The following is a 57,671-nucleotide window of genomic DNA, read 5'->3' as shown; positions in this document are numbered from 1 at the left end:
AAAATAATATAATCTATTTAATAAATCGACAACGAAGCAAATGTTTCTACATGAATACACCATATTATAGGAGTATAATAAGAACAATAGTTATTACTATATAAGTTATAGGCATTAGTGATAGAGGAGTGTATAGTGTTAGGGATAACTAAGGAAAATAGCATATACATGGAGGGGAAAATGGATAATATGATGAAACATGAGTTTAGTTGGTTACAAAATCCACAGGTATTTGAAATGGGTCGTATGGCACCTCATTCTGATCATAAGTATTTCGCCACAATGCAGGATGCTAGGGTGGATCATTGTAGTTTTAAAAAGTCTTTAAATGGGGTATGGAAGTTCGCCTATGCCAAAAATCTACAGATAGCACCAGTAGATTTCTATAAGGTAGACTATGATACAACAAGCTGGGGAAGCATACAGGTTCCAGGGCATATTGAATTACAAGGATATGATAAGCCACAATATGTGAATACAATGTATCCTTGGGATGGACATGAAAAGTTAGCACCACCTGAAATTCCTTCTATTTATAATCCTGTAGGAAGCTATGTGACAGAGTTCGAAGTACCTAAGGCATGGGAAGATAGACCATTATATATTTCTTTTCAAGGTGTAGAATCAGCTTTTTATATATGGCTTAATGGAGAATTTATAGGTTATAGTGAAGATAGCTTTACACCAGCTGAATTTGAGTTAACTAAGTTTACTAAAAAGGGGAAAAACAAATTAGCTGTTATGGTCGTGAAATGGAGTAGTGGCAGTTGGCTTGAAGATCAGGACTTTTGGAGGTTTTCAGGAATCTTTAGAGAGGTTTATCTTTATACTGTACCTCGAACCCATATAAGAGATTTAAAGGTAGAAACAGATTTAGATGCAGAGTATAAAGATGCCAAGCTTAAGGTAGATTTACAAGTAGAAGGTAATCTTTCATGTGAAATAGAGCTTATGCTAAGAGATGCAGAGGGAAACTGTGTGAAAACAGCTGTAAAAGAGGTAGTCCCCAAAGTTCAATTTGAAGAGGATATAAAAGCACCTTATTTATGGAGTGCTGAAAGTCCTTATTTATATGAAATAATCTTTTTTGTTAAAGATAAAGTAAGTAGTCAAACAATAGAAATAGTGACACAAAAAGTAGGTTTTAGAAAATTTGAACTGAAGGATAAGCTTATGCAGCTTAATGGTAAACGTATTGTTTTTAATGGTGTAAATAGACATGAGTTTAGCTGTTATAATGGACGATGTGTCACCAAAGAAGAAATGTTATGGGATGTTCAAACGATGAAACGCTATAATATTAATGCAGTGAGAACCTGTCATTATCCAAATCAAACTTATTTTTATGAGCTTTGTGATGAGTATGGCTTATATGTTATTGATGAAGCTAATTTGGAAAGTCATGGGACTTGGCAAAAGATGGGGGCTATCAAACCAGAACATGCTGTTCCTGGTTCTAAACTAGAGTGGGAAGGCGCAGCTATTGACCGTGCCAAATCTATGTTAGAACGTGATAAGAATCATCCAAGCATTTTAATATGGTCCTGTGGTAATGAATCTTTTGGTGGTGAAAATATTTATAAAATGTCGCAGTATTTTAGAGCTAATGATGGAACGCGTCTTGTGCAGTATGAAGGCATTTTTCATGATAGAAGTTTTAATGAGACGAGCGATGTAGAAAGTCAAATGTATCCTAAAACATGGGATATTGAAAAATATTTATTAGATAATCCGAAAAAGCCATTTATTTGCTGTGAATATACATGCTATGGGAAATTCTAATGGAGGTATGGAGCGATATGTAGCATTAACAGAGAAATACCCAATGTATCAAGGGGGCTTTATTTGGGATTTCATTGATCAAGGCTTATTAACGCAAACAAAGTATGGAGAAAAGTATTTAGCTTATGGTGGAGACTTTGAAGATCGTCCTACAGATTATAATTTCTGTGTAAATGGAATTATATTTGCAGATAGAAAAGTATCACCTAAAATGCAAGAAGTAAAATATAATTATCAAATGTTTCGTATAGAAGTTTCTAAAAATCAGGTGACTATTACTAATAAACATTTATTTATAGGTACTGAAGATTATACACTTGATTTTGAAGTCTTAAGAGATGGTAAACTTTATAATCAAGGTACATTAGCAATAGATATTCCAGCAGGTAAAACAAAACAAATAGATTTACCTATAGACGAAATGATACTACCAGGAGAATATGCAATCACCGCTAAACTATGCCTGAAAGAAGATAATTTATGGGCTAAAAGAGGGCATGAAGCAGCCTTTGGACAAATGGTTTATAAAGTAGAAGATGAAGTGCAGAATAAAATAAGTGAAAAGGTAATAGTAGCAGATTGCGATGTGAACTTTGGTGTAAGAGGTGAACATTTCCATATTATTTATTCTAAGTCTTATGGTGGTATGATTTCTTATAAATACAAAGGTAAAGAATGTATTTCAGCTATGCCGATGCCTAATTTCTGGCATGCACCTACAGATAATGATAATGGAAATAAGATGGCACATCGTTATGCACAGTGGAAAATTGCTAGTTTATATCCTACAGTGAAAGATATTATAACAAGCTGGGATGAAACAAAAGCTGTCATTACTTATGTGTACCAATTGCCTACCGTTCCAGCAACGACTTGTCAGGTAACCTATACAACTTATGGATATGGAGAAGTTCAAGTAGAAATGAAATATGAAGGTACTGTAGGTTTAAGTGAAATGCCAGAGTTTGGCATGATTATGAAGCTGCCAAATGAATATAATCATGTCACTTGGTATGGTTATGGCCCAGATGAAAATTACAGAGACCGCAAGGAAGGGGCAAGACTTGGTATATTTAAAAATAAAGTATTAGATAATGTATTACCTTATGTCATCCCACAAGAATGTGGTAATAAAACAGGTGTAAGATGGGCTAAGGTAACAGATGAAAGAGGAAATGGACTTTTAATCAAATCAGAGGAAATGGAATTTTCAGCGCTTCCTTATACACCTCATGAATTAGAAAATGCCACACATCACTATGAATTACCTAAATCAATGCACACTGTCCTTAAAATGAGTCTTAAACAAATGGGAATAGGTGGAGATGATAGTTGGGGAGCATGTCCATTAGATGAATATCTTATATCATCTCATGAAAATATGTGCTTCAAATGGTCTATGAAGGTTATATAGAATAAAAAATTAAATGCTAGTAAGTGGAAAAAGAGCCATCACGAGGGTAAATACGAACTCGTGAGGGCTCTTTTTGTGTGTAATTAATTTTGAGATTTAAAGATTATTGATAAAAAATATCATTTTGATATTGAAAAACTAAAAGTTTATGGATATAATAAAAATGAAAAGAAAAATGAAAATCATTATTAAAATTGGATTATATAGAAAGAGGATGAGGATATGCCTTTAACAATGGTAAAAGCAGGAGAACCTAGCGTTATTAAAAAAGTAGGTGGAAAAGAAGAGACTAAAAAATTTCTTGAGAGTTTAGGCTTTGTAGTAGGTGGTATTGTAACAGTTGTATCTGAAATCAGCGGAAATATGATTGTTAATATTAAAGAATCGAGAGTAGCAATTAATAAAGAGATGGCTAATAAGATTCTAGTATAAAAATTAGTGAGAAATATAAAAGGAGTTAGAAGATGCAGACTTTAAAAGAAGTATCATGTGGGCAAACAGTTAAAGTGAAGAAGTTAACTGGAGAAGGCGCAGTTAAAAGACGTATTATGGATATGGGAATCACAAAAGGCGTAGAAGTATTTGTACGTAAAGTAGCACCATTAGGAGATCCAATTGAAGTGACAGTAAGAGGTTATGAACTTTCTCTTAGAAAAGCAGATGCAGAAATGATAGAAGTAGAATAGCTTTAAGAGATTAAATGGAGGAGAAGAAAGGAGAGCAACATGGCATTTAAAATTGCATTAGCGGGTAATCCAAACTGTGGAAAGACTACATTATTTAATGCCCTTACAGGGGCTAATCAATTTGTAGGGAACTGGCCAGGTGTAACAGTTGAGAAAAAGGAAGGTAAATTAAAAGGTCATAAAGATGTTATCATTATGGATCTTCCAGGGATTTATTCATTATCACCATATACATTAGAAGAAGTCGTTGCAAGAAATTATCTTATTGGAGAAAGACCGGACGCTATTTTAAATATTGTAGATGGCACCAATATTGAACGTAACTTATATTTATCAACACAACTTATCGAATTAGGCATTCCAGTTATTATGGCTATAAATATGATGGATGTTCTTGAAAAATCAGGCGATAAAATACATATTGATAAACTCAGTAAGAAACTAGGCTGTGAGGTTGTTTCAATTTCCGCTCTCAAAGGAACTGGCATTAAAGAAGCAGCGGAAAAAGCTGTGAAGCTTGCAAAAAATAAAGCAACTACACCAGTGGTTCATAAATTTGATGGCCGTGTAGAAGGAATCTTAAATTCTATTGAAGATAAACTTGGTAACAGTGTGCCAAGAGAGCAAAGACGTTTCTTCGCCATTAAACTTCTTGAAAGAGATGATAAAATTGCAAGTCAAATGGGTAAAGTACCAGATGTATTAGAAGAGATTAAATTCATTGAAGAAGAAATGGATGATGATACAGAAAGCATTATTACAAATGAACGTTATATTTATATTTCTTCAATTATTGAAAGCTGTTTAACAAAGAAGAGTAAAGGAAAGCTTACAGTATCAGATAAAATTGATCAGATTGTAACGAATAGATGGTTAGCACTTCCAATATTTGCGGTCATTATGTTTTTAGTATACTATGTATCTGTTACAACAGTAGGAACATGGGCAACAGATTGGGCAAATGATGGTGTATTTGGTGATGGATGGAGTTTATTTGGACTAGAAGTTCCAGGGGTACCTGTCATTATTGGTGCAGGACTTGAAGCTATTGGCACTGCAGATTGGTTACAAGGATTAATTCTTGAAGGAATTATCGCAGGTGTAGGTGCAGTACTTGGATTCGTACCACAAATGTTAATCTTGTTTGCTTTCCTTGCTTTATTAGAAGCTTGTGGTTATATGGCAAGAGTAGCTTTTATTATGGATAGAATCTTTCGTAAGTTTGGTTTATCTGGTAAGTCGTTTATTCCAATGCTTATCGGAAGTGGATGTGGTGTGCCTGGGGTTATGGCTTCTCGTACGATTGAAAGTGATCGCGATCGAAAGATGACAATTATGACAACTACATTTATTCCATGTGGCGCCAAACTTCCTATTATTGCACTTATTGCAGGTGCTCTATTTGATGGGGCATGGTGGGTTGCACCAAGTGCATACTTTGTAGGGATTATGGCAATTATTTGTTCTGGTATCATTTTAAAGAAAACAAAAATGTTTTCAGGAGATCCAGCACCATTTGTTATGGAACTTCCAGCTTATCATATGCCAACAGTTACAAATGTTTTAAGAAGTATGTGGGAACGTGGATGGTCATTTGTTAAAAAGGCAGGTACAATTATTTTACTTTCAACAATTGTTGTATGGTTTACAACTTACTTTGGCTTTGTTGATGGTGAGTTTAGAATGCTTGAAGATATAGAAATGGATCATAGTATTTTGGCAGCTATAGGAAGTGTGATTAGTTGGTTATTTATTCCTCTAGGATGGGGAGATTGGAAATCAGCTGTAGCAGCTATTACAGGGCTTGTAGCAAAAGAAAATGTAGTTGGTACATTTGGTGTGTTATATGGATTTGCAGAAGTGGCAGAAGATGGTAGTGAAATTTGGGGCACACTTGCAGGCAGTATGAGCATGGTAGCAGCTTATTCATTCTTAGTGTTTAATCTTTTGTGTGCACCTTGTTTTGCAGCAATGGGCGCTATCAAAAGAGAGATGAATAATGCAAAATGGTTTTGGTTTGCAATTGGTTATCAAACTGGTTTAGCATATATTGTATCATTATGTGTTTATCAAATCGGCATGCTTATTACAACAGGCACATTTGGAATAGGCACAATAGTAGCAGTACTTAGTATAGTTGGGTTCCTTTACCTACTTGTTAAACCTTATAAAGAGAGTAAAATATTACAAGTAGATATGACAGCATAGTATAAATACATTAAGGATAATGTATCTACATGTTAAAGCAGGAGGTAAAATATGGGAACAGTTATAGTCGGTGCACTTTTAGTTTTAACAATTGGCGCAGTTATTCGTAAAATGATTAAAGATAAGGCATCAGGAAAATGTCATTGTGGTTGTGAGAGTTGTAGTAGTAGCTGCCATTCAATTAAAGATAAATAATGTTTAAAGTACAAAAGGGATTATTATATTATTGTTAAAAAAATATAATAATCCCTTTTTGATTTATAATATAATAATAAGGGGAATAATATCAATATTTACATTTTGCATGATAAGGGTTAGGATTGAGTAGCAGATAAAAGTTTATATTAAGGAGAATAGCATATGACATTGGCGAATTTAGAAATAGGTAAAGATGCGATTATCGAAAGTGTAGCGTGTAGCAGTGAATCACTGAGACGACATATACTAGATATGGGTTTAACACCGGGAACAGAAATTACGGTAATCAAGATGGCACCTATGGGAGATCCGATTCAAATTAGGGTAAGAGGGTATGAACTGACACTTCGTAAAGAAGATGCAACATGTATTGCGCTAAAAGATATACATACAGCTCATGAGAACATTAAGAAGTATAAAGACAGAATTAAAGTGGTTGCCCATCCTCAAAAAGGTGAGATAGGAAAATATCCACTAAAAAAAGCGGTAGAATTGTACCAGATAATGAAGTGTTACAGTTTGCTTTAGTGGGGAATCAAAACTGTGGAAAGACAACATTATTTAATCAATTAACAGGTTCCAATCAACATGTGGGTAACTTCCCAGGGGTAACAGTGGATCGTAAAGATGGTATGATTCGTAAAAATAAAAATACCAATGTAACCGATTTACCAGGAATCTATTCTTTATCACCTTATACAAGCGAAGAAATCGTAACAAGAGATTTTATATTAAATGAAAAACCACATGGCCTCATTAACATAGTAGATGCAACGAATATTGAACGTAACTTATATTTAACGATGCAGCTTATTGAATTAAATATTCCTATGGTATTGGCATTAAATATGATGGATGAAGTCAAAGAAAATGGCGGAACAATCATGATTAATGAATTAGAGGGATTATTAGGTATACCGGTTGTGCCTATTTCAGCGGCTAAAAATGAGGGGATTGATGAACTTATACAACATGCCATTCATGTAGCTAAATATAGAGAACATCCAGGGCGTATGGACTTTTGTAATGAAGAGAGAAGCGGAGCAATTCACCGTTGTATTCATGGTATCGTACATTTAGTGGAAGATCATACAAAACGAGTAGGTATACCGCCTAGATTTGTAGCGACTAAGTTAGTTGAAGGTGATGAGTTAATTCTAGAAAAGTTACAATTAGATGAAAATGAAAAAAGAATGGTAAATCATATCATTTATCAAATGGAACAAGAAAGTGGCACAGATAGATTAGCAGCCTTAGCTGATATGCGATTTAACTTCATTGAAGGTGTATGTGAACGTACAGTTGTAAAACCTCATGAAAGCAAAGAACATAAACGTAGTGTAGCCATTGATAAGATTCTTACAGGTAAGTATACAGCTCTTCCAACATTTGTGGGAATTATGGGATTAATCTTTTGGCTTACATTTGGTGTGCTTGGTGCAGCTTTATCAAATTTGATGGAAATGGGAATCGGCTGGATTACAGATGTTTGTAATCATGCGTTAATCCTTTATGAAATTAACCCTGTTATGCAATCTCTTATTATTGATGGCATTTTTGCTGGGGTAGGAAGTGTCCTTAGCTTCTTACCAATTATCGTTGTATTATTCTTCTTCTTATCTATATTAGAAGATAGTGGGTATATGGCTAGGGTAGCTTTTGTAATGGATAAATTATTACGTAAGATTGGGTTATCAGGACGAAGCTTTGTACCAATGATTATTGGTTTTGGATGTTCTGTACCAGCCATTATGGCGACACGTACATTGCCATCAGATCGCGATAGAAAGATGACAATCCTTTTAACACCATTTATGAGTTGTTCGGCTAAACTACCTATTTATGCGTTATTTACAGCAGCATTTTTCCCTAAATACCAAGCACTTGTAATGATTGGTTTATATTTAACTGGGATTGTAGTAGCTATCTTCGTTGCACTTATCTTAAAAGAAACAGCATTTAAAGGAGAACCAGTTCCATTTGTTATGGAACTTCCTAACTACCGTATGCCAAGTGTAAAAAGTGTTATGCAACTTATTGGCGATAAAGCAAAGGACTTTATTTCTAAAGCTTTCACAGTAATCTTCATTGCATCTATTATCATTTGGTTCTTACAAAGTTTTGATACACGCTTAAATGTAGTAACAGATTCTGCAAATAGTATGTTAGCTTTATCAGGTGGACTGATTGCCCCAATATTTGCCCCATTAGGTTTCAATGATTGGCGTATTTCTACTGCACTTATTACAGGCTTTACAGCTAAAGAAAGTGTAGTAAGTACATTAACAGTGCTTTTAGGGGGTGGCACAGAAGGATTAAATACACTCTTTACTTCAAGTACAGCGTTAGTATTTTTAATCTTTTCCCTCCTTTATACACCATGTGTAGCAGCTATTGCAGCAGTAAAACGTGAACTTGGAAGAGGCGGAGCAATTATTGTAGTGATATTACAATGTGTGATTGCATGGTTTGTAGCTTTTATAGTAAAAGTATTAGGTATATGGCTTGCTATGGGTGTATTACTTGCAGTAAGCATAGTACTTATTATAAGTAGAGGTTTTAAGAAACGAAATAATTAATTAAATTAGCTAATTCTAAGCTAAGAAGACTTCTATAAGAATATAGAAGTCTTCTTGTTTTGTTTAATATGTTATTTGATATAGACTAAAATTAAAAGAAAATGTAAAATATAAAATACGATATTGTGAATATTATAATAAATAGGAGAAGGATTTATGGAACAAGAACGAGAAGGAACGCCAAAACGTATGGATGAGGGGTTAAGTGTATTTGTAACTGTTGCAAGATTTCATGGTATAAGTATAGACCCAGCTCAAATTGCACATGATTTAGCTGTTGGGCCTGATGGCATGACGGAGGTAGACATATTAAAGGCAGCTAAAAGGGTGAAATTAAAAGCGAAAGCAGTGAATGTTAAATTTGAGAAGTTAAAAAAGTTGCGGGCACCTTTTATTGCAGAAACTAAAACAGGGGGATTTTTAGTAGTTGCTAGAATTCAAGAGGAAAAGATGTTAATTTTGCGTCCACAGAAAAGGTCACCAGAGGTAATTGTGCCAGAAGCCTTTGAGGAAGAGTGGAATGGGCACATTATATTAATGACAACAAGAGATATTATCAATAAACAAAGAGAATTTGGAGTTAAATGGTTTATTCCAAGTATTATCAAATACAAAAAACAGCTTATAGAAGTCATAATTGCAGCTTTGACTTTACAGATTTTTGGACTTTTTACACCGATTATGATGCAAGTTGTTATTGATAAAGTACTTGTACATAACAGCATGTCTACATTAAATGTACTTGTATTTGCACTAGCTATTATTTATGTATTTGAACTGATTATGAGTGTACTTCGAACTTATATTTTCACACATACAACAAGTAAGATAGATGTTATATTGGGGGCAAGGTTGGCAAAACATTTATTTTCGCTACCTCTAAGATATTTTGAGTCAAGACGTGTAGGAGATACCATTGCACGTGTAAAAGAAGTTGAAAATATAAGACAGTTTTTAACAGGAGCACCATTAACAGCTGTATTAGATGTGGCTTTTATATTTATATATATAGGTGTTATGCTTTTATATAGTGTGAAACTTACTTGGATTGTACTTGCTTCATTACCAGTATTTGCAGCTATTTCTATTATTGTAACGCCATTACTTAGAGAACGTTTAGATGAGAAATTTAGATGTGGTGCGGAATCTAACTCATATATGGTAGAAGCTGTAACAGGCGTACAGACTATTAAATCTTTTGCCTTAGAACCAAGTGTGCAAAAGAAATGGGAGAACTTACTAGCACAATCTACAAAGGCTAATTTTAAAACAGCTATTTTAGGTGGTAATGCAGGAGCAGCGGCTCAGTTTATACAAAAGATTTTTAACGTATTAATCTTATGGGTAGGCGCAACATTAGTTATGAAAGGTGATTTAACGGTTGGACAATTTATCACCTTTAGAATGTTATCAGGAAATGTAAGTGGACCAGTACTTCGTATTGTACAAATGTGGCAGCAATTTCAACAGATAAGCATCTCTATTAAAAGGCTTGGAGATATTTTTAATACAGTGCCAGAGCCTTCTATAGATTCTTCTAAGACAAGATTACCTAATATTAGAGGACAAATACGTTTTGAAAAAGTACGTTTTAGATATCGTGTAGATGCCAGTGAGGTAATCCGTGACATGAGCTTTACCATTGAACCAGGTATAACAGTAGGAATCGTTGGACGAAGTGGTTCAGGAAAAAGTACATTGTCTAAGCTGATTCAAAGACTCTATACAATAGAAGCTGGAAAAATATTAATAGATGGAGTAGATATAGCCTTAGCTGATCCAGCCTGGCTTAGAAGGCAAATTGGTGTTGTATTACAAGAAAATTTTATGTTTAATGGGACTGTAAGAGAGAATATCAGTATTCATAGCCCAGGAAGTAGTATGCAGGATATTATAAGAGTAGCTAAAATTGCAGGAGCCCACGACTTTATATTGGAGCTTCCAGAAGGTTATGACACAATGATTGGAGAGAAAGGGACAGGTTTATCAGGCGGTCAAAAGCAGAGAGTAGCTATTGCTAGAGCTTTATTAACTAATCCTAGAATCTTAATATTTGATGAAGCAACTTCTGCATTAGATTATGAATCAGAAAGTATTATACAAAAGAACTTGAAAATGATTTGTGAAGGTAGAACAGTACTTATTATTGCCCATAGACTTTCAACATTAAAAGACGCAGATAAGATTATGGCTATAGATAAAGGTCAACTTATAGAATACGGCTCACAAGAAGAATTGCTTCAAAGAAGAGGACTATATCATTACTTACATAGTCAGCAACAAAGGGGGCAAGTATGTTGAAAATTATAAATTTAAATAAGAAAAAGCGTGATCGTTTGGAATATGAATTTTTACCAGAAGCAATTGAAATTATCGAAATACCACCTTCTAGAAGCAGCAGTATTTTATTATGGAGTATCGTAGCATTTTTAGTGATTACAATCTTATGGATGTACTTTGCAGAGGTAGATATGGTATCTACGTCTAGAGGAAAAGTTGTACCAGATGGTAGGATAAAAGTTATTCAACCTTTTGAAGAAGGTGTTATTCAAGCTATTTATGTAACAGAAGGTCAAAGTGTGAAAGAAGGGGATGTTTTACTAGAATTAGATGCAACCCTTAATGATATAGACGTTCAAAATTTGCAGCATGAGATTAATACACTGAAATTAGAAAAAGAAATTTTGATGGGAGAAGACTCAAAAGGTGAAAAGAGTACAGTAAATCCAAAACTTAAATCTAATATTATAGTGGCTAATGAGTTAAATAATAGAGAATATGAAGTACAACAAAAGGCAGCAGCATTAGAAGTCTCTCAAAGTAAATCACAGCTCATAGCAGAGCAAAATACATTAAATAGTTTGAGAGAAGACTTAAAGCTACTAGGACAAAAGGAAGCAGAATATAAGAAGCTTATGGAATTAGGGGGAACTGAAAAAGTTACTCTTGAAAAACTAAAATTAAATCTAGAAATTTTGGAACGAGAAAATGAGGATTATCAGGCATTATATGAAGGAGATGCTATGACAAAGGCTCAGTGGCAAGAGCAAAAGGATAAATTGAATTTAGCAAAGAAAGAATATGAGACGCAAAAACTCAAAGTTAATGAAGAACGTATTCAAATGCAAATCAAGTTTAATGAAATAGCTCAAGAGCAAGAAAGTACTAAGGCAAAAATTAAAGATCAAAAAACAAAGATTGAAAAGCTTAAGCTAACAATTGAAATGAATGAATTAACAGAAAAGATGGTTCAAAATAAAAAAGCAAGTTCAGATATTACGACAGTTGTAGAAAAAGATAAGCAAATTGCAGAATTAGAAGCACAGCTGAATAAGATGGAAAAGAAGCAAGAGTATAAAACAATTGTAGCGCCTGTAGATGGGGTGATTCAAGGCGTAGTTACTAATACATTAGGTGGTGTAGTTACACCAGCTGAAACAATTATGACTGTTGTACCTGATGATACACCTCTTGTCATAGAAGCCTTTTTACCAAATCAAGATATAGGTTTCGTAGAAATAGGACAAGAAGTAAGTGTTAAGGTAGATACATTTTCTTATCAAAAATATGGGGTTTTAAAAGGTAAAATTATTAGTATAAGTCCAGATGCTATAGAAGATGAGCGTATGGGATATGTGTACCGTATGAAAGTTGAATTAGAAGATTTAATGATTAATATAGATGGTAAGATGATGAGTCTTACACCAGGCATGACAGTAACAGCAGAAGTTAAAACTGGTAAGCGAAAAGTTTTAGCATTCTTTTTAGAACCACTTATTAAGTACATGGATGAAAGTATTACTGTTAGATAGTAAAATACATAAAACAACTATATTTTAAAGCATTAGAAATAGAAAAGATGGTGTTGCAAAAAAATATTATTTTGCGATACCATCTTTTTTATTTAGCTATTCAATAGACTAGAATGGGCGATATCTTTGGAATGTTGTATAATTCCCAATAGAACCATAGTCATAGAGTTTATCGTATTTAGAATCTGTAGATTTAAAGCGGATAAGAATGGGTGCATCTTTGAGCTCTGGATAGGCATCAAAGAATGCTTTGTCAGCTGTGTAGATAGCTTGTAAGGCAAGAGGCATTTTGCGTTTGAATATATCATAACGCACTTGTTTATTACCTTCAAAATCTTCACTATCAATTAAAACTTCACCTAAAAGTATCCATTTATCTGCTAGAGGTGTAAAACGTAAGTAAACTTGATCTTGTATTTCATAGGTCATATCATCTGCATAAATTAAACCGATGGTTACAAAAAGGTCACCAGTTTCATCAGAATGCGTCATTGTATAAGTACGATTTTGAGTAGGTGTAGTTTTTGTAACCTTATCACGATATTCTACAAAGATTTGACGACTTCTTTTAAAAGGCATAGGAATCCTCCATAGTAAAAGTAGATTTATATAGTATATGAACAATGCTAAATAAAGTTGCTAATAGAGGAAAAGAAAATACTACTTATAAGGTATGGTGGAATTGAAAATCTACAAATCATAGAGGTTGACAACTAGCTTATGAAATTAAGCCAGTACATCATATAGCAGTAGGCGATAATATTTTGGCGCAAGATAAGGCAAAACAAATGTTTTTAATGGAATATTTTGCAAGATGAAAATTACAGAAATCAAGCATGCAGAGCATTCTAATATGTTTGGTGGCATTATAGAACTGGCGTATAGTGAACGTGCTAGTGAGATGTTAGGACGTAGAGATAGAGCTAAATTGATTTATGAAAGTATTCATAAAGATGGAAAACAGAAGATACAGCTAAAAGAATTTAAAATTATTGAAAAAGATATATAGCAGAAATTGTTAAAGAAAATAAGAAATAATTTTGAAAACTGATTAATCATATAAAAATAATTGACTTTTTTGGAAAAAGTGGTTATACTAAATTTCATTAATAAAAGTTAAAGAATGAATAAAAACTTATCTAGAGGAATAGAGGGAAAGGCCTGATGAAGTTTCAGCAATCAGCAAATAATGTAAGGTACTAAATCCTACAGAATAATACTCTGACAGATAAGATGGAGTATTTGTATATAAATAACCTCTTATCATATGATAAGGAAGTTTTTGTCTATTATGGAGGTGAAAAAGCTTGAATATAAGTGAGCCAATTATCGCATTAAAAAATATCACTAAAATATATGAATCTGACCAAGGGAAATTTACGGCACTAAGTGGTGTGAATCTAGAAATTTATAAAGGTGAAATATATGGCATTATTGGCATGAGTGGCGCAGGAAAAAGTACACTAGTACGTTGTATCAATTATTTAGAAAGGCCTACAGAAGGACAAGTTTTATTTGATGGCAAGTCTTTAGCTACTTTATCAGATGGGCAATTAAGACTGGCAAGACAATCTATGAGTATGATTTTCCAGCAGTTTAATTTGCTCATGCAACGTACAGCATTACAAAATGTATGTTTCCCTATGGAGATTGCAGGTATTAAAAAGAGAGAGGCTAAGAAACGGGCTAAGGAGCTTTTGGAACTAGTAGGATTAGGTGACAAATTAGATGCGTATCCTTCACAACTTTCAGGTGGACAGAAGCAAAGAATAGCTATTGCAAGAGCCCTTGCTACCAACCCTAAAGTTCTTTTATGCGATGAGGCAACTTCTGCATTAGATCCTAGTACAACTCAAGCAATTTTAGCCTTGTTAAAAGAGATTAATGAGAAGTTAGGAATTACCATTGTAATTATTACCCATGAAATGAAAGTAGTTGAACAAATTTGTACTCATGTTGCCATTATTGCAGAAAGCAAAATAGCAGAAGTGGGGACAGTGAAAGAAGTCTTTACACATCCTAAGAGCAAAGTAGGAGAGAAGCTGGTTTATCCAAATGGCATACCAGATGAAAAGCTTATAGGTAAGAGATGTTGCCGTATTGTATTTGATGGAACTTCGGCATATGATCCAGCTATTGCAAGTATGATTCTGGAGTGTCAGGTGCCAGTTAATATTATGTATGCAGACATGAAACGTGTAGGCGATAAAGCCTTAGGACAAATGGTAATACAATTACCAGAAAATGAGCAGTTGGCTAATAAAGTCATACAAAATTTAAAGGATAGACAACTTGTGGTAGAGGAGGTTTATGATTATGTGGGATAATGATATGTTTGTAATGATTTTACAAGGGATTTTAGAAACATTTTATATGACTCTCTTTTCAACCTTCTTAGCTTATGTTATTGGCTTGCCGTTGGGAATCGCATTAGTAGTAACAGAAGATACGAGTTTAATGCCTTGTAAAGTAGTCAATAAGATTTTAAATCTCATAGTGAATATTATACGTTCAATACCTTTTTTAATATTTCTTATATTTATTCAACCATTGACCAAAAAGATTGTAGGAACAACAATTGGTTCTACAGCAACAGTAGTACCATTAGTCTTAGCAGCAGCACCTTTTATCGGACGTATGGTAGAGTCTTCGATTAAAGAATTAGATAAAGGAATTATTGAAGCAGCATTATCCATGGGGGCATCACCAATGCAAGTGATTTGGAAGGTTATGTTACCAGAAACGAAGCCTTCACTATGGATAGGGGCAGCAATTAGTGCCACAACTATATTAGGGTATTCAGCTATGGCAGGTTTTACAAGTGGAGGTGGACTTGGGGATATTGCCATTCGCTATGGATTTTATAGATACCAAACAGACGTTATGTTTGTAACAGTTATACTCCTTATTTTAATTGTGCAATGCATTCAAGAAGTGGGTATGAAAATAGCAAATAAACAAGATAAAAGAAAATAGATTATTGGAGGGATTTAGATGAAAAAATCAATTTTATTAAGCGCAGTATCACTTTTAGCATTTTCACTTTTAACAGGCTGTGGGGCAGGTGCAGCACCAACTACAAATGATAATCAATCAGTAGCGAATGAAGTTAAAGAAACAGGAGAAGACACAAATACAGTAGAAACAGGTAAAATTATAGTAGGGGCTTCTACATCACCTCATGCAGAAATATTAGAAGAAGCAAAACCTTTGCTTAAAGAAAAAGGATATGATTTAGAAATTAAAGAGTTTTCAGATTATGTTATTCCAAATACATCTCTTGAAGATGGGGCATTAGATGCAAACTATTTTCAACACCAACCATACTTAGACGATTTTAATGCTAATAAGGGGACACATTTAGTATCTGTTGCAGCTATTCATTATGAACCACTTGGCATTTACGCAGGCAAGAGTTCAGATTTAGCAGCAATTGCAGAGGAAGCAAAAATCGGTGTACCAAATGATACAACTAATGAAGCAAGAGCGTTATTACTTCTTGAAACACAAGGCATCATTAAATTAGATCCTAATGCGGGACTTGCAGCAACTAAAAAAGATATCATTGAAAATCCTCACAATGTAGATATTGTAGAAATTGAAGCAGCACAGCTTGTACGTAATTTACAAGAGGTAGATTTCGCTGTAATTAATGGAAATTATGCACTTCAAGGTGGATTAAATGTAAATGATGCCCTTGCAAAAGAAGAATCAGATTCAGTAGCAGCACAAACTTATGCAAATGTATTAGTAGTACGTGAGGGCGATGAGGGAAGAGAAGATGTTAAAGCTTTAGTAGAAGTTTTACAAAGTAAAGACATTGCAGATTTTATTGATGAGAAATATCAGGGTTCAGTAGTAAGTATGAGCAAATAAATTTTTAAGATAAAAATAAAAGGGAGCATTACAAATTTTAGGTTCCTACTCAACTTTGGATAAGTGCACCTACTTTACTAAAGGTGAATGTGTTAATATAATACATTCACCTTTAGTAGTTTTGTAAACTAAAGTTCGTACTTTTAAGTTGAAATGTTACATAACATTTCTTAAAAAAGGTTGACTAAATTGGAACTACCATATAAAATACGTTTAACGAGTTTGAATTTGTTGTTGTTTCCTTCAACAAATCTACTACTTATGTTATGAGATATCGCATTCTTGATCGGGGCGATATCTTTTTTGATGCCTTCTACAAAAACTTTAATATAAAATGTTTCATATGCTTTAATAAATCCATCTAATTGATTGGAGTCTTTTCCCATAGGTATCGTATAAAAACTATTATATCTATCTTCTAATAGACTAACTATCTCATAGTAGTTCTTAATGATTTCGATATATTCTTTTATCCCATCAGTATCTATATTCCCTGAACTTTTTCGTAAAATAGAGCTTAATATTTGATGCCGTTTAATAACGATTATTTCTTTAGGGTATTCTGTTTTATATGCCCAATTTATATGCAATGCATTATTAAAGTTATTTTTAGCAAGTACTGCGATATAGTTTTCTAATGTCTTTAAATTCCCATCATAGCCCATTCGTAAGACATATGATAAAATGACGGCAGAATCTATTTTATCATAAAACATTTTATAGATAATATTTAGATAATCATCTTTTTAGGGGAGTCTAATAAACGGATATCCTCTTCTGTCATCTGAACATATTTTCGTGCAGTAACTAAATTTATATGGAATTCATCTGCAATAACTTTAGTATTGCTACCTTCAAGCTCTTGCCATCTTTTATAAATATCTCTTTAGGCAATTTCACCTTAAATAAGTCCCTTATACGATTGATTAAATTTTGAAGTAAATGAAATCGGTCTGCCACTTGAGTATATGTAGGCAATATTTAATCAATTGCCTTAGCATAAGCACTTGCTCGATCACGTGCAATAAGTTTGATTTTTTTGTGTTCTTTTAACCATGTCTTTAATGTCTGAGCATCTCGTCCTTCTAGTAACGCAATGAGGTGATGGTCATTTAAATCATAAATTGCTGTAGCATAGGTGTGCCTTTTCGAATAGCAACATCATCAATACCTATAGCTTCAACTTCAGGATTATCCTCAATAATAATTTTATCGTAAATTCTTTTAATAGTATCATTACTTATTCTTACACCTATAAGAGAAAGTACTTATTTAATTCTTTGTATTTCATTTATAATGTTACTCTTCGGTGATATAATATCAGTCTATCAAAACATAAAAACATAGGAAATAGCTCAACAAAAAATGGCATTTAAAAATACCACTTTTTTGTCGAGCCATCTTTAAAATACACAAAGTTGAGTAAGAACCAAATTTTGTGGTGGGCCCTTTTGTTTAATAAATATATTTTATTAGATAATAATGCTAATGAAAGAAATAAAAAATGTCGATACAAAGTGAAATTAAATATTCTAAAAAATTTTAAAAATAGTTTAGAGTATGGGGGAGTTTTAAATGAAAAATTTAAATTTAACTAATAAACTTAGTATTATTTTTGTAATTACAGCATTAATACCAATGATTTTTTTAAGTACATTGGATATTATAAATGCTGATTATATGATGGGGAAAATGCAGAGTAACTTATTAGAGCAAAAATTAAAAGGAGATATTCATTCGGTTCAAAGTTACATTGAAAGTACAATGGGAGGTATTACATTTTCAGAAGGAGAATTAAAAGGAAAAGATGGTAGTTTAGTAAGTAGTCAAGAAGAGATGATTGATAGGATTTCTGAGGACTTAGGGATTGTTGCAACTATATTTATTCATGATGATAAGGGCTATTGCAGAATATTAACGAGTATTATAGATGAAGAAACGGAAAAAAGAATAGCTAATTCTTATTTAGATACTAAGTCTCCAGCTTATGAAGTTATTGAAAAAGGACAGCAGTACATTGGTGAAGCAGATATTCAAGGTGAGGAGTATACTACAGCTTATGAACCTATAGTAGGAGAAGATGGAAAGGTTATAGGGATTATTTTTGTGGGCATTTCTATGGAACAATCCAATAAATTACTTAATGTACAAAAAGAAGAATTAATGCATCAAATTATATTGATATTATTAATAGCTTGTATTGTAGGCTTTATTGTGCTTACTTTCCTAGGAAGATCTATTATAAAGCCTATGTTGGGGATTGTTGAAGAAGGAAATAGAATAGCACAGCTTAATTTGACAAAACCAATATCACAAGCCTTAGTCATGCGAAAAGACGAAATAGGTAAATTAGCTAAGGCTATGGAGCGTATACAAGAAAGTTTAAAAGATGTCGTGATTGCTACAACAAATATTTCAGAAGAAGTTTATAAGACATCAGGCAATTTAGAAGATACTTGTTCGGATGTCTCTTTAATTACAGAACAAATGGCTTGTACAATACAAGTAGTTGCACAAGGAGCGACTACTCAGGCTCAAAATACAGTAAATTGTAGAGAGCAGCTTGAAGACTTAGGAAATATAATAGATGAAGAAGAAAGACATATTAATTTACTTAGCAATGCTTCTATTAAAATGTCTAATGCTATAGACGAAGGAAGAAATGTTTTAGAAGAGTTAATACATAAAATAAAGATTAATTATGAGGCAACAACTAAAACGTATGAAAATATGCAAAGAACACATAAAAGTTCTAAGGAGATTAGCCAGGCAAGTAATATGATTGCAGAAATTGCCAAGCAAACTAATTTGCTTGCATTAAATGCCTCTATTGAAGCAGCAAGAGCAGGTGAAAATGGACGAGGATTTGCAGTAGTAGCAGAAGAAATTAAAAAGCTTGCGCAGGAGTCGGAAAATTCAACTCAAATAATAGATTGTCAGATAATGAACTTACAAAAAGATATAGATAGTGCAGTAGAAGTGACAGGTAATATCAAACATATATTAGATGAGGAAATAGAAGATGTAAAAATGACACAAGAGAAATATTGTGAAATTGTAGATGCTACTGAAAGTATGGGGACAATAGTTAAGAAGCTAGAAAAAATAGGAAAAGCTATAATAGAAAGAAAAAATATAGTAAGTAGTAATGTGGAAGAACTTTCATCTATTGCTGAGGAAAATGCGGCTTCCATGGAAGAGTCTTCAGCGTGTATAGAGGAACAAAGTGCATCTATTCATGGTATACACAATTCTAGTAGCACATTAACAAGTATGATTGAGTCTCTTCAAAAAATGATTGAGAAATTTAATGTAAAATAGAAATTATAAATGAATCAATAAGAATTTTTATAAATTTATTAGAATAGTGAAAGACGCCCAAAGCTAGAAGGAAGCTAGGGCGTCTTTTATATTAAGCATTTTCAGCTATGAAAGCTGAATCTTCTAGTACAGATGTACAGTGTGGACATCTTGTAGCAGCTATATCGATTGTGCTTTTACAGTAAGGACATTTTTTAGTTGTTGGTGGTGCATCTAGAGCTTGTCTTGTAAGTTTTTGTGCTGTTTTATTAAAAGCTTTTAATATTACAAAAAGAACGAGTGCCATAATTAAGAAATTAATAACGGCTGTAAGGAATTTGCCATAGTTTAAAGTCACGTCACCAAGTAAGTGAAGCTGCCATTGGTCAAAGTTAACACCACCAAATAAGCCTAAAATAGGGTTAATAATATCTGCTACAAAAGATGAAATAATATTTGTAAAGGCACCACCAATAATGATACCGATTGCCATGTCCATTACATTGCCACGGCTGATGAATTTTTTAAATTCAGTCATGAAGTTTTTCATTTGTAATCTGCCTTTCTATCAATATTATACGCTTTAAATAAGTTCTAAAATAAGTACAGAGATTATTATAACATTTTTAAGTAGAACATGCAGTAAAAAATAACAAACATTTATAGTTTTTATGCTGGCAAGTTTAGAAGGGTGTTCAAAAGTTAATAGTTGTACCAATATTTTAGGAACAAGTTATAGTTATTTTCATAAAATGTATTGATAGGGAAAAGAAAGGAGAATATGTCAAAAAAATGTTTATAGGAGATAGTTCTAAGTAATAGGAGATGAGAGGTATATGAAATATTTATTTAACATGGATTATATAACTCCAATTCGTGCCGGCATGCCTTTACAAGGAAATATTAACAACATAGTTATTTTTATTAGATTTCAAGGGGAATCAGAATTTACAAGAACTATACCATATTATGACGCACTTTTTAATAGTACAGAAGAAGGCGCAGATTCTGTATATAATTTCTTTCATCAAACATCATATAGTCAAGTAAATGTGACTTCAACTTTTTATTCAAAAAACTGGAATTCAGTAGTGTCTTATGAAGATGTATATCCTAGAAGTTATTATTTGCCCTATGATCAGGCAACTAATCCAAATGGTTATACCACAGATACAAGGGGAACAAGAGAAATAGAACTGCTGAAAAATGCTGTGCTTGCAGTAAGAGATGAAATAGAAGAGGCAGGTATAAACTTAGATATTGATAATGATGGAAGTGTAGATAGCATTACGTTTGTGATACATGGTCCAACAGCAGCTAATTACTGGGGCACATTACTAGCACCACATAATGCATCTATGGAAAGTGCAGATGTTAAAATTGGTGGAAAGACTGTGGATGAATATGCATTTATGATTGATGATACATTATTTACAGGTTTACTTGTACATGAAATGTTACATCAAATGGGTTTTGAAGATTATTATCCATATACTAATCAAGATGAGAAACCAGTATGGACATGGGATACTATGGGGGTTAGCACAGTAGCACCAGCAAATACTTCAGCTTATAGTAAATATGAATATGGTAAATGGATTACTAATATTCCTACCATTAAATTATCCCAGAGAGTAACACTCATACCTCTTAGTGAGCCAGCTGGTGCATTAATGAACTGCTGTAAGATTGAAACATCTAATCCTAATCAATATTTAGTATTAGAATATCGTATTAAAACCCAAGCAGGTATAGATAGTAATATACCTGGAACCGGCTTACTCATTTATAGAGTAAGTGAAGAAAAAGCAGGAAAAGGTAATGCTGATGGTAAGCCATGGGAACTTTATATATTTAGACCAGGTGTAATGTTTGCTACAAATCAATTGAAGATGAATATGTCAGGAAAATATGTAAAGAATGCAACTATTACATCAGATGGCAATATAGAAGAGGCTTTCTTATCACAACAGTCTGGACGTACTGAAGCTGGAACAAGTGATTTCCCAATTTTCTTTGAAGATGGTACGGATATGGGCATTCGTATTTCAAATGTAGGAGAAGCGGGGGATACAATTAGTTTCGATGTATCCTTTGCAACGACGCCAACAGCGGATATAGGTGTTACAAAGATGGCAGATAGCACCAGTGTTAGTCCTGATGCAACTATAAATTATACTGTAGTGGTATCTAATGCAGGGCCTAATACAGCTACAGGGGTTAGGGTAATTGATAATGTACCAAGTCAATTATCTAATCCACAGTATTCAATAGATAATGGTACTACATGGCGTAACTGGACTTCCACATATAGTATAGGAGATTTAGCAAATGGTGATTCTGTTACAATTTTATACAGAGGTACTGTAAAGAGTACAGCAGTAGGCAATATTGATAACACAGTTATTGTTACAGCTACAACTACAGATCCAAATCCTAATAATAATACAGCAACTGTAGTAACGCCTATTAATAGAGCAGCGGCTGATATCAGTGTAGCTAAAACAACTACAAGCACAAGTCTTGCTCCTGGGGATCAAATTACTTATAGTATTGTTGTAGCAAATGCAGGTCCAAGTAATGCAACTGGTGTGATTTTAAACGATGTTATACCAGTAAATCTTCAAGACGTGCAGTATTCAATAGATGATGGCACAACATGGAAAAACTGGATGGGATCATATAGTATAGGTGCGCTTGCAAATGGAGCTTCTACTACAATTTTATTAAGGGGTACAGTAAGAAGCAATACAACAAGTAGTGTAAATAACGTGGCACAAGTTACTTCAACTTCAATAGATCCAGATTTATCTAATAATGTTTCTTCCGTAATAACGCCAGTATTATACCAGAGCAATCAGCGGATATAAGTGTTACTAAAACGGCGGATACTGAGAATGTGGAGGTAGGAGACATACTTACTTATACAATTGTAGTAAGTAACGCTGGTCCTAATACGGCTCAAGGAGTAACTCTAACAGATTTGCTTCCTACTGTGCTTATCAATCAGCAGTATTCTACAAATAATGGAGGCATATGGCGTTCTTGGGAATCACCATATCTAATAGGAAATTTAGCTATGGGTGTATCTCGAACGATTTTAGTTAGAGGTGTTGTAAGTGATGCGGCCACTATAGGACAGATTACAAATACAGCTACAGTTAGTTCAGTGACACCAGATCAAGATGAAAGTAATAATACAGATAGTGTTACAACAACTATTGGTCAAGAAAAATCAGCAGATATAAGTGTTACCAAGACGGCAAGCAGTCAGTCAGTTGCCCCAGGAAGCCGGCTCACTTACACAATAGTAGTGGCTAATGCAGGGCCAAGCACAGCACAGGGAGTGACTTTAACGGATGTAATACCAAGTGAACTTACCAGAGTGCAGTATTCAACGAATAATGGTATGACATGGACTACGTGGAGTTCACCATATACAATAGGAAATTTAGGAAATGGTGCATCTAGAACGATTTTAATAAGAGGAACGGTAAAACTTACAGCATTAGGACAAATCACCAATACAGCAAGAGTAAGTGCGACAACCCCAGATCCAAATCCAAATAATAACGCATCTACAATTACAACAACAATTGCAACAATCCAAGAAGCACGTTTAACTGTTACACAAAAGGCGAATAAAATTGCCTTTTATCCGGGTCAAGAGATTGTATATACTATAGCAGTAACGAATCAGGGACCAGACATAGCTGAAAATGTAACTGTAATAGATACAATACCTATGGGGATTACAGAAAAATTATATAGTGTAAATAATGGCCCATGGCGTGTATGGAATGGTATATATGGTATTGGTAACTTAAATGCAGGCTCAACAGTTACAATTACTATAAAAGGTATAGTAACAGGTGCTCTAACGGGAGAAAATGCGAATATTGTAATAGTAACAAGTACAACCTCAGATTCAAGTCAAAGTAATACTAATATTGCACGAGTAGATTTTACAGTTTTACGAACACGTAATACTCTAACAGTAAATAATTATTGTAGGTGTTGTAGATAAAAATCCTATAACTATTAAAGCCTTCCAATTATAATTGGAAGGCTTTTTTGATGCTATCATAGTGTAAGAAGATTCCTTGATTTGCTAAAGCGGCAATTTCATCAGCTGTTGCAAGTTGATATCCAGCTGTTTCGGCTTCTTGTAAATGAAGGTCAGATTCTTTGAAATCCATAATGAAGCGATAAATATCTACAAAGTAGTTATCACCTTCTCCTGGATTTTCACGTTTGTAAGAAAATAAATAACCACCTTCAGCGTTAGAAACATCGAGACCAGTTTCTTCTAAAACTTCACGCATAACAGCTTCTTTAGAAGTTTCACCTGCTATGGCAGCCCCACCTGAAACTTCCCACCATCCGGGAGCCCAGTTTTTAGTCATAATACGTTTTGTAATTAAAAATTTACCATCAGGCCTAGCAATAACTCCTAGTACAGTAAGGTGATATTCGCCATCTTTTAAACACCAATCATTACGTTTCATTGTACGGCCAGTTTTTTGTTTATTACTATCATAAATATCCCATAATTCCATAATATCAACTACCCTTCCTGTGTGTAATGTCAAATTCTATTATATCAAAAAAAATAAAAAGTGTAAAAATAATTGATATTCACTAATGTTTAGTTACTAACTAAAATTTCCATTGACTTATACTTCTAAAATATGCTTTACAGATTCAAATAGATAATTTCTATATTTATCCAGTAAAATTAGATGCACTAAGGGTATAATTACTTGGATTGCTATTCGCTTTTCCATGTTTTAGGAACTACTAAATAATGCTGTTTTATAGCATTGCATCTTGGTTACATATTTGAATAACTGATTTTTTATTTTATGCTTTAAATTGATTAAGCTTATCTTTATTTCAAATTTTTCAAGAGTTAATTGTTTTAAATCACGAAGTCCATTATGTTCATAAATATGAAAATAAATCATACTTGCAAGGTGTTCATGTGTAAAAAATTTATTCTTTTTAAAATCGGTATTTAGTTTAACAGTATGTTTTTGAAGTAATTTCCAATTGATAAGACCTATAAATTTTTCGAATAAAGTAATATAATTGTCCATAGCCAGCTCCTTTGTGTTTGGTATGGTCTAATATATTAAACATCAGGATGCTGGCTATTTTCATGTCTAAAATTATGGAAATTTAGCCTTACATAGTAACTGTTTTATGTCAATGGAAATAAAAGTTAGTAACTAAACAACAATGAAAAAATAGATATATTTAGTACAAAAATAAGAAATTGGTCATATGATATTACAAGAGGGGTTGTCTTTAAAGAAACTTTTAAGAATGAGGTAAATCACGGTGGCCACCGTATCAGGATAAAATTTAACAAATAACAATTTGTTGGCTGGAACTATTGAATATACATTCGTAGAAACCATACATTAGGAATTGAAGAAGGAAGATTTCAAGTCATCAATGGAGCCAATCAAAGAGAAGTATTTTTCTAACAACGTGTGGCAGTAAAGCCAAATACCAACTATTTGTTTACCACATTATGTAAATGATGTAGGTACAACGCTACCAAGATTAGGTATACAAATCTTAAGTGGTATAGGGGAGACACTCTATATGGCCACTTTAGGAGATATAATTCGTGTAAGAACACAGTTGCCACAGTGGTGATAAATTGGTACAGCATTTAATTCTCAAGATAATAATGAGATAGAAGTAAGATTTATAAGTGAAGGACCATTATCAGAGAATGGGAATGATTATGCTATTGATGATATAGAATTACGAAAGATGAATTTAAACCTGTTAAAAGTGTTTCACCACAGCCAGTACAGGTAGGAGAAAATATAACTTATACAGTTACTTTAATGAATACATGCGAAAGTTCATTAATCAATGCAAGATTTCAAGATATCCTGCCGGAGGGATTAGAATTTGTTGAAGAGTCAGTCATAATAAATGGCGCTCCAAATGTAACGGTAAATCCAAAAGAAAGATTTACTGTACCCAATATATTAGGTGGAGGTAAAACTATGATTAAATATGAAGCAAATGTTAGTGGAACATCATCTAGTACTATAGATAACAGTACATCAATGAATTATGATTATACACCTGTACAAGATAGTAGTAATAATGGTCATTTAGCTAAAATTAATAATGGGCGTATTGAGGCTACAAACTTCGTAGATCTTAGTATTACAAAAACGGCACAACCATTTGTAGTACCAGGTGGCGTAGTAAATTATACTTTAGACGTTCAAAATCTTAGTTTAACGACAGCAACAAATGTTGTTGTAACAGATAATATACCATCTGAACTTAGTAATGTAGAGTATAGCTTAAATAACGGTACAACATGGAATAATTGGATGGGCAGCTTAAATCTTGGCACAGTTCAAGGTGGAGATATGCAAACTATTTTATTGAGAGGTACAGTAGCAGATGATGTAACTGATACAGTAATGAATACAGCAATTGTACGAAGCACAGAACCTGATAGCAATCCAAATAATAATACTTCAACAACAACTATTTCTGTAGGTAACTTAGGTTTAGCTAAAACAGCAAGTATAGTAAATGGTGCAGTAGGAGATACCTATACTTATACTTTAAGTATTACAAATCCTGATACAACAGCCATTTCAACTATTGATGTAATAGATACACTTCCAGCAAATTTAATTTATCAAAACAACTTAGCACAAGATGGCATATCTGTTAATGGCGATATTACTAGAGGTATTACAATTTCAACTATTCCAGCTGGCGGTACAGTTAACTTAACATTTGATGTAAAAATTGCAAGTGAGCCTGCCAATGGCCAAATCGTAAATAAGTTTAATGCTTCATATGATGGAATAACTTATACAAGTCCAGAAAATGTCGTTACTATAGCTGTAAACAATCCAGCAATTAGAATTACAAAAGTAGCAAGTACAAATCCAGTTATACCAGGTGTACCATACAACTATATAATTACAGTAACTAATATAGGTAATGCTATATTAAATAATGTAAAAGTAACAGATGGCATTTTTGGAAACGTATGTATATTAAGAACTTGGATTAATGGTAGGAAAGTTAAATATAACCTTGAAAAGGGCGTTAATATTGGTACATTAGCTATGGGCGCAAGTGTAGTTATTATTGTTGAAGTAGTCATCAAAGATACAGAGCCACTATGTAATAATATAGAAGATATGTGCGAATACGAAGATGAATGTGGATATGAAGAAAAGTGTGAAAATACATGGGAATCAGGCGCAAGCATCCCAAGAGTACTCCCATCAGCACCTCCATCAGTATTCCCACCAGTTTTTTTACCAATATTTACAAATATTGCTACAGTTCAAGCTATTGCATATGTTGGCATCACACCTGTAGTAGTAACCGATACAGCAGTAAGTTCAGTAAATATTAGAATAGTTAATCCATGTATTGATATTGTAAAATATGTAGACCGTGACCATTTAGAAGTAGGTGATGTAGCTACATTTACAATTCAAGTTATTAATAAAGGTGACATTATGCTTAATAATGTTATGATTTATGATCAATTACCAAAAGAAATGGAAATTATTTATGGCAGCACACGTATTAATGGTATTCCAGGTCATAAATTAAATGTTGAAAAAGGTATTTATCTAAACACATTAGCAGTTGGCCAAGTAGTTATATCACATTTAAAGTAAGAATCTGCTGTGACGGCAAAGGCTATCTTAAAAATAGAGCTGTAGTAGTTTATGATTATATAGGTCAAATGAAATGCAAACTTAATAGAGCAAAAAGTAACTGTGTACGCATTAAAGTGTGCAGATAATCGTAATAATATGAAACATTGTAATTAGAAAAAAAGAGATTGAGCCTTTTAAAGCACAAAAGATAAAATAATTTAATGAAGAAGATAATGAATTAAAAGGATGCTATATAGGTTTAAGATAGCATCCTTTTATAATGCATATACTAAAATATTTAATACTGAATGTAGATGTAAATATTTATTAGGTAATTGCGAAACTACTATTTAAAAATGAATAACAATGGCTTTGAGGATGCAAGATTTAAAAATTATTATTGGTAGCTATATTTAGTTGCCCAATAAGTAAAAATTGGTACAACAAATAAAGGTAAGTTTTTACCTTAAAAAAATGGCTATCCAATTATGCAATAAGTGGTTTTAAACTTCTTATGTATTGATGCTGATGGATTTTATCAGCTAATAATATTGTTTAATAAGCTGTGTAATACTTGATAAAAGTAGGTCAGCATAAAGTTTTTTTGCATTTTGAGTTTTACGTCCAGCCATACAAAAGTTTGTTTTGAAATGGTTGATACCTTTATACTTAATCTTGGCTACCTTTACCCATTTCATTTTGGGCAAACAAATTTATAGCGTATAAGACCATTTTTCCTTTGAGCAATACTTTCATATTTCATAGGAAGACTTGGCTCAGTAGGGCCACAAGGAATACCCTCTTCATTAATAGGACATTGTTCGTTTTGAATTTTAGAACGACTATTGAGAGGAATGTAGGTTTTCTTAAATTTTAAATCATGAAGCAAAGCTTTGTAAAAAGTACTATAAGTACAGGAATAAGGGCCTTGCATCATGGAGTGATTTATTTTCATCAGGAGAATCGGATTTTTTATCAACAATAATCTCAGGGTGAGCTTCAAGGAAGTCTTTGTTATAAAAAGAAATATCTCTAATAAATTCAAGACCATTGGTGATCAGTCCAAATTTATAGACATAACAAAAGTGTCCGTTAATGTAGAGTTGTTAAATCTCTTTATTACAGGAAGTATGGAAGGCATAGAGCCGTAAGCAACTTTGTAAGGATCGTAAGAATTATCAAGACCTGCACCTTTTTTATAAGCTTTGAGTGATTGCTGAAAAGTGGGCTTCTATTCAAAATGGTGTATCTCTAAGTAAACAAGCTATTTCAAAGAGGTTAAAAAAATTCATAAAGATAAATGTCAAAGTTATACATATAAAGTTACAGTATATTTTATAATATAAATAGAATTAAGTAAAGATAGAAAATAAGGGGGATGTCTGAATGAGTAAAATAATTAAAGTGCAGATCCAGATGCCTCTGCTAAAGCATATGTTAACCGAAATCCAGGTTTAAAAACAAGAAGAATACAAGATGTTTGCCGAAAAGAAATTTTTAGTATAATTTTAGAGCGTGTAAAAGACTTTATACTCACTAATTTGATAGAAGGAGTAAAGTATGAAAAAAGGCACTGTTAGTTTATTAATAATCTTAGTATGTATTGTAATGAGTGCTTGTAGAAGAGTAGATGAAAAACAGAATATAGCAACATTAGAAACATCTCAAGAACAAAATACAGCAGATCTTTATGTAGGTGTACTTCAAAATTATTTATCAGAAGGAAAGAAAGTTTTTTCAGTTGCATTTATTAATTTAAATGAAGATGATATCAAAGAAATGGTTGTTATATTTGGAGATACACAAATGGATGGTGAATATTTATATACCATAAAAGATGGAAAAGCTATTCAAGTAGTAGCACAAAATCAAGAGCACTTTGGTCAATACGGAGGATTCTCATATTTAGAAAAAGGCAATATTTTTATAACAGAAAACGAATCTACTACAGACAGTCAAATAACTCATACCATAGCCTATTATTCAATGGAAAACGGCAAAGCTATTTGTGAAGATGAAGTAAAAAGCGTAACATCATTTGATAGTGACCAACCAATCTACTATATAAATGAAAAACAAGCAACAAATGCACAATACGATAATATTGCAGAAAAGTACAGCCTAACAGACATGTCTACTATTAAATACTCAGAAGCCATCCACATTACAGATACTCATATGGAAAAAATCTACAAAGCATATAATAATGAAAAATAAATAATACTTAACAAAAGGGCCCACTACAAAAAAAAAAGGCCCCCGCAACCACACGAAGAGCCCCTATTATTAAGCGTTAAATCCGAAATATGTATTAGTGTTGTTAAACGAAATATCTTGCACAATTTGTCCAAGTGCCTCCATATCAGCTGGATATTCTCCGTTTTCAACCCATCCGCCAATTAAATTACAAAGAATACGTCTGAAGTATTCATGTCTTGTGTAAGATAAGAAGCTTCTAGAGTCTGTAAGCATACCAACGAAGTTTCCAAGCACTGAAAGATTAGCAAGGCTTGTCATTTGATCAATCATTCCTTGTTTTGTATCATTGAACCACCAAGCAGAACCTTGTTGGATTTTACCAGCAGTTTCACAGTTTTGGAAGCATCCTAAAATTGTACCAATAGAAGCGTTATCATTAGGATTTAATGAATAAATGATTGTTTTTGGTAAAGCATTTTTTTCTTGAAGTGCATTAAGAAATGCTGCAGTTCCTTCAGCGCAGTTACGTGTATTGATACAGTCAAAACCTGTATCTGGGCCAAGACTCGCAAACATGTTTTTGTTGTTATCACGAATAGCACCGTAGTGAAGTTGCATAGTCCAATTACGTTTATAATATGCTTCACCAAAGAATACCATTAATGTTGTTTTGTATTTTTCCATTTCATCATATGTTACTTTTTCGCCAGCTAAAGCTTTGGCAAAAATCGCATCAACTTCTTCTTTAGAAGCTGGATTAAATACAATATAGTCAAGCCCATGGTCAGAAACGCGGCAGCCCATAGAATGGAAGAAGTCTAAACGCACATTTAATGCAACGAATAAACTTTCAAGGTTTGTAATGTTGATTTCGCTTACTTCTGATAAGTGACGGATATAAGGAATGAAAGTTTCTTTTTCAATATTTACTACTTTATCAGGTCTCCAAGCAGGAAGAACTTTAACTTCACAAGTTTCATCTTCTGCAATTTGTGTGTGATATTCAAGACTATCAACAGGATCATCTGTTGTACAGATTACTTTTACATTAGATGCTTTAATGATATCTCTTACTTTTAAGCCTGATTGTAATTTTTCATTACAAAGATTCCAAACTTCTTCAGCTGTCTCACTATTTAAAACACCTTCATACCCAAAGTATTTACGAAGTTCTAAATGTGTCCAGTGATAAAGTGGGTTGCCAATAGCTTTTGGAAGTGTTTCAGCCCATTTTTGGAATTTCTCTCTATCAGATGCATTACCTGTGATGTATTTTTCTTCTATACCATTTGAACGCATGGCACGCCATTTATAATGGTCACCACCGAGCCAAACTTCTGTAATGTTTTTGAACTCTTTATTTTCAGCAATTTCTTTTGGATTGATATGACAGTGGTAGTCAATAATAGGCATAGCTGCTGCATAATCATGATATAAAGTTTTAGCTGTTTCGTTAGCAAGTAAAAAATCTTGATCCATAAAGTTTTTCATTGTTAAATCTCCTTTAATAAAAGTAAATATTTAAAAGCAAAAAATTTTAAATCCTAAATTTTAAATGTGCCACGTTCAATCAGTTTACCTGAAAGAATCATTTTATGAGTAACAGATTTCCCTTCAAATACGTCTGTAAGGACATTAACAGCCATAGTGCAAAGTGTCTCAACCATATTGTCTACACTTGTTAGTGGCGGATAGGTGCATTCACAAAGCATGGAGTTATTAAATCCAATAATAGGTATATCTTCAGGTACTTTAAGATTTTTTTTAAGTAAAGCATTCATTGCACCAATTGCAAGTTGATCTTCAGATGCTAAAACAGCAGAGAAAGTATGTCCTTTTTCTAAAAGACTATTAAGAGCTTCTTCAATCTCTTGCATATTTTTATTAACCTTTATAATAAGCTCAGAAGCCACAGGCCAACCACAATCTTTATGTGCTTGCTTATAGCCATTTAATTTTTGTGTACCACTATAAGTTTCTGCATCATAAAGGTACAAAATTTCATGACATCCTTTTTTATATAGAGCAACTACATTATCATACATGGCCTTAAATTCATCACATGCTACACAATAAGTATTTGGTACATCCATGACCCCATTAATGATAATAGTAGGAATTTTTTCTGCAATTTTTTCAATGTGTGAGTTATCAGCAGCTTCCTTAAAGGTAGAACCGATTAAGATAAGAGCATCCACTCGTTTTGCAAGTAGCAGATCCATACATTTTTGCTTATCTTCCAATTTATTACCAGTAGAGCAGAGAATAGAATCATATCCATAACCCCTTAAAGCATTTTCAATAATAGAAACAGCTTTTGCATAATAAATATCAGAAACATCTGTACATAAGACACCTATCATTTTCATTGTATTAAGGCCAAGACTTCTTGCAAAAATATTAGGTGTGTAACCTGCTTCTTCAATAACATGTAATACTTTTTCTTTTGTTTTAGCTCTTACATTAGGGCTGCCATTAAGAACCCTAGATACAGTAGCAATTGAAACGCCAGCTGCTTTTGCAACATCATAGATATTCAATTCAATATCACTCCTTTAACTATGTAAGTGCTTACAAAAAGATTATAATTTTAAAATGCTATAAAGTCAACTTCAAATAAAAAATTTGAAAAAATTATTGACTTTTATAACATTTGTCATTACAATCACAAATGTAAGGCTTACAAAAATGGCCTATAAAACGGAGGTAAAACAAATTATGAAAAAAGTGAATGAAGTAGTAAATAAATCTAATCGCCCACTTAAAGTAGTACAATTTGGTGAAGGTAATTTCTTAAGAGCATTCGTTGAACAAATGATAGATGTTGCAAATGAAAAAGGTCATTTCGATGGGTCTGTAGCATTAGTTAAACCAATTGCCTTTGGCAACTTAGAACGTTTTGAAAAACAAGATAATACATATACTGTAATCCTTCGTGGTAAAGCAAATGGTGAAACAGTTAATGAAAAAAGAATTGTGACATGTGTATCTGACAGTGTAGCTGCAACTGAAGAATATGAAAGATATGCTGCACTTGCAAAAGTGGATACACTTGAATTTGTTGTATCGAATACAACAGAAGCAGGTATTGTATACGATGAAAGCGATAAATTTGAACTGGCGCCTCCAAATACTTACCCAGGTAAACTTACAAAATTTCTTTTTGATAGATATAAATATTTTAATGGTGATATGACAAAAGGTTTAAAAATCCTCCCAGTAGAACTTATTGAAAATAACGGTGGTAAATTAAAAGAATGTATTCTTAAATATGTGGTACTTTGGAACCTTGGCGAAGACTTCGCAAAATGGGTCGAAGAAGCAAACATTTTCTGTAGTACATTAGTAGATAGAATTGTAACAGGTTATCCAAGAGAAGAAGCATCAGCTCTTTGCAAAGAACTTGGTTTCGAAGATGAATTATTAGATGTAGCTGAACCATTTGGTCTTTGGGTTATTGAAAATAAAGAAGATGTCACACCAGTTGCAAATGCATTACCACTTGATAAAGCTGGATGTAACGTAGTATTTACAGATAACTTAAAACCATATAGAGATCGTAAAGTGCGTATCTTAAATGGTGGACATACTGGCACAGTACTTGCTGGATACCTTGCAGGTCAAAACATCGTAAGAGGATGTATGGAAGATAAAACAATTCGTACATACATGGAACACTTATTATTCGATGAAATCGTTCCAACAGTAGATCTTCCATATGATGAAGTTGTAGCATTTACAAATTCAGTTATTGAACGCTTTGAAAATCCATTCATTGACCACAGCGTACTTGCTATTTCACTTAACTCAGTTTCTAAATGGAAAGCTAGAAACCTTGTAAGCTTCCATGATTATTATGTGGCAAAAGGTGCTATTCCTAAATACTTAACATTCTCATTTGCAGCACTTATGGCATTCTACCAAGGCACAGAAATCATAGATGGTGCATTAATGGGTAAACGTGGCGAAGAAACTTACGCTATTAGAGATGATAAAGATGTACTTGAATTCTTTGCTTCTAGAGTAGGTAAAGTAGACATAGCAACTCTTGTAAAAGACTTTACATCAAATACTAAATTCTGGGGCAAAGATTTAGGTGAATATGCAAACTTTAATGAAACAGTTACAGCTCACTTAAATAAAATTGCAGAAGTTGGTATGAGAAAAGCATTAGAAGAACTGATAGGAGAATAATGCTATGTTAGATTCTATTAAAATTAATGAAAAAGATAATGTTGAGGTAGCTTTAGTAGCAACCAAAACAGTTCCAGCTGGACATAAAAGAGCACTTGTAGATATCAAACAAGGTGAAAAAGTAATCAAGTATGGTAACCCTATTGGGGTAGCAACTTGCGATATTAAAGCTGGTGACTGGATACATACACATAATTTAAAAACAGGGCTTGGTGATCTTCTTGAATATACTTATGAGCCAGAAGTAACACCTATGAAAATGCACGCATCATCAACTTTTATGGGATATAAAAGACCAAATGGCAAAGTGGGTATTCGTAATGAAGTTTGGATTATTCCAACAGTTGGATGTGTAAGTGATATTGCAAAAATTATTGAAAGACAAAGTCAAGAATTAATCAAAGGTTCTGTAGAAGGAATTCATACATTCACACATCCATATGGCTGTTCACAACTTGGTGAAGACCACTTGAATACACAAAAAGCGTTAGCAGGACTCGTAAATCATCCCAATGCAGGAGCAGTTCTTGTACTGGGACTTGGATGTGAAAATAATACGATTGAAAGTTTCAAAGAAGTAATTGGTGAATATGATGAAAACCGTGTTAAATTTGTAATTTGTCAAGAATATGAAGATGAAGTAGCAAAAGCTTTAGAAGTGATGACGCAGTTAGTAGAATATGCTAGTACATTTACTAGAGAAGAAGTGCCAGCATCTGAACTTGTAATCGGACTTAAATGTGGTGGCTCTGATGGTTTCTCAGGAATTACAGCTAATCCACTTGTAGGAGCTGTATCTGATAAATTAATTAGTGAAGGTGGTACAACTATTTTAACAGAAGTGCCAGAAATGTTTGGTGCAGAAACACTTCTTATGAAACGTTGTATTAATGAAGAAGTATTCGATAAAACAGTTTCACTTATTAATAACTTCAAAAACTATTTTATTAAACATGATCAAGTAGTTTATGAAAATCCATCTCCAGGAAATAAAAAAGGTGGTATTTCTACACTTGAGGATAAATCTTTAGGTTGTACACAAAAAGGTGGCTTGGCACCAGTAGTAGACGTTTTAACATATGGTCAAAGCGTTTGTGAAAAAGGACTTAATTTACTTCAAGCACCAGGAAATGACCTTGTAGCGTCTACAGCACTTTCTGTGTCTGGTGCACATATCGTACTTTTTACAACAGGACGTGGCACACCATTTGGGGCACCAGTACCAACTGTTAAAATCTCAAGCAACAATGAACTCTTTGCTAAAAAGAAAAATTGGATTGACTTCAATGCTGGTCAGTTATTACTAGGTAAAGAAATGAAAGAGGTATCTGAAGAATTTTATGCATTTATCTTAGACTTAGCTTCAGGTAAGATTCAGTCAAAAACTGAACAACATGGTATCCGCGATTTAGCAATCTTTAAAGATGGTGTAACACTTTAATAAAGCAAGCTTAGTTTAATTAAGTTTACCATATATTTTAATAATAGATAAATGGAGGAAAGAAACATGATTTTAGATCAATTTAGTTTAAAAGGTAAAGTTGCAGTTGTAACAGGAGCTTCTACAGGTTTAGGCCAAGGCATTTGTCTTGCATATGTTGAAGCAGGCGCAAAAGTAGTTGGCGTTGACTATGTAGAAATGCCAGAAACACAAAAAGCTATCGAAGAAAAAGGTGGAGAATTCATAGGTGTGGTTGCCAATCTTATGACAACAGATCCAATCGAAGGAATCATAAGTACTGCTATGGAAAAATTCGGCCGTTTTGATATCTTAGTAAACAATGCTGGTATCATCAGAAGAGAAGATGCTATCGACTTTACAGTTGAAAACTGGGATGATGTTATCAATATTAACTTAAGAACAGTATTCTTCTTCTGCCAAGCAGCAGCTAGAAAATTCATTGAACAAGGTAATGGTGGTAAAATCATTAACATCGCATCTATGCTTTCATTCCAAGGCGGCATCCGCGTACCATCTTATACAGCTTCTAAATCAGCAGTAATGGGCATTACAAGAGCTTTAGCTAATGAATGGGCTTCTAAAGGAATCAATATCAATGCAATCGCTCCTGGTTACATGGCAACAAATAATACAGCAGCACTTAGAGCAGATCAAGATAGAAGCGAAGCTATCTTAGATCGTATTCCAGCTGGAAGATGGGGAACACCTGCTGATATGCAAGGTCCAGCAGTATTCTTAGCATCAGAAGCCTCTAACTATGTAAATGGTTATACAGTAGCAGTTGACGGTGGTTGGTTAGCAAGATAATAATAAGTAGTAATTAACAAGGCAATAATGTAGTAAAAAGTGTATAAGAATATCATATTAAAACCAAATTCGTAGTGTGTTTATAAAAATGAAATGTGCGCTTAGTAGTATGAGTGGTAATTAAATTTTATAAAGGAGTGCCTAAGGTTTCGACCGACCTTGGGTATTCCTTATAAAGGAGAACAAATTATGGAAGTAAGATATAGTGTAAGTCCAAAAGAAGCTAAAACAATGACTACAGAGGAAATGAGAGAGAATTTTCTTATTCAAAATTTATTTGTGCCTAGCGAAATTAAATTTGTGTATAGCCATGTGGATAGAATTATTGTAGGTGGGGCTATGCCTACTACAAGCCCAATTGCTATTGAAGGGAGCAAAGAACTTGGTAGCGATTACTTCTTAGAAAGAAGAGAAATGGGTGTAATCAACATTGGTGGTAAAGGAACAATTGTAGTAGATGGCCAAAGAGTAGAAATGGAAACTAAATCTGGTCTTTACATTGGTAAAGAAACTAAAGAAGTTTCTTTCGAAAGTGATGATGCTGCAAATCCAGCTAAATTCTATATCAATAGTGCACCAGCACACCACGTGTATCCAATGCACAAAATTCGTTATGAAGAAGCTAATAAACGTTATCTTGGAACTCCAGAAGAAGCTAACGTTAGAACACTTAATCAATACATTCATCCAGCAGTTTGCAAAAGCTGCCAACTTTCAATGGGAATGACAGAACTTCAAAGCGGCAGCTTATGGAACACAATGCCTTCTCATACACATGAAAGAAGAATGGAAGTATATTTATACTTTGATATGTCAGAAAATGATGTGGTATTCCATATGATGGGTGAGCCACAAGAAACAAGACACATTGTTATGCAAAATGAAGAAGCAGTTATTTCACCAAGCTTCTCAATTCATAGCGGTGTAGGTACAAAAGCTTATACATTCATCTGGGGAATGGTTGGAGAAAACCAAAACTTTGATGATATGGATCATATTGCAACTAAAGAGCTTCGCTAATTGTCGACAGGTTAGTATAGATCGGATAGCAATATGAAAGCCTTGAAAAAGTATTACAAATGAAATAATGAACTATTTGAAGTTTAAAAAGCTGAACTATTAAAAAATTAACATGTAAATAAGTTTTAAATCGCCCTCATAAAAAGCACTACTTTAAGCTGAAAGTAGTGCTTTTATTAAATGCAGCAAAAGGAGAGATATAAGATGTATATTGGATTACGTGCCCATGACTATGGCAAATCATCACTTGAAGATTTATTTAGCCGTATAGTAGCAGATGGTTTCCATCATATTCAGCTGGCTATTCCAAAAGCTATTGAAGGGGTAGGCAGCATTGAAGAAGTAGATGAAAAATTAATAAAAGATATTAAAGCAGCCTGTGAAAAATATGATATTAAAATTTCAGTATTTGGATGCTATGTAGAACTTGGTAAATTAGATGCCAAAGAAAGACAAAAACACGTTAATCGCTTTTTATTAGGGATGGATATTGCCAAAGCACTAGGTGCAGATTGTATTGGCTCAGAAACAACTCATTTTGATATTCATGGCTCTGATGAAGAAAGACGTGCTGCTTTTGAAGGACTGGTAGATTCTGTGAGACAAGTTGTTAAAAAAGGTGAAGAAATTGGACTCGATGTAGCTATTGAACCAGTAGCACTTCATACTTTAAATACACCAGAACTTACAAAAGAGCTTTTAGAACGTGTACCATCTAAAAGGCTTAAGATTATCTTTGATCCAGTTAACTTGCTTACTAAAGATAATATAGCAGGCCAAGAAGATTTATGGAATCGTGCCTTTGAGATTTTTGGTCATAAAATTTGCGCTTTACATATGAAAGGGACAAGGCTTGACGAAAATGGTGAGCTAGAAAAAACTAATCTTCAAGATAATGAGGCAAACTTTAAACGTATCATTGATTGGATGAAAGTAAATAAACCTGAAGTAACTGTATTAAGAGAAGAGATTAAACCAGTGGAAGCAAAAGCAGATTATGCTTTAATAAATAGTCTTATTTAATAATATCTTTACATAAATAATTTATACTACTTCCTTACGCTTGTCTTACTTGATTAGAAAAAAGTACTTAAAGACTAATTTTTCAATGTATTTCTTTAATGAAGAAATATTTTTATATATGCGGGAAGTTGTGGGAATGTAATTAAAATAGTTGATTATGTGTAGAAAAGTATCCCTTAATATATGAGAGAAAAAGTAGTAAAAGGTTATAGTACAAATGCCATAGGATATCATAGCTGGAATGAAATCTACAATGAAATGGCAAATGAGTGGGATAATATTGATTTAACTTATGATATACAGGCTAAGGCATTAGGTATGATGCCAAGTATGAAAAAAGTAAGATTTCATATACAAAAGAAAAGGAATATTAGTAAAAAACGTTTAAAGGAAATATTTTAAAAGAAAACTGAGTTAATTTACAACAGAAAATAATAGATAAATAAGTGCACGATAAAGAAGTTTTAAATTGTTAAAACTGCATATAGGCAAAATATTTATACAACCAAAAAGTGATATAAAAAGGTACGATACTTTTTATATCACTTTTTAGTTACGAGATAAATACTTATAGGGTAAGTATAGATTAGATACTAGATAAAACCCAAGGAGTCCAATGATCTTCACCACTTAAAACTTTTTCACGACTATAATAGGCAGAATCTATGATTTCATGAATCCAGTGGGGACGTTTGGTAAAGTTACTGCCTGAACCTGTATTATAACCTTCTGCAAAAAAAGAAGTATTGTGACTATCTAATTTATTCCAGTCATGCCAGCCTTCACTTATAATGTGTGGACCCATTTCACAATTAATAAATACAGATTTAGCGAAATTTCTCCAAGGGCGTCCTAAGTAAACTGTTTCATTGGGGGCATTACTAATTAATTTACATGAATCAAAGACATAGCCATAAGCTTGACCAGCTGCTGTAGAAGGTGCAGTAATATAGCCATTTACTTTTTTACCTATGTCATTGGAGAAAATAGTACAGTTGTGGAAGAAAGCAGTAGCACTGCCAAAGATGAAATCAATGTCGCCTTTAATAAAGCAGTTTTCGTAGTACTGCCTGCCGTTAATACGAGGTGCATTTTCTCTAGGTCCTTTAAAAGAACCAGGAATAACAGGTGCAGGTGGAAGAGGACCTGTAAATAAAGTATCTTGATAACCTAAGAAGGAGCAGTCCATAAAAGCGATGCGATCTCCATCTACATAAGCTGCTAAAGCCTGTCCTACTTCGTCTCCTATACCAGCAGTATTTTCAAATGTGATATTTTTTGCTGTGAAATCATTTGTACCGATAAATGCTGTATAGGAATTAAAAGTACCGTAACTTTGACCTGAAGGGAATTGTTTTTTTGCATAATCACTATATGAAATAATTGTGTTTTTAGCATTTTCACCAATAAGTGTTATAAAAGGTTTTGTGATATGTAACTTTTCATTATAAACGCCAGATCTGATAAAAATTGTGATAGGTTGTGTATTATCTTCTGGGATACTATCAATAGCAGCTTGAATGCTTTGATAATCAGCACTTTCATTGCTTCCAATTTGTGCAACTATCATATTTGAAATACCTCCTTAATATGTTTTTTAACGAGAATATTATAACTCAAATAAGGGCGAATTGTATAAAATTACTATAAAAATCATTAAGTCATAGCAACATATGTAAAAAAAAACGCAAAGAGAACAACTTTTAGTATGGTACTTTGTAAAAAAATATATATAATTTTAAATATAAAAGAATTTAAGACATCAGAAAAAAACAAGAAAAAAATTAGAGGATGTCTGAATGTTAGAAGTGTAATACTTATTTACTAGGAGGATTTAGTTATGAAAAAAGCATTAGCAATAGCAATGTCAACATGTTTATTAGCAACCTCTATGGTGGGCTGTGGTGGAAATATAAAACCAGCAGCTGCTGATAATGCAGGTGCAACAGCAAGTGAAACAGCAAGTGAAACAGCAACAGCAAGTGAAGCAGTTGATACAAGCTCAGTATTAACAGATAACGCAGAAATCAGATTCTGTTGGTGGGGTGGAGATGATAGACATACAGCAACACTTGAAGCTATCGACTTATTCCAAGAAAAATATCCTAACATTAAAGTAAAAGCTGAATATGGCGGTTGGGATGGCCATGCAGAAAAAATCACTACTCAAATGACAGGTGGGACAGCAGCAGACGTTCTTCAAGTTAATTATGACTGGTTAAGCCGTTTATCAAAAGATGGTACAGGATTCATGAATCTTGAATCATTTAGTGATTTAATCAAATTAGATAACTTTGAAGAAGAGGATCTTGCATTTGGTAGAAGAAAAGGTATTCTTAATGCAATCCCAGTATCAACAACAGGTAGAAGCATCTACTTTAATAAAACTACATATGACCAATTAGGTGTTACAATTCCAACAACATGGGAAGAATTAATTGCAACAGGAGAAGCTTTCTCTAAAACAGCTGGTTATTATCCATTTGACCTTGATACAGGAAACGGATTCCCAGCATGGTACTTATGTGTAGTATACATGCAACAAAAAACAGGTAAAGACTTTATCACAGAAGATGGTCAAATCGGATTTACACAAGAAGAAATCCAAGAAGCTCTTGAATTCTTCAAGACTTTAGAAGATAACAAAGTAATTAGAACTCAAGAACAAAGAGCAAATGAAGCTGGAACAACTCCACTTTATCAAACACCATCTTGGTTAGACGGTAAAGTAGCAGGTGTACTTGAATGGAGTAGTTCAATCGGTAAATATGAATCTGCTTTAGCTGAAAAAGGACAAGAATTAGCTATCGGAAATCTTTTATCAATTGAAGGTGCAACAAATGTAGGCTGGTTCAAAAAACCATCATTAATGTATGCAATCACACCAACAACAAAAGCTCCAGCAGCATCAGCTTTATTCTTAGACTTCATGTTAAATGATCAAGATGCAGCTAAAATCCTTGGTACAACAAGAGGTATTCCATCAAGTAAATCAGCATCAGAAGCTTTAGAAGGTACAGATGAACTTAAAGGTGCAGCTTATGAAGGAACAAAACAAATCAATGAATGTGGTGCAAACGTTATGAGCCCATATTTTGAAAATGCACTTATGAAAGAAGTATACAACGAGGCAATTCAAAGCTTATCTTACGGACAAGGGACAACAGAAGAAATCGCAGCTAACATGTATAGTCAATTACAAGATACATTAGCAAACGTACGTCAATAGTTTGATATTTTATCAAGGGCAAGTTTAACTTGCCCTTGGAATTATAGGGAGGACTTCATGAATAAGAAAGTCAAATTTAATAAAAAGAATTACGTTGGGCTTTTATATGTAACACCTTGGCTCATCGGTTTCTTAGTATTTACACTTTATCCAATTCTTGCAGCGCTATATTTAAGTTTTACTGATTATAGCTTAATGAGTGCACCAAATTTTGTTGGACTTGATAACTTCATTAAATTATTCTCAGATAAAGGATTCTTAAAAGCATTTGGTATTACAGCTAAATACGTAATTTGGGAAGTACCTTTAAAACTCATCTTCTCACTATTCGTTGCATTTATCCTTAATATGAATATAAAAGGCATTAATTTCTTCAGAACAGCTTACTATATTCCATCAATTTTAGGTTCAAACGTTGCAATTGCAATCCTTTGGAAATTTTTATTTGCAACAGATGGGCTTGTTAACCAAGTATTTGGTATTGTAGGTATGGAACCAATCAGTTGGTTCGGTCAAGCAACGCCAGCGTTATTTACTATTGTACTCCTTAGAGTGTGGGAATTTGGTTCAACAATGGTTATCTTCTTATCAGCTCTTAAAGAAGTACCAGCTGAACTTTATGAAGCAGCATCTGTGGATGGTTCTACTGGAATTAGAAACTTCTTCACAATTACAATTCCAATGATTACACCAATTATTTTCTTTAACTTTATCATGCAGCTTGTACATGCATTCCAAGAATTCAATGGACCATACTTAATTACAGGTGGGGACCCAATGAAAGGAACATACTTATTACCAATGCTTATTTATGACAACACATTCAAATACTTCAACATGGGTTATGCAAGTGCAATGTCTTGGGTATTATTCCTTGTAGTAATGATCTTTACTATGATGACATTCAAGAGCTCAAAATATTGGGTATACTACAGTGATAATGGAGGTGAAGAATAAGATGGCACACCAACTTAGTCAAAACGCAACAGTAGAAGAAAGACGCCAAGCAGAACTTGAACGTCAAGCAAGAAGAAGAAGAAGGCATGCTTTTAGAATGGGATGTATGTATGCTATTCTTATTCTTGTAGCAATCTTTATGATTTATCCAATTATTTGGTTAATTGGTGCATCATTCAAATCTAATGCCGAAATTTTTACATCTATTGGATTCTGGCCATCATCATTTGATTTTGGACCATATGTAGATGGATGGAAAACAGGTACACAATATACAATGGGACATTATTTCATTAATACATTTAAAATTGTAATTCCAAAAGTAATTTGTGTTATCGTATCAGTTACTTTAACAGCTTATGGTTTCTCTAGATTTAAATTCCCACTTAAGAAGTTATTCTTCTCATGTGTAATTGGAACAATGTTACTTCCAAATATTATCTTAAGAATCCCAAGTTACTTAATGTGGAAAACATTTGGTATGTTAGATACATATGCACCACTTGTATTACCATCATTATTTGCAACTGATTTATTCTTCGTATTCATGCTTATTCAATTCTTCAGAGGGGTTCCAAGAGATCTGGATGAAGCAGCAGAAATTGATGGATGTAATTCATTCCAAATCCTTGTACAAATTTTAATGCCAGTACTCAAACCAGCAATTATTTCATGTGCATTATTTACATTTATGTGGACAATGAATGACTTCATGAGCCCATTAATCTATATTTCTTCAGTAGAAAAATATCCATTAACAATCGCTCTTAAAATGTCAATGGATGCTACAGGTGGAGCATTTGACTGGAATAAAGTTATCGCAATGTCACTTGTTGGTCTTGCACCATCTATCATCGTATTCTTCTCTTGTCAAAAATACTTCATCGAAGGTATTGCAAGTAGTGGTATCAAAGGTTAATAGAAGGAGACGGTTAATATGTGGAATGTAGTAAATATTACTTCTACAAGCCTTACAATTGAACTTGAAAATACAGCTTGCCATTATACAGATAAAGCGTATACATATTGTATCAATGGTGAGGAATGTGGAAACATTACAACAAATATTCATACACTCCATAACCTTAAACCGAATACAACTTATAAAGTAAGCATTAAGGCAGAATCTGGTGAAGAAGTAGTTCAAGAAGTAACTACTTCTTCAGAGTCTGCATTACTTAACATAAGGGACTTTGGGGCTAAAGGTGATGGCGAGAGTATGGATGCAGCAGCAATTCAAGCAGCAATTGCCGCAGCACCTAAAGGTGCTCGTATTGTATTCCCAGCAGGGACATATCGAACAACCCCTATTTTCTTAAAAAGTCATATTACAATTGAATTAATGGAAGGTGCTACTTTACTTGGACATCATGAAAGAGATGCCTATCCAATATTACCAGGTAAACTTACAAAAGAAGATGATAATGAAAACTTCTATTTCTTAGGCACATGGGAAGGGGAAATAGCAGAATGCTATGCCAGCTTACTCACAGGAATCGGAGTAGAAGATGTACGCATTATTGGTGAGGGAACTTTAGATGGTAATGGTCAAAATGGTGACTGGTGGATTAATTGTAAGGTGAAAAGAGAAGCTTGGAGACCAAGATCACTTTATTTACTAGAGTGTCATGATATTTTAGTAGAAGGTATCACTATTAAGAATTCACCATCTTGGACAGTACATCCTATTAGAAGCAGCAAATTGCGATTTATTAATTTAACACTTAATAACCCTAAAGATTCTCCAAATACAGATGGTATTGATCCAGAATCTTGTAATGGCGTAGAAATCCTTGGGGTGAAATTTTCATTAGGTGATGACTGTATTGCTATTAAATCAGGGAAGATTAGTATACCTCTTAAAGAGAGAAGGCCAAGTGAAAATATTATTATCCGCAATTGCTTAATGCAATATGGGCATGGGGCAGTAGTACTTGGAAGTGAAATGTCTGGTGGGGTAAAAAATGTCTTCGTAGAAAGATGTTTCTTTGAAGATACAGATAGAGGCTTACGTATTAAAACAAGACGTGGTAGAGGAAATACTGCTATAATTGATCAAATCTATGTGAAAAACATTCAAATGAAAGGTGTGCTTACACCATTCACATTAAACGCATTCTACTTCTGTGATCCGGATGGTAAAACAGAGTATGTTCGAACAAAAGAAAAACTAGCAGTAGATGAACGTACACCTTTAATTGGTAGTCTTGAGTTTGAAAATATGGAATGTAAAGATGCAGAGATTTGTGCAGGTTTTATTTATGGCTTACCAGAACAAAAAGTTAAATCCCTTACATTTAAAAACATTTCTATTAATTTCAAAGAAGATGCAGCAGCAGACTTCCCGGAAATGCTAGAAGATCAGGAAAAAATCGCTAAGACAGGATTCATTATACGAAACGTAGAAAGAATTGAACTTAGCGATGTGAAAGTAAATGGTCAAATTGGAGAGGCATTTGTGTTAGAAGACGTGGACAATTACTTAGAAGCATAGAACTTCTTATATTGTTGAGGCGATAAGCCAGTTACAAGTTTGAATGTACGACTAAAATGAGAACTACTTGAGAAACCTACAATTTCTGCAATATCAGAAATCTTAGTAGAGGAATGCTCAAGTAGTTCTTTTGCTTCTCTAATTCTAAGGCTATTGATATACTCAACAATGGAAAGGTTGGTAGATTTTTTAAAGATTTTACTAAGATAAAACGGGCTAATATAAAATTGCTCTGCAATAGAGGTAAGTGTAAGCTCCTGATTGTAGTTGGCACTAATATATTTTAATATTTTATCTACTTTGTTATTAACGATTTGATGTGATTCGAATTCTTTTTGTTCTAAAATACCTATGTATTCTTTAAGTGTAATAAGTAATTCTGAAAGTAAAAGTTTAATAAGTTGTTTTTTATAAGGTGTTTGACTAGACAAATCATTAGAGGCTAAAGCTTTAGGCTGCTCATCTTCCATATCTAAACTGCCTAGACTAACAAGTCTATCTAACATGTTTTCAACAAGTAATTTATATTTAAAAGAGAGTGGTAAAACTGTGAATTTTGTTTTAAATATGGAAGTTAAATCTAAGTCTTTAATTTCTGGGGAAAAATCTTCTATAAAGCTTGAACTAAAGTTTATGACAATTCGGCTATGAGGTATATCCCCCATATTAGCAGTTTTGTGAACAGAGTCTGCATCAATGAGTACGAGATTACCTGGGTTAACGAGATAAATAGAATCGTCGATAAAATATTTTCTAGATCCTTCTAATAAATAATAAATCTCATACTTTTTATGCATATGAAAAGAGTCCATATTATACATATCTGTTTTTTTTGAGCGGTCAATAAAAAGTCATAATGTGGTGCATACACCGGTTTAGATACCATAAAAGCCTCCTCATAATATATATCCTATATAATACTACATGATTTAAAATTATAACATTTTTTTAGGAAAATGACAATTTTAAATTGCTTAATTTTAAAATAATGGTAGAAGAAATTCCGAAGATACAGTACAAAACTACTAAATATGTATGAAAATAATGTAAAATATTAAATAATTTATAGAGCATAAATAAGTGGAGATAATTAAAAAAATAGTGTAATGATCTTATTTTTAATTTTATATTAGAATATTTAAAATATATTTTAAGATAAAGCAAAAGGATAAATAGAAGTTAACAAAAGAAGACCACCACCTTAGTAGATAGAGTCTAGATACTAAGGTGGCAGTTCTTTATTGATTTATTACTTTGAGCAATGGATTATTGTAATAAATTTATTAGCGTTTAGCTTTTAAGAGTTCATATTTCATGTTTTCAAGTTTTGCAGTATTTGCTTCACGTTGGATACGGTTATCTTTTTCGATTTCTTTAGTTTGTTCGATACCTTGTAAAATAGTATGCCATGTGTTTTCAAGTGTATCCATACTTACAGAACTTGTACCTGCTAAGCGAGCAATGTTGGCTGTTTGTGTTGCCATATTTTGTGCGTTGCGCATAAGTAATTCATTTGTTTTATCATCTAAAGCTTTAAGGCTTTTAGCTTGTAATTCTTGACGCTTAAGAAGAACAGCCTGAGTTAAACATTGTTTAAAGATTGGAAGTGTAATGATAAAAGCTGAATTGATTTTACGTGTTAAGTTAAAGTTGCTGTATTGGATGCCTTGAATCATAGGGATTGTTTGAAGGGCAATATTTTCAGCAATTTGGAGATCATAAACACGTTGTGCTAACATTTCACGGGTTGTTTGTAAGCTTTGAACTGTAGTAAGAGCAAGGCGGTCACCTGCATCTGCTTTAGCTTGGAATTCAGGAATGAGTTTTTGATCAATTTCTTCAAGGCCCATTTCACCAGCTACAATGTATTTTTCAAGTTGTTCATAGTAAGTAATATTCGCATCATACATTGATTTAAGGGCTTTGTTAGAATTTTGAATATCCATATCGTATTTTTTTAAAATAACATAGATTTTATCTACTTCTGTCCCCATGTTTTCATATTTTTGGAACATAGCATCTACAGAATTTTTAGCACGATTAAAAAGTTTTTGAAGACCTTTTGGTTCTTTAATGTCTTCAAGTTCTTTAATGTCAAAGCGATCCATAACTTTTGTAAGTTGTCCAATCATTTCTCCAGCTTCCTCAGCTTTAACTTGTTTCATAGTAGAAAGTAAGCTGTCTGAAATTTTTGAGATACCTTGAGTAGCATTTTGACCAAATGCAAGGATTGTATCCATATTATCAATATGAATTTCACTTGTAAGAGCTTCAACTTCTGGAAGCTGACGTAATTTTTCTTTATAACTTGCAGTATAAGCAGCTACATCTTCTTGTTTTACAGGAACGAGTTCAGGTTGCGCAATTGGTGCGCTTACTGAAAGTGTAGTAGGTGTAGGATTTTGCGCAATTTGTTCAAGTTGCTGCACATCTAATCCATTTTTAATTGAATTTTCCAATGAAATTGCCATAGGTTAACACTCCTTTATTTATTAAATAATCTATTAAAAAAGCCTTTCTTAGGTGGTGATTTAATCGAAAAATCATTAATCATTTCATCTAGTTTAATATCACTGATAAAACGTGGTGAAATCATAGCATTTACATTGCTTGTGCCATTAGGTGAGAAAATCACGATATCTAGTCCACAAGTATGCAAGAAACCTAATAAAAGAGCTATTTTGTTATCACAAGGCATAGTGCCATTTAAATATAGTACAAGCTTTGGAATTTGGGTTGTAAAATCAAATCGGTCAATAAGAGCTAAGATTTTAGGATTCATATTAAAGCTTGTTGCAATTAAAGTAAGCTGCTCAGTTTCGCCAAATGGGAAGTTAAAGAGATTGGTATGACGCATACTCATAAACTCATTAAGTTTACCGATTAAGAAGTTAATCGTTTCAATACGTAAGCTAGACCATTTGTTATATAAGGCATGCGCTCTAAGTTTTTCTACATTAATGATACCATCTGGATTTAAACAAGGTTTTAGACTCATTAAATCATGCTTATTAAAGGAGGAACTACTTGAACCTACATTATGATAATTAATTGCACGTGATTGAGCATAGGAGAAGCTTGAAAAATCGGTAGAGCAGAAGTTTAAATTTTCCATAAACACAATAAGTGGTGCATCTTTTAACTTTTGGACAAGTTCATAATAAACAGTACGATCTTTATAGACTCCTGAGATTTTATTGAAAAATACTGGTGTATAAACTACATCCCCAGCTGTTTTAAAACCTGGTCTAAGAGTGGCTGGTTCTTCCCAATAAGTTAGTGTATCTTCTATAACGGCATCCATTACAACGGGTGAGGTGGTGCCATGGGCAAATTGCCAAGGGCGGTAAATACCACAGTCTCCATAAAGGTTATCACTTAGTTCGTTCATAGCTTGTTTAGCATATGTTGTGACTTTATCAATGACTACACCTTTGCTAATGCGTTCATCAAAGGATACCATAAGAGGTGTGGGCTGACCGAGAATTATAAGTTGTGACATATTATCTTGGTCAATACTTTCTAATAGTGTTTGTCCACAAGGATTAAAGTAAATTACATCAAAGCCAAGGAAAGCAAGAAGGACTAAGAAATAAGCTTCTGATAATGTAAGGTCGCCATAGTACATACATTTAGGGACATCGGTGCTACTAAAATCAATGTGGCTAATATAAGTTTTTGCCCATAACCATAAATCTGCCTTAAGAAGAGCTAAAGCATCTGATGCGTTAAATTCAGGTGTTTTTTGTGCCAATTCTAGAGTCAATCTTAAGCTTTCGGTGAAGATTTGATTATGTGCTAAAGAATTTGTAAGTGATAAAACAGGATTTAAAAACTCGTTTGCCACTAATCCTTTAAGTTCAGGTGCCGTTACCTTATTGATTGTACTTTTAAAAATCAGATGAGGTGTATTTAAACTATTTAGTTTATGATTAAAAAGTGCTAGTAAATCATTGTAGGAACTTCTTCATCAATGCCTTTAACATTTATGAAATAGTTTCCTAAAATAACACTAGAACGATTAAAAACATCTTCCATTAAATGTGTTAATTTAATAATGCCTATGATGAATCACTCCCTTTATTAATATATTTTTTATTATAACATATAAGCTATATTGAAATGATGTTTAAAGTGTAAAAAATATTATAATATAAAAACAAATTAAAAGGAGGTAGTATGAAATTGCTCGTAATTTTGAAAGTGAGCTTAAAAAGGCATAAAGAAAGATTGAACATGGGGTAAATATGCTTTTAACACAGCCAGTTTTAACAAAATAGGCTCATGAGACATTGGATGCCAAAATCTTAGGGGGTATTATATCAGTAGTAAGTTATCGTAATGCATGTTTCATGAACAATGAGATTTCAGGCATTGTTGTAGCAGATGAGATTATAGAACTTTATAAAGAAGCAGATAAAGAAAAAACAGCACAGTTAGCTGTGACAATTTCTACGCAAATTGCTAGGAAAATTGCTGACTATGTAGATGGGTTATTATTTAATTACACCATTTAAACGCGTAGAGTTGATTACAAAAATTATGACGAATATTCAATCACTTCATGTAAAAAAGCTTGAATAAATGTATTTAACAAGCCGTTCTAGGAAAATATTAAGGAGAATAAACTTATGCCTTAATATTTTCCTAGAACGGCTTATTTTATATGAAGTTTTAGAATATGGCTTGGTGTTTAATAGGGAATATAGTATGATAAAAATAGTTTTTATTTGTATTTATAAGGAGTAAAGGAGATTTCAATGAAATTAATATCATGGAATGTAAATGGGCTTAGAGCTTGTGTACAAAAAGGTTTTTTAGACTACTTTAATGAAGTAAATGCAGATGTTTTCTGCATCCAAGAAAGTAAATTACAAGCAGGACAAATCGAGTTAGATTTACCTGGTTATCATCAATACTGGAATTATGCTGAGAAAAAAGGATATTCAGGGACAGCTATTTTTTCTAAGGTAGAACCAATTTCAGTAAGCTATGGTTTAGGTATTGAGGAGCATGATAAAGAAGGGCGTGTCATTACATTAGAGTTCGAAAAATTTTATATGATTACAGTATACACACCAAATGCTCAAAGTGAACTTGCTAGAATTTCATATCGCATGCAGTGGAAGATGCTTTTAGGGTGTATCTTAAAAAATTAGAAGAAACGAAACCGGTAGTAGTATGTGGGGATTTAAATGTGGCGCATAATGAGATTGATCTTAAAAATCCTAAAACAAATCGTGGAAATGCTGGATTTAGTGATGAAGAACGTGGTAAATTTAATGAGCTTTTAAATGCTGGTTTTATTGATACATTTAGATATTTCTATAAAGATAAAGAAGGCATGTATAGCTGGTGGTCATATCGCTTTAAAGCAAGGGAAAAGAATGCGGGATGGCGTATTGATTACTTCTTAGTATCAGAAAGCTTAAAAGAAAACTTAAAAACAGCAGAAATTCATACAGAAATTATGGGTTCAGATCATTGCCCAGTTATGTTAGAAATAGAAGTGTAGTATAAAAATACGTTATAATAAAGTGGAACGAAATAGGTAGCTATGAATTAGGAAATGGATTTAGCCATATTGCAGTAGAAATAGATGATTTAGAAGCTGCTAGAGACAAACACATTGAAAAGGGTTATGAAGTAACTCCACTTAAAGGACTTCTAGGACAGGTACCACATTACTACTTCGTAACAGATCCAGATGGTTACAAAGTAGTAGTTATTAGAGCAAAATAATCTTATATATAAGTAGTAGTACGTAAAAGAGAATATGGCATCACGATATCACGATGCCATACTCTCTTTTTACGTACTACTAATCATGTACTCCTTTTTGTAATATTCTACTAATATACGATTTCAAGGTCATAGCCTTCAGCTTCCATTGCACGTTTGATTTCTGCAATGTGTTCATGACCATTTGTTTCAACTGTTACTTCTAAAGCTACATGACGTAAACGATCAAGAGCTTTGAATTGATTGTGATCAAGTTTTACAACGTTAGCACCAAGTCCTGCCAAGATATTTGCAATTTTAACGAGTTGACCTGGTGTGTCTTGTAATTTAACAGAGAAGCAGAATAAGCGGCCACGAGAATGAAGACCTCTGTTTAATAATGAAGACATTGTAAGCACATCAATGTTACCACCACTAATAACAGAAACAACTTTTTTGCCTTCCATACCTAATTTCTTAAGTGCCGCAATAGGAAGAGCACCTGTTGCTTCTGATACAATCTTATGTTTTTCAACTAATAAGAAGATGGCTTCAATTAAATCTTCATCATCAATTGTAATAATATCATCTACATATTCTTTAACGATTTCAAATGTATTTGTTCCAGCTACTTTAACAGCAGCACCATCAGCGATACTGTCTACTTTTGTAAGTGGGTCTACATGACCTACGTTAAGCGAATGACGCATACCAGCAGCACCTGTAGATTCTACACCTATTACTGTAATATTAGGATTAATTGATTTAGCAGCTACTGCAATCCCACTAATTAGTCCGCCACCACCAACAGGAACTAAGATGACATCTGCATCTGGTAATTCTTCTAAGATTTCTAAGGCAATAGTGCCTTGACCTGCCATAACGTCTGGGTCATCAAATGGATGAATAAAAGTATAACCATGTTCAGTTTCTAAGCGTTTTGCAGTTTTATAAGCTTCATCATAGATTTTGCCAGAAAGTACTACATTAGCACCCCAGTTTTTAGTGGCTTGTACTTTGATAAGTGGTGTGGTTTCAGGCATTACAATAGTGACATCAATGCCAAGTGCATGACCAGAGTAAGCCACACCTTGTGCATGGTTTCCGGCAGAAGAAGCGATAAGACCTCTTTTCTTTTCTTCATCAGTTAACTTTTTAATTTTATTTAAAGCACCACGAATCTTAAAAGCACCTGTTACTTGTAAGTTTTCTGGTTTAAGGTAAACTTCATTGTTGAATTCATGACTTAATTCATAACTATAAATTAAGTTTGTTTGAATACAAGTTTTTGAAATACGTTCTTTTGCTGCTAAAACATCATTTAAAGTTAAAAGTTCAGACACAATACTAACCCCCCATGTCCTAATTTGTAATGCATAATTATAAAAAAAGGACTAAATTTATGAAAATTATATAATAATAATATAAAGTATATTATACGATTAAGTGAAGATATATGCAAATATAATTATTATATTTTGTGTAAAGTAAAGATAATTGTGATAAGATAAAAAGAGAAATGTCAAATAGGCTATAAAAAAGGATATTATAACAGGAGGAAAGTAGATGCCATTAGGAACTGTGGAAAAAGTAGAAAATAAATATATCTATGTAAAAATGGAAAGACAAGATATGTGCGGGGAATGTCACGCATGTGAAATGTTAACAGATAAAAAGAGCTGCAATTTAAAATGTGTCAGCAATCTAAAATGTAAAGCAGGAGAAAGAGTAGAAGTTTCATTAGAAAATAGTACATTTTTAAAAGCTACTTATATTATGTATGGATTACCTTTTGTGGGCCTTGTAATAGGATTTTTAATTGGCTATTTACTACAAACTTATATCATGCCACAATTAGGAGAAATACTGATAGCTATCACGGCTTTATTGGGAATGGGTGTTATGCTTGCATTTATTTATATAAGAGATAAGAAAAATGCTTATAAAAAGTATTTACCAAAGATTGTAGCAAAAGTAAGTGCAGAAGCTGAAAACGTATAAGATTGTTTCATATTAAAAAATCTGAAGAGGAGTTAAAATGGATCAGTTAAGAATGGCCTTAGAGTTAGCTTATGAAAAACATAAAGATCAAGTAGATAAATCAGGTAAGCCCTATTTCTTACATCCCATATATGTAGCTTATAATGAGCATATAAAAGGTAAGGCTAAGATTGTTGCTATTTTACATGATATTATTGAAGATACAGATGTAACAGAGGAAATGTTATTAGAAATGGGTTTTGATAAAGATATTGTGGAAGCCATTGTTTTATTAACAAGAGATAAAGCAGTGGATTATTTCAGTTATGTAAGGCAGATTAGAGATAGTAATAATCCCTATGCCTATTGGGTAAAGCTATCAGATTTAGAGAATAATATGGATTTAAGTAGACTTGAATATGTGAAAGATGAAGATATAAAACGGGTAGCAAAATATAAAAAGGCATTAGATATTTTTCATAAGAAAAGTGAATAAGGCTTAAGAAAAGGCGGTATCAAAAGTGAGGAATATTTTTGATACCGCCTTATTTGATTTGGGCATAGATTTTAATTTATATACGAGGGGCTAAATCAAAACCAGTAAGTTCTTCTTCCATAAAAGCATTCTTAGCAGAGGCAATAGGATCTGGACGTTTCTTAAGACGATTGAAATTAGGCTGCATTTGGGGCTGCGTGGATATTGGCGAAGATGATGGCGTCGGAGCAGGTGGCATCTCTTCTAAGGATGGCATGGAAGCGGCTGAAAGTTTGACCCCTTCTAGGTAGAGTTCTAATTCAATAGGGATATGCGTATCAGGATGAATATGTTCAAAGTCAGTGACATATACCGTACTTATTTTAACGGCGTTATTGAGCTGAGCGTAGCATTCTATAGCATTAAAGGAAGTTTCAGAAAAGGTCTGGAAGTAGCAGCGTGAGAAATTACCTTGCATAGAAGAAAGTGTAGGGTTACTAAATCTGAGGCCATTATCTATAGAAAGAAAAGTATGGAGGTCCTTATTAATATACGCATTAATCCAAAGGTGCCCGAGATAAGTAAATATAATAGGCCCAGATAGAGAGGAGGCTGTACATAAAGAAGTCGCCATACCTTTTGAGCCATTATAATAAATGAGCTGGAATTTAGCATGGATTTCAGTGTAATAAGTAATATGCACCTCATCATCAAAAATGCATATACTGTAATCATGAAGAGGTGTATAGCTGCTCACATAATTGGTTTCTTTGATTTGGTCACCTCTAATTTCGAATCCTTTTAATAGATAACTTTCATCAGTGTGTTGGATATAAAAGATATAAACAGTATTATCTTGTACAAAGCTTTTAAGAGTCATAGGTTCATAAGGCGTTGTAAAAAGAGTTGTAAAAATAGAACCATCTATATTTTGATAAACTAGACTATAAGCGGAATTCTCGAAAGAAATGTAAGTGATATAAAGCTTGTTGTTTACTAAAAAGATAGAAGGCGATAAAAGTGTATAATTCTCGGATGCATTGACGACTTGGCTTTTTTTCAGGCAATGATTATTTTCATAACACAAATAGTTTAAATGTGTATTATTTGGCATGACTAAAAGATGAAGACGATTAGAGGAATCTAGAGTAGCACTGAAGTCTTTACAAGGAGAAGGTTGAAGTTGTATAGGCCTTGAAGTATTATTACCACAAATTTGATATAATACGCCATGACGCGGCAAATTATCGACAACAGTAAATGTGTGGTCTTTATGGAATATAAAAGGCATTAGAATGCAGACCTCCTATGTTAAAAAACACTTCTTTTATAAATATATTGGTAATTAAATAAATTTATACGTAAATGTCACCAATCAACTTTAGTTTCCATATTATAGTATTGGAAACGACAAATTATGATTCACATCATTCTTAGAATCATACAGGAGGTTAAACTATGAGTAAATGTTGTTGTAACAATAATAACGATGTGAAATTCTTCCAACGACCTAACGCAGGTATTTGTGACCAATGTCATCCTGCTGAAAATAAAATGTCTCCATTAGAAGCAGTAGCAATGTGTCCACCTATTGGAGAACCTAGACTTCTTACTATGATGGCTCCAGCTGTATTTGACGAAATCGGCCTTAACCTTTGCCGTACAGTATGCTTAAATGAACTTGAAGATGTATGCCGTTGCAATTCTAGAGATTATACAGATATTTTATTTGATGGTATCAGCAAGGAAGATTTAGCTGAGGCAGAAAAAATTCAATTACAAGTAGTAGACATTGACTTTAACTTTAATAATGATGACTGTGAAAGATATTCAGACATTAAATCATCTAAAGGTAACCCTAACTTAAGCCGCATTACTCTTAAAGACATTGACGTAACATTAGCAGTTGAATGTATCAGTGATTGCTGTAAAGTAACTAAAACTGGTATGATGACAATTAGATATTTGGGTGATGAAGAAAGTTGTGGGCATGACTCTTGTACAAATCCATCAGCAGTTACTTTTGATCTTTATACACCTTATGGCGTAGGCTACAAAGTAGAAGATCCAGAGGGATGCTGCAAACTTATCAAAAACATTAATTATATGGGATTTATCGGTGACGATAAAGATGCTACAGGTTATGCTAGAGAAACAGGTGCTTTCAATACAAACAATACAATTCAACAAGGCATCTCAGCTCAAGCACTTGCTAAAGTTATTGCTAGTAATGAAGACTGCTTCGCAATCGGTTTAACACTTTATATCAAAGCTATTTACTTCGTACAATACAAATTCAAACATGAAGGACTTACTATTCCACCTAAATTATCACCAATGGATGAAAACAAAAATAATAGCTGCTTAGATTTCGTATGTGGTGATTTACTTGAAGCTAGTATCCAACCACTTGAAGTAGGCAAGAATGCAAAGACACTTACATGTAGCAATAGCAATGTTACAGAGGATAATGTTGGTTACAATAATAACATGGGTCAAAAATTTGGTCCTAAAAACTAGTATGTGGTCCGAGTTGCACGGAAGTGTTGCTCGGGCTTTTTTGGGGTGCTTTTAGCGTAACAAAGGAGCTGCACACTAATTGCTTAGTGCGACAGCCCCGTGATAATGATGCGATGTTAGACCTTCAGTATTCCCTTTTAGGGAATTAGCACGTAGCTCACCCTTCTAGGGTGTGTTCAAACCATCAGTTCACTGGTGGTTTTGATTGTAACTAGTGAGATAAAAGATAGCATAAAGAATCCCTTTCTTATGGAATATTAAGTTACTTAAGTGTAAGGTTGTCAAAAGCTGTAACATCTAGGGTATCGCCATAGAGTTCGTAGCTAAGATTAACTGTATCGCCTACTGCAGTGAGAGTGATTTCTTCTGAAATTGCAGAGGTTGTGTTGAGAATATAATTTTCTAGTGTATCTACTGTGAAGTAGTAATAAGTTGTGCCGCCTTGGACGTCTTGTCCGATACGGGTGATTTTACCGGTTACTTCGGTTGAGCCTGAACTTGAGCCTAAGTTTAAGGTATTACCTTTTGCTTTAAGGACTTCTTTATAGTTTTTAAGGGCTTCTTGTTTGGTTTCACCGAGACCTACGAGGCTGTAATCTTCTACAGAAACTAAGGCTACCATTTTAATAAGGCCAGCTTTATCTTTAAGTGAAATGACGTAAGTTGGTGAACCGAGTACATTGTACATAACTGGTATTGTAGCGAAGTAACCTTTTTCTTGAACTTTACCTTCAGCAGAACGCATGGCTGCTGTTTCTGTAGCACCTGGTTGTTTGTAAAGTTTGGCTTCTTTAGTACGTGTATTAACAAGCATGAAACCAATAGTAGAATCATCTGCACCGGCAGAAGTAATCCCTGTATACCAGTAAGAATTGCCGTCATCTCCATAAACAAGAGAAGTACCTGGCGTTGGTTTAAGAACACCTTCTTCAGCAATTTTTGCATTGAGGTAACCATTCACATAAGTGCCCCAATATGAAATTTGATTTTCAATGAAGTATTCTGGTTGAATACGGTCAATCCAAGAAGGGGCATCTTCAATAGAATAACGATTGATTTCGCCAGTGGCTGGATTAACAGTAGCCACGCCTATAGCATCAGCTCCAGCATATCCGACTTTGTGTTCGTATAAAGTGACAATCCAATATGGATAGCCTTCATCATTGACTTCTAATGTGAAATCTGTAAGACCAATATTAGCAAAGCCATGTGTATAGAGATGACGAGCTAAATCTTGATGCAAATAAGCATTTGGTTGATATGTAATATTAATTGGTTTACCATCAATATCTTTAATAAAACGTACATCCTGTGGATTGGTTGCAGAAACCATAATGTAACCTGTTGAACCTTTTAAATTCGTCATCCATTTAATAAAATCACGGTGTACAATAGGTGCTACCCAGAAAAGTTCTCCATCAATATTTTGAATATGAAAATCTCCAAGACTTGCAATACTACCAAGTCCAGGTACTTCACCTAATTTTTTAACGCCTAGGTTATTAGCATTTTCTTTGTCTACAAGACGAATATCTTCTACACTAACAGGGTTAACGTCTGAACTAAATTCACTTTCAATTATCTCACCAAGTAAGCTTTTATAGCTACCTGCATGGAAAAAAGGTGTGCTTGAGATGAAAGGTACAAATAAAAGATAAAGTACCAAAAGTCCACTTAACCCAAAACTGATTTTAGAAATTTTAGTGAAATATTCAGCTATAGGAGACTTGAAATCTAAGTTTAAAAAGCCGAATAAAAGTAAGAACATAATAAGCGTAATATACAAGGAAGTAAAATCAAGTTTTAAAACCGGTAATTGTATATAAGCAAATATTAAAAAAGCAATGAAGCTAAATATAAAAGTTAATATTTTTTTCTTCATTATAAACTCCTTTCAAAAATAATATAAAACAAGCATAAGCGTTAACTTATAAATAAAATTTTCCAGTAATAAATTCAATAAAAATGGGAAACCCCTATAGTCTAATACTACTCAGATTAGGAGGTTTCCCATGCATATCGCAAGATTAGTATCTAGACTTTTTAAACTTTTTATACCATG

At 33.3% G+C, this 57,671-nt stretch carries 45 protein-coding genes, 5 pseudogenes and 1 riboswitch; of the genes and pseudogenes, 34 read left to right on the top strand and 16 right to left on the bottom strand.

Features of this window, described 5'->3' with window-relative positions; all coding sequences use genetic code 11:
• Window positions 1-168: 168 nt before the first annotated feature.
• From JCM14822_RS23390 to JCM14822_RS01070, 9 genes and pseudogenes are all read left to right on the top strand, one after another.
• Window positions 169-2,256: pseudogene (locus tag JCM14822_RS23390) on the top strand (glycoside hydrolase family 2 TIM barrel-domain containing protein); the annotation flags it as partial.
• A 43-nt stretch (window positions 2,257-2,299) separates the two neighbouring features.
• Window positions 2,300-3,196: a beta-galactosidase small subunit gene (locus JCM14822_RS24730; protein ID WP_408606166.1), complete on the top strand. Its 897-nt coding sequence runs from the start codon at window positions 2,300-2,302 to the stop codon at window positions 3,194-3,196.
• 222 nt (window positions 3,197-3,418) lie between these two features.
• Window positions 3,419-3,628, top strand: a complete 210-nt coding sequence (locus tag JCM14822_RS01095) for a FeoA family protein (RefSeq protein ID WP_054738887.1) — start codon at window positions 3,419-3,421, stop codon at window positions 3,626-3,628.
• A 32-nt stretch (window positions 3,629-3,660) separates the two neighbouring features.
• On the top strand, window positions 3,661-3,882 hold the full coding sequence (locus JCM14822_RS01090) for a FeoA family protein (RefSeq protein WP_054738886.1): 222 nt from the start codon (window positions 3,661-3,663) through the stop codon (window positions 3,880-3,882).
• Between the two features lie 39 nt (window positions 3,883-3,921).
• Window positions 3,922-6,090 carry a ferrous iron transport protein B gene (gene feoB / locus JCM14822_RS01085; RefSeq protein ID WP_054738884.1) on the top strand — a complete coding sequence of 723 codons (2,169 nt, stop codon included), beginning with the start codon at window positions 3,922-3,924 and terminating at the stop codon, window positions 6,088-6,090.
• A gap of 51 nt (window positions 6,091-6,141) precedes the next feature.
• Window positions 6,142-6,285: a FeoB-associated Cys-rich membrane protein gene (locus JCM14822_RS18920; protein ID WP_083461203.1), complete on the top strand. Its 144-nt coding sequence runs from the start codon at window positions 6,142-6,144 to the stop codon at window positions 6,283-6,285.
• 165 nt (window positions 6,286-6,450) lie between these two features.
• Window positions 6,451-8,789 (top strand): annotated as a pseudogene (feoB, locus tag JCM14822_RS01080) (ferrous iron transport protein B); the annotation flags it as partial.
• Window positions 8,790-9,023: 234 nt separating this feature from the next.
• The gene (locus JCM14822_RS01075) at window positions 9,024-11,168 is read left to right on the top strand and encodes a type I secretion system permease/ATPase (protein ID WP_083461202.1); all 2,145 of its coding nucleotides are present in this window, start codon (window positions 9,024-9,026) and stop codon (window positions 11,166-11,168) included.
• Entirely contained in the window at window positions 11,162-12,679 is a 1,518-nt protein-coding gene (locus JCM14822_RS01070) for an HlyD family type I secretion periplasmic adaptor subunit (RefSeq protein WP_054738882.1), read from the top strand. The genes JCM14822_RS01075 and JCM14822_RS01070 overlap by 7 nt, the downstream gene beginning before the upstream one ends.
• 108 nt (window positions 12,680-12,787) lie before the next feature.
• Here the strand turns inward: JCM14822_RS01070 and JCM14822_RS01065 are convergent, their stop codons facing one another.
• A complete protein-coding gene (locus JCM14822_RS01065) occupies window positions 12,788-13,258 on the bottom strand; it encodes a staygreen family protein (RefSeq protein WP_054738880.1) in 471 nt (156 codons plus the stop codon).
• A gap of 235 nt (window positions 13,259-13,493) precedes the next feature.
• Between JCM14822_RS01065 and JCM14822_RS01060 the strand changes: the two genes are divergently transcribed.
• The 4 genes from JCM14822_RS01060 to JCM14822_RS01045 all read left to right on the top strand — a co-directional run bounded on the left by JCM14822_RS01060 (window position 13,494) and on the right by JCM14822_RS01045 (window position 16,555).
• Window positions 13,494-13,688: a hypothetical protein gene (locus JCM14822_RS01060; RefSeq protein WP_054738879.1), complete on the top strand. Its 195-nt coding sequence runs from the start codon at window positions 13,494-13,496 to the stop codon at window positions 13,686-13,688.
• A gap of 123 nt (window positions 13,689-13,811) precedes the next feature.
• A riboswitch (SAM riboswitch) is annotated at window positions 13,812-13,914 on the top strand.
• A 72-nt stretch (window positions 13,915-13,986) separates the two neighbouring features.
• Window positions 13,987-15,006, top strand: a complete 1,020-nt coding sequence (locus JCM14822_RS01055) for a methionine ABC transporter ATP-binding protein (RefSeq protein WP_242861360.1) — start codon at window positions 13,987-13,989, stop codon at window positions 15,004-15,006.
• On the top strand, window positions 14,993-15,655 hold the full coding sequence (locus JCM14822_RS01050) for a methionine ABC transporter permease (RefSeq protein WP_408606165.1): 663 nt from the start codon (window positions 14,993-14,995) through the stop codon (window positions 15,653-15,655). Before JCM14822_RS01055 ends, JCM14822_RS01050 begins: the two co-directional genes overlap by 14 nt.
• A gap of 18 nt (window positions 15,656-15,673) precedes the next feature.
• Complete coding sequence (locus tag JCM14822_RS01045; protein ID WP_054738874.1) at window positions 15,674-16,555, top strand: MetQ/NlpA family ABC transporter substrate-binding protein; 882 nt, start codon at window positions 15,674-15,676, stop codon at window positions 16,553-16,555.
• Between the two features lie 170 nt (window positions 16,556-16,725).
• On the opposite strand, the gene JCM14822_RS01040 is transcribed toward JCM14822_RS01045, so the two are convergent.
• Both JCM14822_RS01040 and JCM14822_RS24340 read right to left on the bottom strand, forming a co-directional pair.
• Window positions 16,726-17,220, bottom strand: coding sequence for a transposase (locus JCM14822_RS01040; RefSeq protein WP_172674743.1), 495 nt, complete (start codon window positions 17,218-17,220; stop codon window positions 16,726-16,728).
• A gap of 316 nt (window positions 17,221-17,536) precedes the next feature.
• Complete coding sequence (locus JCM14822_RS24340; RefSeq protein ID WP_242861366.1) at window positions 17,537-17,653, bottom strand: hypothetical protein; 117 nt, start codon at window positions 17,651-17,653, stop codon at window positions 17,537-17,539.
• A gap of 477 nt (window positions 17,654-18,130) precedes the next feature.
• Here JCM14822_RS24340 and JCM14822_RS01035 point away from each other — a divergent pair, with 477 nt between their 5' ends.
• The gene (locus JCM14822_RS01035) at window positions 18,131-19,876 is read left to right on the top strand and encodes a methyl-accepting chemotaxis protein (RefSeq protein ID WP_054738870.1); all 1,746 of its coding nucleotides are present in this window, start codon (window positions 18,131-18,133) and stop codon (window positions 19,874-19,876) included.
• A gap of 91 nt (window positions 19,877-19,967) precedes the next feature.
• Here JCM14822_RS01035 and mscL read toward each other — a convergent pair whose 3' ends face one another.
• Complete coding sequence (gene mscL, locus JCM14822_RS01030) at window positions 19,968-20,405, bottom strand: large conductance mechanosensitive channel protein MscL (RefSeq protein WP_054738867.1); 438 nt, start codon at window positions 20,403-20,405, stop codon at window positions 19,968-19,970.
• A 286-nt stretch (window positions 20,406-20,691) separates the two neighbouring features.
• Here mscL and JCM14822_RS01025 point away from each other — a divergent pair, with 286 nt between their 5' ends.
• Together JCM14822_RS01025 and JCM14822_RS01020 are read left to right on the top strand one after the other, a co-directional pair.
• Window positions 20,692-22,725 carry a DUF11 domain-containing protein gene (locus tag JCM14822_RS01025; protein ID WP_054738865.1) on the top strand — a complete coding sequence of 678 codons (2,034 nt, stop codon included), beginning with the start codon at window positions 20,692-20,694 and terminating at the stop codon, window positions 22,723-22,725.
• Window positions 22,698-23,882, top strand: coding sequence for a COG1361 S-layer family protein (locus JCM14822_RS01020; protein WP_306307274.1), 1,185 nt, complete (start codon window positions 22,698-22,700; stop codon window positions 23,880-23,882). The genes JCM14822_RS01025 and JCM14822_RS01020 overlap by 28 nt, the downstream gene beginning before the upstream one ends.
• A gap of 28 nt (window positions 23,883-23,910) precedes the next feature.
• Here JCM14822_RS01020 and JCM14822_RS01015 read toward each other — a convergent pair whose 3' ends face one another.
• Window positions 23,911-24,414: an NUDIX hydrolase gene (locus JCM14822_RS01015; RefSeq protein ID WP_054738861.1), complete on the bottom strand. Its 504-nt coding sequence runs from the start codon at window positions 24,412-24,414 to the stop codon at window positions 23,911-23,913.
• 231 nt (window positions 24,415-24,645) lie between these two features.
• A complete protein-coding gene (locus JCM14822_RS01010) occupies window positions 24,646-24,954 on the bottom strand; it encodes a DUF4372 domain-containing protein (RefSeq protein ID WP_054738859.1) in 309 nt (102 codons plus the stop codon).
• A 678-nt stretch (window positions 24,955-25,632) separates the two neighbouring features.
• On the opposite strand from JCM14822_RS01010, the gene JCM14822_RS01005 reads away from it, so the two are divergent.
• Window positions 25,633-27,546, top strand: coding sequence for a hypothetical protein (locus tag JCM14822_RS01005; protein ID WP_278287155.1), 1,914 nt, complete (start codon window positions 25,633-25,635; stop codon window positions 27,544-27,546).
• 520 nt (window positions 27,547-28,066) lie between these two features.
• Here the strand turns inward: JCM14822_RS01005 and JCM14822_RS21405 are convergent.
• Window positions 28,067-28,744: pseudogene (locus JCM14822_RS21405) on the bottom strand (ISNCY family transposase); the annotation flags it as partial.
• Between the two features lie 344 nt (window positions 28,745-29,088).
• On the opposite strand from JCM14822_RS21405, the gene JCM14822_RS00995 reads away from it, so the two are divergent.
• On the top strand, window positions 29,089-29,745 hold the full coding sequence (locus tag JCM14822_RS00995) for a hypothetical protein (RefSeq protein WP_054738853.1): 657 nt from the start codon (window positions 29,089-29,091) through the stop codon (window positions 29,743-29,745).
• Between the two features lie 69 nt (window positions 29,746-29,814).
• On the opposite strand, the gene uxaC is transcribed toward JCM14822_RS00995, so the two are convergent.
• Both uxaC and JCM14822_RS00985 read right to left on the bottom strand, forming a co-directional pair.
• A complete protein-coding gene (uxaC, locus tag JCM14822_RS00990; protein ID WP_054738851.1) occupies window positions 29,815-31,218 on the bottom strand; it encodes a glucuronate isomerase in 1,404 nt (467 codons plus the stop codon).
• Between the two features lie 53 nt (window positions 31,219-31,271).
• The gene (locus tag JCM14822_RS00985) at window positions 31,272-32,267 is read right to left on the bottom strand and encodes a LacI family DNA-binding transcriptional regulator (protein ID WP_054738850.1); all 996 of its coding nucleotides are present in this window, start codon (window positions 32,265-32,267) and stop codon (window positions 31,272-31,274) included.
• 178 nt (window positions 32,268-32,445) lie between these two features.
• On the opposite strand from JCM14822_RS00985, the gene JCM14822_RS00980 reads away from it, so the two are divergent.
• The 6 genes from JCM14822_RS00980 (at window position 32,446) to JCM14822_RS00955 (ending at window position 38,635) form a co-directional block, all read left to right on the top strand.
• Window positions 32,446-33,921: a tagaturonate reductase gene (locus JCM14822_RS00980; protein WP_054738848.1), complete on the top strand. Its 1,476-nt coding sequence runs from the start codon at window positions 32,446-32,448 to the stop codon at window positions 33,919-33,921.
• 4 nt (window positions 33,922-33,925) lie between these two features.
• Window positions 33,926-35,362 carry a UxaA family hydrolase gene (locus JCM14822_RS00975; RefSeq protein WP_054738846.1) on the top strand — a complete coding sequence of 479 codons (1,437 nt, stop codon included), beginning with the start codon at window positions 33,926-33,928 and terminating at the stop codon, window positions 35,360-35,362.
• A 66-nt stretch (window positions 35,363-35,428) separates the two neighbouring features.
• Window positions 35,429-36,190, top strand: coding sequence for a 2-dehydro-3-deoxy-D-gluconate 5-dehydrogenase KduD (gene kduD / locus JCM14822_RS00970; protein WP_054738842.1), 762 nt, complete (start codon window positions 35,429-35,431; stop codon window positions 36,188-36,190).
• 189 nt (window positions 36,191-36,379) lie between these two features.
• A complete protein-coding gene (gene kduI, locus JCM14822_RS00965) occupies window positions 36,380-37,210 on the top strand; it encodes a 5-dehydro-4-deoxy-D-glucuronate isomerase (protein WP_054738840.1) in 831 nt (276 codons plus the stop codon).
• A 204-nt stretch (window positions 37,211-37,414) separates the two neighbouring features.
• Complete coding sequence (locus JCM14822_RS00960; RefSeq protein ID WP_054738839.1) at window positions 37,415-38,233, top strand: sugar phosphate isomerase/epimerase family protein; 819 nt, start codon at window positions 37,415-37,417, stop codon at window positions 38,231-38,233.
• 183 nt (window positions 38,234-38,416) lie between these two features.
• The gene (locus JCM14822_RS00955; protein ID WP_054738837.1) at window positions 38,417-38,635 is read left to right on the top strand and encodes a hypothetical protein; all 219 of its coding nucleotides are present in this window, start codon (window positions 38,417-38,419) and stop codon (window positions 38,633-38,635) included.
• 184 nt (window positions 38,636-38,819) lie between these two features.
• Here the strand turns inward: JCM14822_RS00955 and JCM14822_RS00950 are convergent, their stop codons facing one another.
• Complete coding sequence (locus JCM14822_RS00950; protein ID WP_054738835.1) at window positions 38,820-39,803, bottom strand: pectinesterase family protein; 984 nt, start codon at window positions 39,801-39,803, stop codon at window positions 38,820-38,822.
• A 270-nt stretch (window positions 39,804-40,073) separates the two neighbouring features.
• Here JCM14822_RS00950 and JCM14822_RS00945 point away from each other — a divergent pair, with 270 nt between their 5' ends.
• From JCM14822_RS00945 to JCM14822_RS00930, 4 genes are read left to right on the top strand one after another with little or no spacing between them, the layout of a single operon-like run.
• A complete protein-coding gene (locus JCM14822_RS00945; RefSeq protein WP_054738833.1) occupies window positions 40,074-41,462 on the top strand; it encodes an ABC transporter substrate-binding protein in 1,389 nt (462 codons plus the stop codon).
• A 57-nt stretch (window positions 41,463-41,519) separates the two neighbouring features.
• A complete protein-coding gene (locus JCM14822_RS00940) occupies window positions 41,520-42,419 on the top strand; it encodes a carbohydrate ABC transporter permease (protein WP_054738831.1) in 900 nt (299 codons plus the stop codon).
• A 1-nt stretch (window position 42,420) separates the two neighbouring features.
• Window positions 42,421-43,338, top strand: coding sequence for a carbohydrate ABC transporter permease (locus tag JCM14822_RS00935; protein ID WP_054738829.1), 918 nt, complete (start codon window positions 42,421-42,423; stop codon window positions 43,336-43,338).
• Between the two features lie 18 nt (window positions 43,339-43,356).
• Window positions 43,357-44,913: a glycoside hydrolase family 28 protein gene (locus tag JCM14822_RS00930; RefSeq protein ID WP_054738827.1), complete on the top strand. Its 1,557-nt coding sequence runs from the start codon at window positions 43,357-43,359 to the stop codon at window positions 44,911-44,913.
• On the opposite strand, the gene JCM14822_RS00925 is transcribed toward JCM14822_RS00930, so the two are convergent.
• From JCM14822_RS00925 to JCM14822_RS24725, 3 genes and pseudogenes are all read right to left on the bottom strand, one after another.
• Window positions 44,898-45,725, bottom strand: a complete 828-nt coding sequence (locus JCM14822_RS00925) for an AraC family transcriptional regulator (protein WP_278287151.1) — start codon at window positions 45,723-45,725, stop codon at window positions 44,898-44,900. The two genes, JCM14822_RS00930 and JCM14822_RS00925, sit on opposite strands and share 16 nt — an antisense overlap.
• 471 nt (window positions 45,726-46,196) lie before the next feature.
• Window positions 46,197-47,384 (bottom strand): toxic anion resistance protein, encoded by a 1,188-nt coding sequence (locus JCM14822_RS00920; protein WP_083461199.1) that lies wholly within the window; start codon window positions 47,382-47,384, stop codon window positions 46,197-46,199.
• Window positions 47,385-47,398: 14 nt separating this feature from the next.
• Window positions 47,399-48,859 (bottom strand): annotated as a pseudogene (locus JCM14822_RS24725) (YceG family protein); the annotation flags it as partial.
• Window positions 48,860-49,205: 346 nt separating this feature from the next.
• On the opposite strand from JCM14822_RS24725, the gene JCM14822_RS00910 reads away from it, so the two are divergent.
• The 3 genes and pseudogenes from JCM14822_RS00910 to JCM14822_RS24330 all read left to right on the top strand — a co-directional run bounded on the left by JCM14822_RS00910 (window position 49,206) and on the right by JCM14822_RS24330 (window position 50,655).
• Entirely contained in the window at window positions 49,206-49,430 is a 225-nt protein-coding gene (locus tag JCM14822_RS00910; protein WP_054738821.1) for a hypothetical protein, read from the top strand.
• A 243-nt stretch (window positions 49,431-49,673) separates the two neighbouring features.
• Window positions 49,674-50,428: pseudogene (locus tag JCM14822_RS24335) on the top strand (exodeoxyribonuclease III).
• A 14-nt stretch (window positions 50,429-50,442) separates the two neighbouring features.
• Complete coding sequence (locus JCM14822_RS24330) at window positions 50,443-50,655, top strand: VOC family protein (protein ID WP_157047582.1); 213 nt, start codon at window positions 50,443-50,445, stop codon at window positions 50,653-50,655.
• 110 nt (window positions 50,656-50,765) lie between these two features.
• On the opposite strand, the gene ilvA is transcribed toward JCM14822_RS24330, so the two are convergent.
• Window positions 50,766-51,977 (bottom strand): threonine ammonia-lyase, encoded by a 1,212-nt coding sequence (gene ilvA / locus JCM14822_RS00900; RefSeq protein WP_157047574.1) that lies wholly within the window; start codon window positions 51,975-51,977, stop codon window positions 50,766-50,768.
• Between the two features lie 223 nt (window positions 51,978-52,200).
• Here ilvA and JCM14822_RS00895 point away from each other — a divergent pair, with 223 nt between their 5' ends.
• Window positions 52,201-52,635 carry a SoxR reducing system RseC family protein gene (locus tag JCM14822_RS00895; RefSeq protein WP_054738817.1) on the top strand — a complete coding sequence of 145 codons (435 nt, stop codon included), beginning with the start codon at window positions 52,201-52,203 and terminating at the stop codon, window positions 52,633-52,635.
• 37 nt (window positions 52,636-52,672) lie between these two features.
• Window positions 52,673-53,110, top strand: a complete 438-nt coding sequence (locus JCM14822_RS00890; protein ID WP_054738816.1) for an HD domain-containing protein — start codon at window positions 52,673-52,675, stop codon at window positions 53,108-53,110.
• A gap of 76 nt (window positions 53,111-53,186) precedes the next feature.
• Here the strand turns inward: JCM14822_RS00890 and JCM14822_RS00885 are convergent, their stop codons facing one another.
• Window positions 53,187-54,380, bottom strand: a complete 1,194-nt coding sequence (locus tag JCM14822_RS00885; protein WP_054738814.1) for a hypothetical protein — start codon at window positions 54,378-54,380, stop codon at window positions 53,187-53,189.
• A gap of 167 nt (window positions 54,381-54,547) precedes the next feature.
• Here JCM14822_RS00885 and JCM14822_RS00880 point away from each other — a divergent pair, with 167 nt between their 5' ends.
• Window positions 54,548-55,609, top strand: a complete 1,062-nt coding sequence (locus JCM14822_RS00880) for a hypothetical protein (RefSeq protein WP_174888018.1) — start codon at window positions 54,548-54,550, stop codon at window positions 55,607-55,609.
• A 262-nt stretch (window positions 55,610-55,871) separates the two neighbouring features.
• Here JCM14822_RS00880 and JCM14822_RS00875 read toward each other — a convergent pair whose 3' ends face one another.
• Window positions 55,872-57,491, bottom strand: coding sequence for a hypothetical protein (locus tag JCM14822_RS00875; RefSeq protein ID WP_054738811.1), 1,620 nt, complete (start codon window positions 57,489-57,491; stop codon window positions 55,872-55,874).
• Window positions 57,492-57,671 lie beyond the last annotated feature (180 nt).

It is taken from the genome of Cellulosilyticum ruminicola JCM 14822, assembly GCF_001311925.1.
In the GTDB taxonomy this organism is placed as follows: Bacteria; Bacillota; Clostridia; order Lachnospirales; family Cellulosilyticaceae; genus Cellulosilyticum; species Cellulosilyticum ruminicola.
Note: the sequence above shows the minus strand (reverse complement) of the source record. Positions and strands in the feature narration are given on the sequence as shown.

Coding starts and splice junctions, on each gene's coding strand:
- JCM14822_RS01095 (WP_054738887.1), top strand. CDS start 3,419: ATGCCTTTAACAATGGTAAAAGCAGGAGAACCTAGCGTTATTAAAAAA.
- kduD (WP_054738842.1), top strand. CDS start 35,429: ATGATTTTAGATCAATTTAGTTTAAAAGGTAAAGTTGCAGTTGTAACA.
- JCM14822_RS00945 (WP_054738833.1), top strand. CDS start 40,074: ATGAAAAAAGCATTAGCAATAGCAATGTCAACATGTTTATTAGCAACC.
- JCM14822_RS00975 (WP_054738846.1), top strand. CDS start 33,926: ATGTTAGATTCTATTAAAATTAATGAAAAAGATAATGTTGAGGTAGCT.
- JCM14822_RS00935 (WP_054738829.1), top strand. CDS start 42,421: ATGGCACACCAACTTAGTCAAAACGCAACAGTAGAAGAAAGACGCCAA.
- JCM14822_RS00960 (WP_054738839.1), top strand. CDS start 37,415: ATGTATATTGGATTACGTGCCCATGACTATGGCAAATCATCACTTGAA.
- JCM14822_RS01025 (WP_054738865.1), top strand. CDS start 20,692: ATGAAATATTTATTTAACATGGATTATATAACTCCAATTCGTGCCGGC.
- JCM14822_RS00995 (WP_054738853.1), top strand. CDS start 29,089: ATGAAAAAAGGCACTGTTAGTTTATTAATAATCTTAGTATGTATTGTA.
- JCM14822_RS00950 (WP_054738835.1), bottom strand. CDS start 39,803: ATGATAGTTGCACAAATTGGAAGCAATGAAAGTGCTGATTATCAAAGC.
- feoB (WP_054738884.1), top strand. CDS start 3,922: ATGGCATTTAAAATTGCATTAGCGGGTAATCCAAACTGTGGAAAGACT.
- JCM14822_RS00895 (WP_054738817.1), top strand. CDS start 52,201: ATGCCATTAGGAACTGTGGAAAAAGTAGAAAATAAATATATCTATGTA.
- JCM14822_RS01015 (WP_054738861.1), bottom strand. CDS start 24,414: ATGGAATTATGGGATATTTATGATAGTAATAAACAAAAAACTGGCCGT.
- JCM14822_RS00925 (WP_278287151.1), bottom strand. CDS start 45,725: ATGGACTCTTTTCATATGCATAAAAAGTATGAGATTTATTATTTATTA.
- JCM14822_RS00885 (WP_054738814.1), bottom strand. CDS start 54,380: ATGCCTTTTATATTCCATAAAGACCACACATTTACTGTTGTCGATAAT.
- JCM14822_RS01035 (WP_054738870.1), top strand. CDS start 18,131: ATGAAAAATTTAAATTTAACTAATAAACTTAGTATTATTTTTGTAATT.
- JCM14822_RS01070 (WP_054738882.1), top strand. CDS start 11,162: ATGTTGAAAATTATAAATTTAAATAAGAAAAAGCGTGATCGTTTGGAA.
- JCM14822_RS00930 (WP_054738827.1), top strand. CDS start 43,357: ATGTGGAATGTAGTAAATATTACTTCTACAAGCCTTACAATTGAACTT.
- JCM14822_RS01075 (WP_083461202.1), top strand. CDS start 9,024: ATGGAACAAGAACGAGAAGGAACGCCAAAACGTATGGATGAGGGGTTA.
- JCM14822_RS01040 (WP_172674743.1), bottom strand. CDS start 17,220: ATGGGCTATGATGGGAATTTAAAGACATTAGAAAACTATATCGCAGTA.
- JCM14822_RS24730 (WP_408606166.1), top strand. CDS start 2,300: ATGGTTTATAAAGTAGAAGATGAAGTGCAGAATAAAATAAGTGAAAAG.
- JCM14822_RS00980 (WP_054738848.1), top strand. CDS start 32,446: ATGAAAAAAGTGAATGAAGTAGTAAATAAATCTAATCGCCCACTTAAA.
- JCM14822_RS01060 (WP_054738879.1), top strand. CDS start 13,494: ATGAAAATTACAGAAATCAAGCATGCAGAGCATTCTAATATGTTTGGT.
- JCM14822_RS00890 (WP_054738816.1), top strand. CDS start 52,673: ATGGATCAGTTAAGAATGGCCTTAGAGTTAGCTTATGAAAAACATAAA.
- uxaC (WP_054738851.1), bottom strand. CDS start 31,218: ATGAAAAACTTTATGGATCAAGATTTTTTACTTGCTAACGAAACAGCT.
- kduI (WP_054738840.1), top strand. CDS start 36,380: ATGGAAGTAAGATATAGTGTAAGTCCAAAAGAAGCTAAAACAATGACT.
- JCM14822_RS01090 (WP_054738886.1), top strand. CDS start 3,661: ATGCAGACTTTAAAAGAAGTATCATGTGGGCAAACAGTTAAAGTGAAG.
- JCM14822_RS18920 (WP_083461203.1), top strand. CDS start 6,142: ATGGGAACAGTTATAGTCGGTGCACTTTTAGTTTTAACAATTGGCGCA.
- JCM14822_RS00920 (WP_083461199.1), bottom strand. CDS start 47,384: ATGGCAATTTCATTGGAAAATTCAATTAAAAATGGATTAGATGTGCAG.
- JCM14822_RS01045 (WP_054738874.1), top strand. CDS start 15,674: ATGAAAAAATCAATTTTATTAAGCGCAGTATCACTTTTAGCATTTTCA.
- mscL (WP_054738867.1), bottom strand. CDS start 20,405: ATGAAAAACTTCATGACTGAATTTAAAAAATTCATCAGCCGTGGCAAT.
- JCM14822_RS00955 (WP_054738837.1), top strand. CDS start 38,417: ATGAGAGAAAAAGTAGTAAAAGGTTATAGTACAAATGCCATAGGATAT.
- JCM14822_RS00875 (WP_054738811.1), bottom strand. CDS start 57,491: ATGAAGAAAAAAATATTAACTTTTATATTTAGCTTCATTGCTTTTTTA.
- JCM14822_RS01065 (WP_054738880.1), bottom strand. CDS start 13,258: ATGCCTTTTAAAAGAAGTCGTCAAATCTTTGTAGAATATCGTGATAAG.
- JCM14822_RS00880 (WP_174888018.1), top strand. CDS start 54,548: ATGAGTAAATGTTGTTGTAACAATAATAACGATGTGAAATTCTTCCAA.
- JCM14822_RS00940 (WP_054738831.1), top strand. CDS start 41,520: ATGAATAAGAAAGTCAAATTTAATAAAAAGAATTACGTTGGGCTTTTA.
- JCM14822_RS01010 (WP_054738859.1), bottom strand. CDS start 24,954: ATGGACAATTATATTACTTTATTCGAAAAATTTATAGGTCTTATCAAT.